Source organism: Thermaerobacter sp. PB12/4term, assembly GCF_003403315.2.
GTDB lineage: Bacteria > Bacillota > Sulfobacillia > Thermaerobacterales > Thermaerobacteraceae > Thermaerobacter.
On sequence record NZ_CP048407.1, the window covers coordinates 1 to 57,671 of the forward strand.

At 71.1% G+C, this 57,671-nt stretch carries 46 protein-coding genes, 9 tRNA genes, 3 rRNA genes and 1 other RNA gene (1 of these 59 running past the window's edge); 56 read left to right on the forward strand and 3 right to left on the reverse strand.

All coding sequences use genetic code 11. The annotated features are described in order from the left end of the window. The 10 genes from dnaA (at position 1) to DYI95_RS00050 (ending at position 13,420) form a co-directional block, all read left to right on the forward strand. The gene (gene dnaA, locus DYI95_RS00005) at positions 1 to 1,383 is read left to right on the forward strand and encodes a chromosomal replication initiator protein DnaA (protein WP_116899647.1); all 1,383 of its coding nucleotides are present in this window, start codon (positions 1 to 3) and stop codon (positions 1,381 to 1,383) included. Between the two features lie 302 nt (positions 1,384 to 1,685). Beyond that, positions 1,686 to 2,798: a DNA polymerase III subunit beta gene (gene dnaN / locus DYI95_RS00010; RefSeq protein ID WP_116899646.1), complete on the forward strand. Its 1,113-nt coding sequence runs from the start codon at positions 1,686 to 1,688 to the stop codon at positions 2,796 to 2,798. A gap of 118 nt (positions 2,799 to 2,916) precedes the next feature. Next, entirely contained in the window at positions 2,917 to 4,050 is a 1,134-nt protein-coding gene (locus DYI95_RS00015) for a DNA replication/repair protein RecF (RefSeq protein WP_116899645.1), read from the forward strand. Beyond that, positions 4,047 to 5,264 (forward strand): DUF721 domain-containing protein, encoded by a 1,218-nt coding sequence (locus tag DYI95_RS00020; RefSeq protein ID WP_243149769.1) that lies wholly within the window; start codon positions 4,047 to 4,049, stop codon positions 5,262 to 5,264. Before DYI95_RS00015 ends, DYI95_RS00020 begins: the two co-directional genes overlap by 4 nt. Positions 5,265 to 5,304: 40 nt before the next feature. Beyond that, on the forward strand, positions 5,305 to 5,571 hold the full coding sequence (remB, locus tag DYI95_RS00025; RefSeq protein WP_243149997.1) for an extracellular matrix regulator RemB: 267 nt from the start codon (positions 5,305 to 5,307) through the stop codon (positions 5,569 to 5,571). A gap of 286 nt (positions 5,572 to 5,857) precedes the next feature. After that, on the forward strand, positions 5,858 to 7,765 hold the full coding sequence (gyrB, locus tag DYI95_RS00030; RefSeq protein WP_116899642.1) for a DNA topoisomerase (ATP-hydrolyzing) subunit B: 1,908 nt from the start codon (positions 5,858 to 5,860) through the stop codon (positions 7,763 to 7,765). Between the two features lie 368 nt (positions 7,766 to 8,133). Next, positions 8,134 to 10,566, forward strand: coding sequence for a DNA gyrase subunit A (gene gyrA / locus DYI95_RS00035; RefSeq protein ID WP_116899641.1), 2,433 nt, complete (start codon positions 8,134 to 8,136; stop codon positions 10,564 to 10,566). A gap of 89 nt (positions 10,567 to 10,655) precedes the next feature. After that, positions 10,656 to 11,765, forward strand: a complete 1,110-nt coding sequence (locus DYI95_RS00040) for an AIR synthase family protein (RefSeq protein ID WP_116899640.1) — start codon at positions 10,656 to 10,658, stop codon at positions 11,763 to 11,765. A gap of 89 nt (positions 11,766 to 11,854) precedes the next feature. Then, complete coding sequence (gene serS, locus DYI95_RS00045; RefSeq protein ID WP_116899870.1) at positions 11,855 to 13,129, forward strand: serine--tRNA ligase; 1,275 nt, start codon at positions 11,855 to 11,857, stop codon at positions 13,127 to 13,129. Between the two features lie 203 nt (positions 13,130 to 13,332). Further along, a tRNA-Ser gene (locus DYI95_RS00050) sits at positions 13,333 to 13,420 on the forward strand. 117 nt (positions 13,421 to 13,537) lie between these two features. On the opposite strand, the gene DYI95_RS00055 is transcribed toward DYI95_RS00050, so the two are convergent. Then, the gene (locus tag DYI95_RS00055; RefSeq protein WP_116899639.1) at positions 13,538 to 13,810 is read right to left on the reverse strand and encodes a YqhV family protein; all 273 of its coding nucleotides are present in this window, start codon (positions 13,808 to 13,810) and stop codon (positions 13,538 to 13,540) included. 217 nt (positions 13,811 to 14,027) lie between these two features. On the opposite strand from DYI95_RS00055, the gene DYI95_RS00060 reads away from it, so the two are divergent. The 6 genes from DYI95_RS00060 (at position 14,028) to DYI95_RS00085 (ending at position 19,019) form a co-directional block, all read left to right on the forward strand. Beyond that, positions 14,028 to 14,119: transfer RNA gene (locus DYI95_RS00060), tRNA-Ser, on the forward strand. Positions 14,120 to 14,140: 21 nt separating this feature from the next. Then, positions 14,141 to 14,215: transfer RNA gene (locus DYI95_RS00065), tRNA-Arg, on the forward strand. A gap of 233 nt (positions 14,216 to 14,448) precedes the next feature. Further along, positions 14,449 to 16,110 (forward strand): spore germination protein, encoded by a 1,662-nt coding sequence (locus tag DYI95_RS00070; RefSeq protein WP_116899638.1) that lies wholly within the window; start codon positions 14,449 to 14,451, stop codon positions 16,108 to 16,110. Beyond that, the gene (locus tag DYI95_RS00075; protein WP_116899637.1) at positions 16,110 to 17,384 is read left to right on the forward strand and encodes a Ger(x)C family spore germination protein; all 1,275 of its coding nucleotides are present in this window, start codon (positions 16,110 to 16,112) and stop codon (positions 17,382 to 17,384) included. Before DYI95_RS00070 ends, DYI95_RS00075 begins: the two co-directional genes overlap by 1 nt. A 91-nt stretch (positions 17,385 to 17,475) precedes the next feature. After that, a complete protein-coding gene (locus tag DYI95_RS00080; protein WP_116899636.1) occupies positions 17,476 to 17,706 on the forward strand; it encodes a hypothetical protein in 231 nt (76 codons plus the stop codon). Positions 17,707 to 17,819: 113 nt separating this feature from the next. Beyond that, positions 17,820 to 19,019 (forward strand): endospore germination permease, encoded by a 1,200-nt coding sequence (locus DYI95_RS00085; protein WP_116899635.1) that lies wholly within the window; start codon positions 17,820 to 17,822, stop codon positions 19,017 to 19,019. Positions 19,020 to 19,206: 187 nt separating this feature from the next. On the opposite strand, the gene DYI95_RS00090 is transcribed toward DYI95_RS00085, so the two are convergent. After that, positions 19,207 to 19,659, reverse strand: coding sequence for a QueT transporter family protein (locus DYI95_RS00090; RefSeq protein WP_116899634.1), 453 nt, complete (start codon positions 19,657 to 19,659; stop codon positions 19,207 to 19,209). 255 nt (positions 19,660 to 19,914) lie between these two features. Here DYI95_RS00090 and DYI95_RS00095 point away from each other — a divergent pair. The 23 genes from DYI95_RS00095 (at position 19,915) to DYI95_RS12015 (ending at position 39,380) form a co-directional block, all read left to right on the forward strand. Beyond that, positions 19,915 to 19,987 (forward strand) — tRNA-Arg (locus DYI95_RS00095). A 238-nt stretch (positions 19,988 to 20,225) separates the two neighbouring features. Beyond that, on the forward strand, positions 20,226 to 20,813 hold the full coding sequence (gene tadA, locus DYI95_RS00100; RefSeq protein WP_243149770.1) for a tRNA adenosine(34) deaminase TadA: 588 nt from the start codon (positions 20,226 to 20,228) through the stop codon (positions 20,811 to 20,813). Positions 20,814 to 20,979: 166 nt separating this feature from the next. Beyond that, positions 20,980 to 21,066: transfer RNA gene (locus DYI95_RS00105), tRNA-Ser, on the forward strand. Between the two features lie 144 nt (positions 21,067 to 21,210). After that, a tRNA-Ser gene (locus DYI95_RS00110) sits at positions 21,211 to 21,297 on the forward strand. 64 nt (positions 21,298 to 21,361) lie between these two features. Next, positions 21,362 to 21,625, forward strand: an RNA gene (ffs, locus tag DYI95_RS00115) — signal recognition particle sRNA large type. Positions 21,626 to 21,697: 72 nt separating this feature from the next. Then, complete coding sequence (gene dnaX, locus DYI95_RS00120; RefSeq protein WP_116899633.1) at positions 21,698 to 24,046, forward strand: DNA polymerase III subunit gamma/tau; 2,349 nt, start codon at positions 21,698 to 21,700, stop codon at positions 24,044 to 24,046. Beyond that, positions 24,006 to 24,338 carry a YbaB/EbfC family nucleoid-associated protein gene (locus DYI95_RS00125; RefSeq protein ID WP_116899632.1) on the forward strand — a complete coding sequence of 111 codons (333 nt, stop codon included), beginning with the start codon at positions 24,006 to 24,008 and terminating at the stop codon, positions 24,336 to 24,338. The genes dnaX and DYI95_RS00125 overlap by 41 nt, the downstream gene beginning before the upstream one ends. A gap of 16 nt (positions 24,339 to 24,354) precedes the next feature. Further along, complete coding sequence (recR, locus tag DYI95_RS00130) at positions 24,355 to 24,954, forward strand: recombination mediator RecR (RefSeq protein WP_006902726.1); 600 nt, start codon at positions 24,355 to 24,357, stop codon at positions 24,952 to 24,954. Positions 24,955 to 25,432: 478 nt separating this feature from the next. Further along, on the forward strand, positions 25,433 to 25,645 hold the full coding sequence (locus DYI95_RS11925) for a YaaL family protein (RefSeq protein WP_203530658.1): 213 nt from the start codon (positions 25,433 to 25,435) through the stop codon (positions 25,643 to 25,645). 19 nt (positions 25,646 to 25,664) lie between these two features. Beyond that, on the forward strand, positions 25,665 to 25,955 hold the full coding sequence (locus DYI95_RS00140; RefSeq protein WP_116899630.1) for a pro-sigmaK processing inhibitor BofA family protein: 291 nt from the start codon (positions 25,665 to 25,667) through the stop codon (positions 25,953 to 25,955). A gap of 206 nt (positions 25,956 to 26,161) precedes the next feature. Next, positions 26,162 to 27,688 (forward strand): glutamate--tRNA ligase, encoded by a 1,527-nt coding sequence (gltX, locus tag DYI95_RS00145; RefSeq protein WP_116899629.1) that lies wholly within the window; start codon positions 26,162 to 26,164, stop codon positions 27,686 to 27,688. Positions 27,689 to 28,075: 387 nt separating this feature from the next. After that, positions 28,076 to 28,146, forward strand: a tRNA-Gln gene (locus DYI95_RS00150). Positions 28,147 to 28,150: 4 nt separating this feature from the next. Further along, a tRNA-Glu gene (locus DYI95_RS00155) sits at positions 28,151 to 28,223 on the forward strand. A 310-nt stretch (positions 28,224 to 28,533) separates the two neighbouring features. After that, positions 28,534 to 30,092 (forward strand): 16S ribosomal RNA (locus DYI95_RS00160). Between the two features lie 242 nt (positions 30,093 to 30,334). Continuing rightward, a 23S ribosomal RNA gene (locus DYI95_RS00165) occupies positions 30,335 to 33,315 on the forward strand. 99 nt (positions 33,316 to 33,414) lie between these two features. Next, a 5S ribosomal RNA gene (rrf, locus tag DYI95_RS00170) occupies positions 33,415 to 33,531 on the forward strand. The 16S, 23S and 5S rRNA genes sit together here with 3 tRNA genes alongside, the layout of an rRNA operon. 179 nt (positions 33,532 to 33,710) lie before the next feature. Continuing rightward, positions 33,711 to 33,782 (forward strand) — tRNA-Asn (locus tag DYI95_RS00175). A 165-nt stretch (positions 33,783 to 33,947) separates the two neighbouring features. After that, on the forward strand, positions 33,948 to 34,700 hold the full coding sequence (tmk, locus tag DYI95_RS00180; RefSeq protein ID WP_116901658.1) for a dTMP kinase: 753 nt from the start codon (positions 33,948 to 33,950) through the stop codon (positions 34,698 to 34,700). Between the two features lie 213 nt (positions 34,701 to 34,913). Beyond that, a complete protein-coding gene (locus DYI95_RS00185; protein WP_006902720.1) occupies positions 34,914 to 35,243 on the forward strand; it encodes a cyclic-di-AMP receptor in 330 nt (109 codons plus the stop codon). Continuing rightward, complete coding sequence (locus DYI95_RS12855; RefSeq protein ID WP_116901657.1) at positions 35,236 to 36,309, forward strand: hypothetical protein; 1,074 nt, start codon at positions 35,236 to 35,238, stop codon at positions 36,307 to 36,309. Before DYI95_RS00185 ends, DYI95_RS12855 begins: the two co-directional genes overlap by 8 nt. A gap of 8 nt (positions 36,310 to 36,317) precedes the next feature. After that, positions 36,318 to 37,514 (forward strand): 16S rRNA (cytidine(1402)-2'-O)-methyltransferase, encoded by a 1,197-nt coding sequence (gene rsmI / locus DYI95_RS12860; protein WP_116901656.1) that lies wholly within the window; start codon positions 36,318 to 36,320, stop codon positions 37,512 to 37,514. 249 nt (positions 37,515 to 37,763) lie between these two features. Next, complete coding sequence (locus DYI95_RS00200) at positions 37,764 to 38,828, forward strand: IS1634 family transposase (RefSeq protein WP_243149771.1); 1,065 nt, start codon at positions 37,764 to 37,766, stop codon at positions 38,826 to 38,828. Positions 38,829 to 39,083: 255 nt separating this feature from the next. Then, on the forward strand, positions 39,084 to 39,380 hold the full coding sequence (locus DYI95_RS12015) for a hypothetical protein (protein WP_243149772.1): 297 nt from the start codon (positions 39,084 to 39,086) through the stop codon (positions 39,378 to 39,380). A 503-nt stretch (positions 39,381 to 39,883) separates the two neighbouring features. On the opposite strand, the gene DYI95_RS00205 is transcribed toward DYI95_RS12015, so the two are convergent. Then, a complete protein-coding gene (locus tag DYI95_RS00205) occupies positions 39,884 to 40,132 on the reverse strand; it encodes an AbrB/MazE/SpoVT family DNA-binding domain-containing protein (protein ID WP_174266693.1) in 249 nt (82 codons plus the stop codon). A 993-nt stretch (positions 40,133 to 41,125) separates the two neighbouring features. On the opposite strand from DYI95_RS00205, the gene metG reads away from it, so the two are divergent. The 17 genes from metG to mfd all read left to right on the forward strand — a co-directional run. Continuing rightward, the gene (metG, locus tag DYI95_RS00210; RefSeq protein WP_116899616.1) at positions 41,126 to 43,243 is read left to right on the forward strand and encodes a methionine--tRNA ligase; all 2,118 of its coding nucleotides are present in this window, start codon (positions 41,126 to 41,128) and stop codon (positions 43,241 to 43,243) included. Then, entirely contained in the window at positions 43,240 to 44,124 is an 885-nt protein-coding gene (locus tag DYI95_RS00215; RefSeq protein ID WP_116899615.1) for a TatD family hydrolase, read from the forward strand. The genes metG and DYI95_RS00215 overlap by 4 nt, the downstream gene beginning before the upstream one ends. Before the next feature lie 290 nt (positions 44,125 to 44,414). Next, positions 44,415 to 45,377, forward strand: coding sequence for a 16S rRNA (adenine(1518)-N(6)/adenine(1519)-N(6))-dimethyltransferase RsmA (gene rsmA, locus DYI95_RS00220; RefSeq protein ID WP_116899621.1), 963 nt, complete (start codon positions 44,415 to 44,417; stop codon positions 45,375 to 45,377). 70 nt (positions 45,378 to 45,447) lie between these two features. Next, positions 45,448 to 45,924: a ribonuclease H-like YkuK family protein gene (locus tag DYI95_RS00225; protein ID WP_006902712.1), complete on the forward strand. Its 477-nt coding sequence runs from the start codon at positions 45,448 to 45,450 to the stop codon at positions 45,922 to 45,924. 227 nt (positions 45,925 to 46,151) lie between these two features. Beyond that, positions 46,152 to 46,439 (forward strand): Veg family protein, encoded by a 288-nt coding sequence (locus DYI95_RS00230; RefSeq protein WP_006902711.1) that lies wholly within the window; start codon positions 46,152 to 46,154, stop codon positions 46,437 to 46,439. Positions 46,440 to 46,693: 254 nt separating this feature from the next. Continuing rightward, positions 46,694 to 47,758 (forward strand): 4-(cytidine 5'-diphospho)-2-C-methyl-D-erythritol kinase, encoded by a 1,065-nt coding sequence (gene ispE, locus DYI95_RS00235; protein ID WP_116899614.1) that lies wholly within the window; start codon positions 46,694 to 46,696, stop codon positions 47,756 to 47,758. A 42-nt stretch (positions 47,759 to 47,800) separates the two neighbouring features. Then, on the forward strand, positions 47,801 to 48,688 hold the full coding sequence (locus DYI95_RS00240) for an NTP transferase domain-containing protein (protein ID WP_116899613.1): 888 nt from the start codon (positions 47,801 to 47,803) through the stop codon (positions 48,686 to 48,688). Continuing rightward, positions 48,681 to 49,496: a pur operon repressor gene (purR, locus tag DYI95_RS00245; RefSeq protein ID WP_116899612.1), complete on the forward strand. Its 816-nt coding sequence runs from the start codon at positions 48,681 to 48,683 to the stop codon at positions 49,494 to 49,496. The genes DYI95_RS00240 and purR overlap by 8 nt, the downstream gene beginning before the upstream one ends. Positions 49,497 to 49,702: 206 nt before the next feature. Further along, a complete protein-coding gene (ilvA, locus tag DYI95_RS00250) occupies positions 49,703 to 51,118 on the forward strand; it encodes a threonine ammonia-lyase (protein ID WP_203530660.1) in 1,416 nt (471 codons plus the stop codon). A gap of 99 nt (positions 51,119 to 51,217) precedes the next feature. Further along, positions 51,218 to 51,502 carry a SpoVG family protein gene (locus DYI95_RS12865; protein ID WP_116899611.1) on the forward strand — a complete coding sequence of 95 codons (285 nt, stop codon included), beginning with the start codon at positions 51,218 to 51,220 and terminating at the stop codon, positions 51,500 to 51,502. A gap of 289 nt (positions 51,503 to 51,791) precedes the next feature. Then, positions 51,792 to 52,271, forward strand: coding sequence for a peroxiredoxin (locus DYI95_RS00260; protein ID WP_116899610.1), 480 nt, complete (start codon positions 51,792 to 51,794; stop codon positions 52,269 to 52,271). Between the two features lie 5 nt (positions 52,272 to 52,276). After that, entirely contained in the window at positions 52,277 to 52,747 is a 471-nt protein-coding gene (locus DYI95_RS00265; RefSeq protein WP_243149773.1) for an RDD family protein, read from the forward strand. A gap of 211 nt (positions 52,748 to 52,958) precedes the next feature. Further along, the gene (gene glmU / locus DYI95_RS00270) at positions 52,959 to 54,359 is read left to right on the forward strand and encodes a bifunctional UDP-N-acetylglucosamine diphosphorylase/glucosamine-1-phosphate N-acetyltransferase GlmU (RefSeq protein WP_116899608.1); all 1,401 of its coding nucleotides are present in this window, start codon (positions 52,959 to 52,961) and stop codon (positions 54,357 to 54,359) included. After that, positions 54,346 to 55,293, forward strand: a complete 948-nt coding sequence (locus tag DYI95_RS00275) for a ribose-phosphate pyrophosphokinase (RefSeq protein WP_116899607.1) — start codon at positions 54,346 to 54,348, stop codon at positions 55,291 to 55,293. The genes glmU and DYI95_RS00275 overlap by 14 nt, the downstream gene beginning before the upstream one ends. Before the next feature lie 124 nt (positions 55,294 to 55,417). After that, positions 55,418 to 56,050 carry a 50S ribosomal protein L25 gene (locus DYI95_RS00280; protein WP_116899606.1) on the forward strand — a complete coding sequence of 211 codons (633 nt, stop codon included), beginning with the start codon at positions 55,418 to 55,420 and terminating at the stop codon, positions 56,048 to 56,050. Between the two features lie 179 nt (positions 56,051 to 56,229). Next, entirely contained in the window at positions 56,230 to 56,856 is a 627-nt protein-coding gene (gene pth, locus DYI95_RS00285) for an aminoacyl-tRNA hydrolase (RefSeq protein WP_116899605.1), read from the forward strand. Beyond that, positions 56,853 to 57,671, forward strand: partial view of a transcription-repair coupling factor gene (gene mfd / locus DYI95_RS00290; protein WP_116899604.1) — the start only. 2,772 nt of this gene lie beyond the right edge of the window; the window shows 819 of its 3,591 coding nt (coding positions 1–819); the start codon lies at positions 56,853 to 56,855; its stop codon lies beyond the right edge, outside the window. Before pth ends, mfd begins: the two co-directional genes overlap by 4 nt.

Genomic DNA, 57,671 nt, shown 5'->3' on the forward strand with positions numbered 1-57,671 from the left:
GTGGTAAAGGGCGAGCTGGCCGAGGTATGGGCCGAGGCGCTGCAGTTGATCGAGCGCCAGCTGACCCGGCCGAGCTACGAGGCCTGGTTGCGCAACACGCGACCCCTATCCCTGGAGGACGGCCGCCTGGTGCTGGCGGTCCCCAACCAGTTTGCCCGGGACTGGGTGCTGGAGCGCTGCTCCACCGCCATCGTGGACTCCCTGCGGCGGGTGTTGGGTCACGACGTTCGCCTGGAAGTGGTGGTCGAACCGCAGCCGGCCCCGGCAGCCGGCCAGGTGGCGGCCACCACCGAAGCCGCCCTGGCACCGGGCACACCGGCGGGACCGGCCGCCGATGCCGGCTCGTCCTGGCGGACACTCTCCCAGCCGCTCAACCCCAAGTACACCTTCGAGACCTTCGTCACCGGCTCGGGCAACCGGCTGGCCCACGCCGCGGCCCTGGCCGTGGCGGAGGCGCCCGCGCGCACCTACAACCCGCTGTTCATCTACGGCGGGGTGGGGCTGGGCAAGACCCATCTGATGCAAGCCGTCGCCCACCACGTGCTGCGCAAGCATGGCAGCCGCGTGGCCTATGTGTCCTGCGAGACCTTCACCAACGAGATGATCAACGCCATACGCGACGGCAAGACCCTGGAGTTCCGCAACCGCTACCGGAACGTGGACGTGCTGCTGGTCGACGACATCCAGTTTCTGGCGGGGAAGGAAAGTACCCAGGAGGAGTTCTTCCACACCTTCAACGCCCTGCACGAGGCCAACCGCCAGATCGTCATCTCCAGCGACCGGCCGCCCAAGGAGATCCCCACCCTGGAGGAACGGCTGCGCTCTCGCTTCGAGTGGGGGCTGATTTCGGACATCCAGCCGCCCGACTTCGAGACGCGGGTCGCCATCCTGCGCAAGAAGGCCCAGCTGGAGAAGCTGCGGGTGCCCGACGACGTCATCGCCTTCATCGCGGAGCGCATCGACACCAACATCCGGGAGCTGGAAGGCGCCCTGATCCGGCTGGTGGCCTTCGCCTCGCTGACCAACCACGAGATCGACCTGGATCTGGCGGCCGAGGTGCTCAAAGACATCCTGCCCCCGCCGCGGGCCAACAAGGTCACCATCGCGCGGATCCAGGAGGTGGTGGCCGAGTACTACGGCGTCAAGGTGCGGGACCTCAAGGCCCGGCGCCGCACCCGGGCCATCGCCTTCCCGCGGCAGGTCGCCATGTACCTCTGCCGCGAGCTAACCGAGGCGTCCCTGCCCCGGATCGGGGAGGAATTCGGCGGCCGCGACCATACCACGGTGCTCCACGCCTACGAGAAGATCAGCCAGGATGTGCGCAACGATCCCCAGCTGGGCCGCCAGGTCAAGGAACTGATGGAGCTGATCCGCAAGGGCTGAGCTCCGTCCGCCCGCGCCGGCCGTCCCGGCCGCAACGGGCCCGGGGGCTGCAGCTCGCTGTGGCGTTCCTGTGGAAAGGCCGTGGACAAGGAGCCGCCTCCTGGGGACAAGGTGGGGAGCCATCGCAGGATCCCCGGCACGGCCGGGGAAAGTGTGGACAGAGGCGACGGGTTATCGACAGCTTGTCCCCCGTCACGACACGGTTCGACACCAGGGTCCGGCGGGCTTTTCCACAGTGCCCACAGGCCCTACTACAACTACGGCGAGGAGACCGATTACATTCTTTGAGGAGGAAGGCCACCTTGCGCCTGACCATCGACCAGAGCGACCTGCACGCGGCGCTGCAAGTGGCCAGCCGGGCCGTGGCCACACGGACCACCCTGGCGGCCCTCTCCGGGATCCTCCTGGTGGCCGAGCCCGAACAACTGCGCCTGGTGGCCACCGACCTGGAGATGACGATGGAGGCCCTGGCGCCCGCCCGGGTTCAGGAAGAAGGGTCCGTCATCCTGCCGGGCCGGCACCTGGCGGAGCTGGTTCGCCGGCTGCCGCCCGGAGAGGTCCAGCTGGAGGTCGATCCCGGCCACCGGGCCCGCCTGCTGCAGCACCGCTCCCGCTTCACCCTCCACGGCATGGATCCCGCGGCCTTTCCGGCCCTGCCCCGGGTCGGGGCGGGTAGCACGGTCCTGTTCGACAACGCGGTGATGCGCCACGTGTTGCGGCGCACCACCATGGCCGTTTCCACCGACGAGTCGCGCCCCATCCTGACCGGGGTGAGTTTCCGGGTGGAGGGCGACCGCCTGGAGGCGCTGGCGACCGACGGGTTCCGCATCGCCGCGTGCCGCGTCACCCTGGAGCGGCCCGTGGAGGGCCAGCCCGTGGACGCGGTGATCCCCGGCCGGAGTCTGGCCGAGGTGGCGCGGCTGCTGCCCGACGAGGGGATCGGCCGGCTGATCCTCGACGACACCCAGGCGGGATTCCAGCTGGGGGAGGTCCGGCTGATCTCGCGGCTCCTGGAAGGGACGTACCCGCGGGTCCTCGACCTGGTGCCGTCCCAGTACCCCACCCGGGTGCAGGTACCGACCCGGGCCTTCCAGGAAGCGTGCGAGCGGGCCGCCTTGCTGTCGGATACGCGCCAGGCGGCGCGCTGGCTGATCCGCCTGACCGTGGAGCCCGGGCGGCTGGTGGTCACGGCCAGCGACCCCGAGCTGGGCGAGGCCCGGGAGGAGGTTCCCGCCCAGGTGGACGGGGAGGGCATGACCATCGGGTTCAACGCCCGGTACCTGGTCGACGGGCTCAAGGCCATCGACAGCGACGAGGTCCTGTTTGAGCTGACCGACCCGCTCAAGGCCAGCCGGCTGCGGGGCGTAGCGAGCGACGACTTCTTCTACATCGTGCTGCCGGTCAAGATCAGCTGACCGCCCGCAGCCGGCGGCGGCCAGAGGCGGGTCGCGCCTGCCAGCCGTCCGCCCGCGGCCGGGGTGGAACCGGCCCCCGCCGGCACCCGGTCCGGGAACGGGCCAGGGAGGGAAGGCTGTGGTCATCCGGAGGGTGGTGCTGCGGCAGTTTCGCAGTTATGAACAGGCCACCCTGGAACTGAATTCCCGCCTGACCCTCCTGGCCGGTCCCAACGGCATCGGGAAGACCAACCTGCTGGAGGCGATCCATTTCGCCGCCACCGGCCGCTCACCCCGGACCACGCGGGACACGGACCTGATCCGGCACGGGGCGCCGCTGGCCTACGTGCGGGTGGAGTGGGACGACCCGGTGGCGGGCCGCCGGGTGGTGGAGATGGCCCTTCACCGCCAGCAGGGCAAGGCCCTGCGCCTGGACGGGCGCAAGCGCCAGCGGCTGGCGGATCTCCAGGGCGCGCTGCCCATCGTGTACTTCGCGCCGGAGAGCCTGGCCCTGGTCAAGGCGGGGCCCGCGGCCCGGCGCGGCTTCCTCGACGACCTGCTCGGCCAGCTGGTGCCGGGATACGCCCAGCTGTTGCACGACTACCAGCGGGTGCTGACCCAGCGCAACCAGCTGCTGCGGGAGATCCGTGCGGGCCGGGCCGCCGGCTCCCTGCTGGCCATCTGGGACGAGCCCCTCTACCGCCACGGCCAGGCCATCCGCCACCGCCGGCGGCAGCTTCTGGACGAGCTGGCCCCGCTGGCCGCGGCAGCGGCGGGCCGGGTGGCAGCGGGGGGCGCGGCGGGGGCCGGTGTGCTGGAGCTGGGTTACCTGGCCGCCGAACCCGACGGACTGGTGGAGGACGGCGCCGTTTCCTCGCCGGAAGGGCTGGCCGCCCTCCACCGGGAAGAGGTGGCCCGGGGGACTACCCTGTGGGGGCCCCAGCGGGACGACTTTGCCCTCTTCCTGGACGGCCAGGACGCCCGCGCCTTCGCCTCCCAGGGGCAGCAGCGGGCCCTGGCCCTGGCCCTGACCCTGGCGCAGGTCGAGCTCATCCACCGGCGGCTGGGCCGGTGGCCGGTGCTGCTGCTGGACGATGTGTTGTCGGAGCTGGATGGAAAGCGCCGGCGGTACCTGCTGGAGGCCGTCAGCGCCTTGCCTCAGGTGATCCTGACGGCCACCGAGCCGCCGGAATGGCCCGAGGGCACCAGCCCGCGGGTCATCCCGCTGCCGCTGGGGCCGGAAGGGGAAGCGGAACCGGGATGGCCGGGATGAGACGCCAGCCCGCCGCCAGGGACGCCGGAGCCATGGGCGGGCGAACAGGCGGGGAGGCCACGGAGGGCCGGGCAGCGGGACCGGCCCAGGCGCTGGGCCCCGTGCTGGAAGGGCTTTTGATGCGCCTGGGCCTGGCTACCCAGGCCCGGCGCTACCGGATCATGCATGAATGGGCCCGGGTGGTGGGGCCGGTGATCGCCGCCCGGGCCCGGCCCTACCGGCTCACCGGTGACGTGCTGTGGGTGGCCGTTCAGCACCCCGGCTGGGCCCAGGAGCTGTCCTTCCTGAAGGGAAAGATCGTGGCGGACTTGAACGCCGCCGCCGGTGTCCCGGTGATCCGGGACATTCGCTTCACCGCCGGGCCGCGGGGCCCACGCCGGGAGGCGCCTTCTGGGGTGCTTTCCGGCAGCTCCGCGTCGCGAAGGGAGGGGAGGGCTCCGGCCGGCCCGTCCGGCGGGGGGCCCGCCGGGGAACCGGGCGGGACGGACAACCGCCTGCCGTGGCCCGCCGATCCCGCACTGCAGGAGGCCGCCACGCGCTGGCTGGGTGCCGCCCGCTGGCGGCGAAGGTGGGCCCTGGAGCGGGGATGGCGGCCCTGCGGATCCTGCGGCAGCCTGTTCCCGCCGGGACCGGACGGCGACGATGCGGCCGGGGCCGGCCTCTGCCCGGCCTGCCGGGCGGCCCGGGAAGAGCGGCTGCGGCAGCAGGTGCGGGCTCTCCTTGAGCGGGATCCCTGGCTCACCTGCCCCCAGGTGGCCCAGACGCTGGGGGTTGGGCCGGAGGTGGTGGCCCGCCTTTACCGGGAGGAACGGGCAGCCCTCCAGGATCGCTGGCGGGCCCGGTTGCGGGCGCTGGCGGCCGGGCTCCGCCGCGGCGAGCCACCGCCGCCGGAGACCCGCTCGCTGCTCCTGCGCTACGTTCTCCTACGCACGGGGCGCGAACCGGGCGCCCTGACGGCGGAAGAGGCGCTGGCAGCGGTGGGGGCGAGGCTGGTACCCCTCTGGGAAGCCTGCTTCACCGGCAGCCTTCCCGGGGCGCGTACCGGCCCGGCCGGCAGTGCCCGCCGGCCGCTGGGCCGTGAGGCCGGTGGCCGGGATGCGGGCCAGAAGGGGCCGGCGGTTCCTCCCGACCACGGTCGTCCAGCCCGATCCAGACCCGGCAGCCGCCCGCGGCGGGCAGGCGCGGTGGGCGAGGAGCCGTATGAGGGAACGTAAGAAACGGGTACCTGCGGTACCCTGGAAGCGGGGGTTGGCCGTGTTCCTCCACATCGGGTCGGATGCGATCCTGCCCTATCGGGAGATCGTGGCCATCCTGGACGCGGAGCTCCTGCGCCACTCGCAGGCGGTGCACGACCTGGTGGTCCTGCAGCAGCTCGAAAAGCGGGTCACCGACCTTTCCGGCGGGCAGCCCCGCTCCATTGTGGTGGCCGACCGTGGCATCTTCCTCTCGCCGATCTCGGTGCTCACCTTGCGGCGGCGCGGCAACGTGCTGGTGAGCGAGGGCGCAGCCCCGGCCCGGTGAGGGGTGATGCCACCTCGGGCCGGTGGCGGCGCCGGCCGCCGGCGGCGGGAGGTCGAATCGCGCACCCATCCGGAGGCACCGGACGGGCACGGCCCGGCGCCGCTCCAATCCGGCCGCCCGCCTACGGCCGCCCGCCGCCCCGGCACGGCCGCGGACCCCGGCCCTCCGGCCGCCGCCGGAGTGCCAAACTATTCATGGTATAATCAACGCCGTGTCTACTGCCCGTTGGACCGCGCCGGCGGCCCTTTTCGCCGGCGACATCGTCCCCCAGCAAGGAGGCTTCGGCGTGGCGCGCACGGGTTACGACGAGAGCCAGATTCAGGTCCTTGAGGGCCTGGAAGCCGTTCGGCGGCGGCCGGGCATGTACATCGGCTCCACGGGGCCGAGGGGGCTCCACCACCTGATCTGGGAAGTGGTGGACAACGCCGTGGACGAAGCCCTGGCGGGCCGGTGCACGGCCATCACCGTGACCCTCCACGCCGACGGCAGCTGCAGCGTGCGCGACAACGGCGGCGGCATCCCCGTGGGCATCCACCCCAAGGTGGGCAAGCCCACGGTGGAAGTCGTCCTGACCATGCTTCACGCCGGCGGCAAGTTCGACGGGCAGGCCTACAAGGTCTCCGGCGGCCTCCACGGGGTGGGCGTCTCGGTGGTCAACGCCCTGTCGGAGTGGCTGGAGGTCGAAGTTCGCCGCGAGGGCCGGATCCACCGCCAGCGTTACCGGCGGGGCCAGCCGGAAACGGGCCTGGAGGTGGTGGGGACCACCGCCGCGGACGACACCGGCACCTACGTCCGGTTCAAGCCCGACCCCGAGATCTTCGAGGAGACGGAGTTCAAGTACGACGTGGTGGTGGGCCGGCTGCGGGAGATCGCCCTGCTCAACTCCGGCCTGTACATCGAGCTGCGGGACGAGCGCACGGGGGAGCGCAACCTGTTCCAGTTCATGGGCGGGCTGCGGTCCTTCGTGGCGCTGCTCAACCGGACCAAGGAGGCCCTGCACCCCGAGCCCATCAGCCACAAGGCGGAACGCGACGGGGTTGAGGTGGAGATGGCCCTGCAGTGGACCACCTCCTATGTGGAGACCCTGTACTCCTTTGCCAACACCATCCACACCCACGAGGGCGGCACCCACGAGGCCGGCTTCAAGATGGCCCTGACGCGGGTGGTCAACGATTACGCCCGCAAGGCGAACCTGCTGAAGAACGGGGACGAGAACCTCGCCGGCGACGACATCCGCGAGGGGCTGACGGCCGTCCTCAGCGTCAAGCTGCCCGAGCCCCAGTTCGAGGGCCAGACCAAGACCAAGCTGGGCAACTCGGAGGTCCGGGGCGTGGTCGACTCCGTCACCGGCGAGGCCCTGGCCACCTACTTTGAAGAAAACCCCCAGGTGGCGCGGCGGGTAGTGGAGAAGGCCATCACCGCCATGCGGGCCCGGGAGGCGGCCCGCAAGGCCCGGGAACTGACGCGGCGCAAGTCGGCCCTGGAGGTCACCGCCCTGCCGGGCAAGCTGACGGACTGCACGGTCCGCGATCCGGCCATGGCGGAGCTGTTCATTGTCGAGGGCGACTCGGCCGGCGGCTCGGCCAAGCAAGGGCGGGACCGGCGCTTCCAGGCGGTGTTGCCGCTGCGGGGCAAGATCCTCAACGTGGAAAAGGCGCGGCTGGACAAGATCCTGGCCCACGACGAGATCCGGGCACTGATCACCGCCATCGGCACGGGCATCGGCGACGAATTCGACATCCACCGGGCCCGGTACCACAAGATCATCCTGATGACCGATGCCGACGTGGACGGTGCCCACATCCGGACGCTGCTTCTGACGTTCTTCTTCCGGTACATGCGGCCGCTGATCGAAGCCGGCTACGTCTACATCGCCCAGCCGCCCCTGTACCTGGTACGGCAAGGCAAGGAAGAACACTACTTCTACGACGACGACCAGTTGGAGGCCTTCTTCCGCCAGGTGGGCAAGCGCATGCCCGCCCAGCGGTTCAAGGGCCTGGGCGAGATGAACGCCGAGCAGCTCTGGGAGACCACCATGAACCCGGAAACCCGGACGCTGCTCCAGGTCACCCTGGAAGACGCCATGGCCGCGGACCAGATCTTCTCCATCCTGATGGGAAGCCGGGTCGAGCCGCGGCGGGAGTTCATCGAGCAGTACGCCCGCAAGGTGCGGTTTCTGGACACCATCGGCTGACCCGGTAGGCCGGCGGAACCTGGCTGGCAGGACCCGCCGGTCCCCTGCGGCCCGGGCTGGCCAGCGGCTGAAGCGGGGGTGGCGCGCCGCGCCTCCGACAGCGCCGCGCAGGAGCGGTAGGTGCAGCGCGCCCTCGAGGATGGGCGCCCGGTAGGAGCGGCTGGCAGGAGCACAGGGTGCAGGCTCTTCGGGGCGGGGGATGGCACGGGCGGCGCGCCGGCCGCCGCCATGGCACGGGCTGCTGGCGCCCGCCCGGCTGCGTTCGTCCGGTGACGGTCCGGACCACCCCGGGGGATGAACCCACCGGCCCGCGGGCTGCGGCAACGGCGGCCCGGACGAGCCCGGCACGGAGGACGAGGAGCGACGCAATGGCAGAGTACACTCACGGCAAGATCCTCCCCGTCGACATCGAGGAGGAGATGAAACAGTCCTACATCGATTACGCGATGAGCGTGATCGTCAACCGGGCGCTGCCCGACGTGCGGGACGGCCTCAAGCCCGTCCACCGCCGCATCCTCTTCGCCATGCGGGAGGGGGGGAACACCCCCGACAAGCCCTTCAAGAAGTCCGCCCGCACCGTGGGTGACGTGCTGGGCAAGTACCATCCCCACGGCGATGCCGCCGTCTACGACGCCCTGGTGCGCATGGCCCAGGACTTCTCCATGCGCTACCCGCTGATCGAGGGCCATGGCAACTTCGGCTCCATCGACGGCGACCCCCCGGCGGCCATGCGCTACACCGAGGCCCGCCTGAGCCCCCTGGCCATGGAGCTCATGCGGGACCTGGACAAGGACACCGTCGACTTCGTCCCCAACTTCGACGAGACGGAGCAGGAGCCGGCCGTGTTGCCGGCGCGCTTCCCCAACCTGCTGGTCAACGGGGCCGCGGGCATCGCCGTGGGCATGGCGACCAACATCCCGCCCCACAACCTGCGGGAGGCCATCGACGGCGTCATCCACCTGATCGATCGTCCCGATGCCACCGATCGCGACCTGATGAAGGTGATCAAGGGGCCGGACTTCCCCACGGGCGGCATCATCGTGGGGCGGGAAGGCATTCGCCAGGCCTACACCACGGGCCGGGGCATCATCACCATCCGCGCCCACGCCCAGATCGAGACCGCGGCCAGCGGCAAGGCGCGCATCGTGGTCACCGAGATCCCCTACGAGGTCACCAAGAGCAAGATCATCGAAAAGATCGCCGAGCTGGTTCAGGAGCGGCGCATCGAGGGCATCACCGACTTGCGGGACGAGACGGACCGCTCGGGGCTGCGGGTGGTCATCGAGCTGGCCCGGGGCGCCAACCCCAACGTGATTCTCAACCAGCTGTACAAGTTCACCCCCATGCAGGTCAGCTACGGCATCATCCTGCTGGCCCTGGTGGACGGGCAGCCGCGGGTGCTCACCCTCAAGCAGCTCTTGCGCCACTACCTGGACCACCAGAAGGACGTGATCGTGCGCCGGACCCGGCACGACCTGGCCAAGGCCGAGGCCCGGGCCCACATCCTGGAAGGGCTGCGCATCGCCCTGGACCACATCGACACCGTGATCACCCTGATCCGCCAGTCGCGCACCGTCGACGAAGCCCGGGCCGGGCTGATGGAGAACTTCAACCTGACGGAGAAGCAGGCCCAGGCGATCCTGGACATGCGCCTGCAGCGGCTGACCGGCCTGGAACGGGAAAAGGTGGAGGAAGAGTACCAGGAGCTCTTGAAGGAGATCGAATACCTGCGGGCGGTCCTGAACTCGGAGAAGATGGTGCTGGACATCATCAAGCAGGAGCTGGGCGAGATCCGGGACCGCTTTGGCGACGACCGGCGCACGCGCATCGTCGCCGGTGCCGCCGAGTTCGAGGTGGAGGACCTGATCGCCGAGGAGGACGTGGTGATCACCCTGACCCACCGCGGCTACATCAAGCGGCTGCCCGTGGACACGTACCGCAGCCAGCGCCGCGGCGGCCGGGGCATCACCGGCATCCAGACCCGGGAGGAGGACTTCGTCTCCCAGCTCTTCATCGCCACCACCCACGAGAACCTGCTCTTCTTCACCAACCGGGGCAAGGTCTATCACCGCCGCGTGCACGAGGTGCCCGAGGCCAGCCGCACGGCCCGGGGCACGGCGGTGGTGAACCTGATCGAGATCGGGCAGGACGAACAGGTGACCGCCGTCATCCCCGTGCGGGATTTCGGGGAGGACCGCGACCTGCTGATGTGCACCCGGCGCGGGGTGGTCAAGCGGACGGCCCTGGCCGAGTTCGGCCACATCCGCCGCGGCGGGCTCATCGCCCTGTCCCTGGATCCGGGCGACGAGCTGGTGGCGGTCCAGCTCACCGACGGCCGCGGCGACGTCCTGCTGCTTACCCGGCAGGGTCAGGCCATCCGCTTCCCGGTGGCGGAGGTCCGCACCATGGGCCGGACCGCCCGCGGCGTGATGGGCATTCGCCTGGAAGAGGGCGATGAGGTGGTGGGCATGGAGGTGGCCGACGACGAGGCCCACCTGCTGGTGATCACCGACCGGGGCTACGGCAAGCGCACGCCCGTCCGGGAGTTCCGGGCCCAGGGACGCGGGGGCAAGGGGATCCGGGCCATCACCCTGACGGCCCGCAACGGGCAGGTGGCCGGCTTCGAGGTGGTGCGGCCGGGTGAGGAGGTCATGCTGATCTCCCAGGGCGGGATCGTGCTGCGGGTCCCCGTGGACCAGGTGTCGATCCAGGGCCGGGCGGCCCAGGGGGTCACGGTGATGCGCCTGGAGCCGGGCGATCGGGTCTCCGCCGTGGCCACCGTGGCCCAGCGGGGAGATTGAGAGGTCCCCATGCGGCAACCCGCCCCCAATCCCGGTAGCCAGCCCGTGGCTCCGGACCAACCGGCGGACGAACAGGCGGGGGAGAGGCGATGAACCAGGATCCCACCAGGCCCCAACCGGCTGCGGCCGCACCGGGCCAGCCCGCCGAGCCCAGGGCCGGCGGGACGGCCGGGCTGCTGCCGGAGGGCAAGTTGCCGGCCGCGCTGCTGGAAAAGCTGGTTCTTCCGCGGACGGGGATGCAGCGGCGCGAGGTGGTGCTGGCCGCGGCCCCGGGGGAAGACGCGGCCGCCCTCGACCTGGGGGGCGACCTGTGCGTGGCGGCCAGCGACCCGATCACCGGTGCGGGCCACCACGCCGGCTGGCTGGCGGTGCACGTCAATTGCAACGACGTGGCCGCCACCGGGGCCGAACCGGTGGCCGTGCTCCTCACCATCCTCCTGCCGCCGGGCGCGCCCCAGGCGATGCTGGAAGAGCTGATGGCCGGGGCCCACGCCGCGGCCCGGGAGGTGGGTTGCCAGATCGCCGGCGGGCACACCGAGGTGACCCCCGGCTTGGCCCAGCCCCTGGTGGTGGCCACGGCCCTGGGCCGCACGCCGCCGGCAGGCCTGATGCCCAGCGGAGGCGCCCGGCCGGGCGACGTGCTGCTGCTCACCAAGTGGGCGGGCCTGGAGGGAACGGCCATCCTGGCCGCTGACTGCCGCCAGGCCCTGCGGGACCGGGGCGTGGCCGAGCCGGTGCTGGAGGCAGCGGCCGGCCTGGGGCGCTGGCTCAGCATCGTGCCCGAGGCCCGGGTGGCCGCGCGGCGCGGCGCCCATGCCATGCATGACGTCACCGAAGGGGGCGTGCTGGGCGCCGTCTGGGAGATGATCGCTGCCGCCCGGCAGTTCCAGGGCGAGCTGGTGGGCTGCGTGGTGGAAACCGCCGCCATCCCCGTGCGCGATGAGACGCGGGTCATCTGCGCCGCCGCGGGGATCGATCCGCTGCGGCTCATCGGCTCGGGAGCCTTGCTGGTGGCGGCACCGCCGGACCTGGCCGCGGAGCTGCAGGCGGCATGGCAGGAAGCGGGCATCCCGGCGGCAGCCATCGGCCGGGTGACCGGAGACGGGCGGCTGCGCCGGGTCGGCCCCGGCGGGCAGGAAGGGGAGCTGGAGCCGCCCGGGACCGACGCCCTGTGGGCCGCGCGGGCGCGGCTGTCCTGACGGCAGGCCGGCCCGGCCGGCCGGTGAACCCGCCGGGGTGCCGGGGTGGGGCGGTGCCCCGCCCGTCGCAAGCGAAGGGGGAACAGTCGTTGCTGGACCTGCGCTTTGTACGCCAGCATCCGGAAGTGGTGCGGGAAGCCCTGCGCCGGCGGCGCCTGGATGCGGCGGACCTTGACGCCCTGCTGGAGGCTGACGCCCGCTGGCGCCAGCACCTGCAGCGGCTGGAGGAATTGCGGGCCCGCCGCAACGAGACTTCCGAGGCCATCGGGCGCTTGCGCCGTGAAGGGGCCGATGCCTCGGAACTCATTGCCGCCATGCGCCAGGTGGGCGACACCATCAAGGAACTGGAAGAGCAGGTTCGCCAGCTGGAGCAGGAGATCCAGGACCGGCTGCTGCGTTTGCCCATGATTCCGGACCCCGAGGTGCCCGACGGCGACGACGCCGGCGACAACGTGGAGGTACGCCGTTGGGGCACGCCGCCGGAGTTCGGCTTCGAGCCCAGGGCCCACTGGGATCTGGGACCCGCCCTGGGGATCCTGGACTTCGAGCGCGCCGCCAAGATCACCGGCGCACGCTTCACCGTCTTTCGCGGCCTGGGCGCGCGGCTGGTGCGGGCACTGATCCAGTTCATGCTGGACCTGCACACCCGGGAGCACGGCTACACCGAGGTGTTGCCGCCCTTTCTGGTCCACCGCCAGAGCATGATCGGCACCGGCCAGCTGCCCAAGTTCGAGGAGGACGCCTTCCGGGTGGCCGATTCGGACTTCTATCTGGTCCCCACGGCGGAGGTGCCCGTCACCAACCTCTACCGGGACGAGATCCTGGACGCGGGCCAGCTGCCGATCTACCACGTGGCGTACACGCCCTGCTTCCGCGCCGAGGCGGGGTCGGCCGGGCGTGACACCCGCGGGCTGATCCGCCAGCACCAGTTCGACAAGGTGGAGCTGGTGAAGTTCGTCCACCCCGAATGGTCGCCGGAGGAACACGAGAAGCTGGTGGCCGATGCCGAGGCGGTGCTGCAACGCCTGGGCCTCCCGTACCGGGTCGTTCTGATCTGTACGGGTGACATGGGCTTTGCCCAGGCCCGGCAGTACGACCTGGAGGTCTGGATGCCCAGCTACGGGCGTTACGTGGAGATCTCGTCCTGCAGCAACTACCGCGACTACCAGGCGCGCCGGGCGAACATCCGCTTCCGTCCCGAACCCGGGGCGCGGCCGCAGTTCGTCCACACCCTCAACGGGTCGGGCCTGGCCGTGGGGCGCACCCTGGCCGCCCTGCTGGAAAACTACCAGCAGGCCGATGGCAGCGTGGTGATCCCGCCCGCCCTGCGCCCGTACGTGGGGGTTGAAGTGCTCCGGGCGTGATAGGCGGAGCGGGCGCGCGAAGCCTGGGCTCGTGCGGCAGGCGTCCGTGCGACAGGCGCGCGTGCGGCAGGCGCCCGGCGCCGCCCCGGGCGAAGCAGGTACGGGGCAGCGCCCTGGGCTCCCGTGGCTCCATCCCGCGCCCCCGCGGCTCCATACCGTGTTACAATTCTGAATGTCTCCGGTCTGGATGTCTCCGGATGTCCGGAAGGGTGGCGGAGTGGTTGAACGCGGCGGTCTTGAAAACCGCTGTGGGCCTCGGGCCCACCGTGGGTTCGAATCCCACCCCTTCCGCAGGACTTGTTCCCGCGCGAACGGCCCGCCGGCGGGCCGGGCAAAGGCGGGATCCCGCGCCGCGCCGTCCAGGCCGCGCTTGCCAGGCCGGCCCAGCCGGTGGTGACCACCAAGCTCTTACCCGACGCGGGTGCCGATCAAGATCAGCGCCACGCCTCCCAGGATCAGGGCCAGCTTGAGGGGCGGCATGGAGCCGGCCACGCCGGCCAGGCCGATGGCCGTGGCCAGCATCATGGCCAGCGGCCCTGCCCCGGCCAGGAGCGCATTGATCTCCAGCGCCCGGTCGACGCGGCCGTAGCGCCAGATCAGCACGGCCGCCAGCACCTCCAGGCTACCGGAGAGGAGCCGGGTCAGGGCCATGCCGGCTACATAGGGGTTGGGCGGTACCACAGGCCTCGCCTCCGTTCCCAGTCCACCCTACGCCGGGCGACGCCTGTCCATGATGGGGGACCGCCATGGCGGCGCCGGTGGCTGCGAGCCGGGGCGACGGGGGCGCGAGCGGTTCCGGCATCCAGTGCGCCCGTGCCCGTTCCCGGGCGGAGCCGGCGGGCGGGGCGGCGCGGGTTGCACCGCCCGCAAGCCTGTGCTAACATTGGGGCTGTCGCCGGGAAGGGTGCCTGAGAGGTCGAAAGGAGCCGCCTGCTAAGCGGTTGAGGGGCCTTTAAAGCCCCTCCGAGGGTTCGAATCCCTCCCCTTCCGCTGAGCGCCAAAGGTTGTCGTGCGCCGTTAGCTCAGTCCGGATAGAGCGGCTGACTACGGATCAGCAGGTCGGGGGTTCAAATCCTCCACGGCGCACCGAAGAAACCCGGAACACGCGAGGGTTTCTTCAGCCATTCCCATCCCGGGAGCTGCGGCTCCCGGGATTTTGCTGCGCGCAGAACCGGATGGCGGCCACCGCCATCCGGTTCTGCTTTTGCTGGAGCCAGCAGGGGCGGCTCGGGCATGACCCTGCGAGGTCCCTGTCAACCTAAGCGCGGGATGGCAGGTGTCGGCGGCGCGGCCGGCCGGCCGTCCCGGGGGGTGGGACCGTGCCGCTGTTCTTCCGGCCCGGCCCCTGGTACCAGAAGCCCGGGGGCCAGGACAAGGACTGGCGCCACCTCGAAGGGTCCCTGCGCCACCTGGAAGCCAGCCTTCAGGACCTGCGCTCTACCCTGGACCGGACCCTGTTGCTGGAGCACCGCAGCCTGACGGGCCGTCTCCAGGAGGATGTCCAACTTTTCAAGCGCGCCCTGGAGCGGGTCGACGATTTCGTGGTCCGCAGGATCTGGCTGCGCAACGGGGCGGGAGTCGCGCTGCTCTTCATCGAGGGGCTGGTGGACACCCGGGCGGTGCAGGAATTCGTCCTGGCTCCCATCCTGCGGGTGCGCAGCGAGCAGCTGCCCCGCGGCCGCAACCTGCAAAGGGTGCTCACGGAGCGCGTCCTGCCCACCACGGGCAACATGCGGGCCCGGACCATCGACAGCCTGCTCAAGGGCATCCTCTCCGGCAGCGTGGTGCTCCTGGTGGACGGCTGCACCGACGCGCTCAACATCGACATGCGCAAGCTGCCCGAGCGGTCCGTGGAAGAACCCACCATGGAGCCCGTCATCCGCGGGCCTCGGGATGGCTTCACGGAAGACTTTCAGACCAACATCAGCCTGATCCGCCGGCGGCTGGCGGACATCCGCTTCAAGGTCGAACAGGTACGGGTGGGCCGGGTCACCCACACCCGGGTGGCTGTTTGCTACCTCCAGGGCATCGCCAACCCCCACCTGGTCACCGAGGTGAAGAGCCGTCTCCACCGCATCGAGGCCGACGGCATCCTGGAGAGCGGCTACATCGAGGAGTGGATCGAGGACAACCCCCGCTCCATCTTTCCCCAGATCCTGCACACGGAACGGCCCGACGTGGTGGCCGGCGCCCTGCTGGAGGGCCGGGTGGCCATCGTGACCGACGGCACGCCCTTTGTGCTGGTGGTGCCGGTTTCCTTGTGGACGTTCCTGCAGACGGCGGAGGACTACAACGTGCGGTTCGCGGCCACCACCGCCCTGCGCTGGTTGCGCTACCTGTTCGCCCTGGTAGCGCTGCTCCTGCCGTCCCTATACGTTGCCGTGACCACTTACCATCCCGAGATGCTGCCCACGCCGCTGCTGATGACCGTAGCCGCGACCCGCGAGGGCATACCCTTTCCCGCCGTGGTGGAGGCCCTGCTGGTGGAGATCATCTTCGAAGCCCTGCGGGAGGCCGGGGTGCGCCTGCCCCGCACCATCGGCCAGACGGTCGGCATCGTGGGCGCCATCGTCATCGGCGAGGCGGCCGTCATGGCAGGTATCGTGTCGGCGCCCATGGTGATCATCGTAGCCATCACGGGCATTGCCAACTTCACCATTGCCCGGTTCAACCTGGCCTTTGCCATCCGGCTCCTGCGCTTTCCCCTGATGCTGCTGGCGGGCATGTTCGGCCTGTACGGGGTCATCCTGGGGCTCATGGGTATCGTGATCCACCTGGCCGGCCTGCGCTCGTTCGGCTACCCCTACCTAGCACCCGTCGCCCCGCTCAACGCACCCGACCTCAAGGACGTGGCCGTGCGGGTGCCCCACTGGGCCATGACCCGGCGGCCCACCCACGTGGCTCGCCGCAACTGGCGCCGCGCCCGGCCAGGTTTGCAGCCCAGCGCCCGGCGCTGGCCCGGGCTCGGAGGGGCACCTTGATGGCGAGCCGCGCCGGCATCGCCGGAGCCGGTATCGCCGGAGAGGGAAGCGCCCCGCCCCGAGGGCCTGTGGGGCAGCAACGGTGCCTCCCTTCCGGGCTTTGGCGCCTCCGGTGGGAATGGCGCCGGACCGCGGCCCTGCTTGTCCTGGCCGCGCTCGTCCTGACCGGTTGCTGGGACCGGGTGGAGATCAACGACCGGGCCATTGTGCTGGGGATGGCCGTTGACCGGGACGAAGGCGGCCGCTTTCGGGTCACCCTCAGCGTTGCCGACCCGGCGCGCTTTCCCCGGCCGGGCCAGCAAGGGTCCAGCCAGGTGGGGCAAAAGCCGGTCATCTACATTCAGGGCTCGGGCCGGACCCTGGCCGACGCCCTGTCCCTGATCCAGGAGGTCGAACCTCGGCGCTTATACTACTCCCACCTCAAGGCGCTGCTCATCGGCGAAGAGGCGGCGAGCCGGGGCATCGGCCCGGTGCTGGACTTCTTGATGCGGGATGCCCAGCCACGCCTCGAGCTCATGGTGGCCGTTACGCCCGGCGAGGCGGGTCCCAAGTTCCTCCAGGCCACTCCGCCCCTGGAGTCCTTGCCGGCCGATGCCCTGAGGGAACTGATCCGGCTGCGCCTGGGCATCATGGTGCCCCTTCACCGGCTGGTGCGGGCCCTCTATGAGCCCGGGCAGGAACCCGTCCTGCCGCGGGTGGAACTGGCGCCGGCAACCAACGACGGGATGCCGGTGAAGGGTTGGCTTATCGACGGGGTTGGCGTCTTCAAGGGTGACCGGCTGGTGGGATGGCTGGACAACGCCACCACCCGTGGCCTGATGTGGCTGCGCGGGGAGATCCAGAGGGGGACCATCACCGTCTCCCTGCCGGGCGGGTCGGTCAGCCTGCGCCTGCTGCACGCGCGAACCCAGCTGCAGCCGGTGGTGGATGGGGACCGGGTGGTGATGCTGGTGCAGGTGGCGACCGAAGACGACCTGGTGGACAACCCCGCCGGTCTCGAGGTCTCCTCCCCTGCCGCCATTCGCCGGATCGAGGAACTGGCCGCCCGGGAGATCGTCCGGAGGGCAGAGGAGGCACGCATCGCCCTGCAGGATCGCCTGCGCACCGATGCCGCCGGTTTTGGTGCCATCCTGCGGCGGCGCAACCCCGCGGCCTGGGCTAGGCTGGGACCCCGGTGGGAAGAGGTTTTTCCCCGGGTGGAGGTGCGGTACCGGGTCCAGGTCAACGTGCGCCGGCCCGGGCTGACCACCGGCGCGCCTGCCCGTTCGCGTTGACCGTCACGGCGGGCCGGACGCCGCCCGGCCGGGCCCCGGTCGCGGCGATGGGCCGGCCGAGTCGGAACAACAGGGTTGGGGAGGAGATACGGTGCAGATCCTGTTGATGCTGGCCGTGGTGACCGTGATCCTCGGGATCGAACTGCCTCCCCTCCTGCGCCAGGGGTCGCGGCGCCTGGCCATGGTGTACCTGATCCTCATGGCCCTGGCGACGGGCATCGGCGTTCTCCAGGGGCTCCACTGGCGGGGGCCCACGCTCGTGGACCTGCTGAACGCCCTCTTCACACCGTGGCGGCTGTGGATGACGCCGGGTATGGGATGACCCAGGGCCGTCGCGGCAGTGGCCGCTCTTCCCCGCGGCGGCCGCCGGCGTCGGCGGGCGGCCCTTCAGCCCTAAAGTGCGAGGCGCCGCAGGCCCCCGGCAACACTACCGGTATGACCCCGTACGAGCCCCAGACAGAGCAGGTGTCCCCCTGGCAGCTCTTTGTGCTGCTCTTCTTCACCATTTCACCGACCACGGTCCTGGCGCTGCCGGCCCTGACCGGGCAATATGCCGGCCATGATGCGTGGCTGTCGGTGGCGCTGGGCACCCTGGCCGGGGTCGCTGTGGTCCAGTTGCACCTGGCCCTGGCCCAACGCTTTCCAGGCCGGGGATGGACGGACATCCACCGCCTGGTGCTGGGTCGCTGGCTGGGGGCGGTGGTCAACCTCCTGACCTGGGGCTGGGTCCTGTTGACCGCCGCCGTCATCGCCCGGGAATTCGGCGAGTTCGTCGTGGCCACGGTGCTTCCCCTGACACCCCTGGTGGTGATCCAGGGTACGGCCCTGGCCCTGGCCATGTGGGCCGCCCGGGACGGGCTGGAGGTGCTGGCCCGCGTGGCGGAGCTCCTCTTGCCGGTGATCGCGGCATCCTTCGTGTTCCTCCTGGTGTTGCTGCTGCCCAACATCGACGGGCGCGCCATCCTTCCCCTGCTGGAGAGCGGCTGGGGCAACCTGTTGCGCGGTGCGGTGCCGCCCCTGGCCTGGCTGGGGGAGACGGTGTTGTCCCTGGTCGTCCTTCCGTCCCTGGCCCACTGGGATGGCGCCCGGCGCGCCGGTTCGGCCGCGGTGCTGGTGGTGGGCACGCTTTTAACCCTCCTGACCCTGGGGACCATCCTGGTGCTGGGGGATACGGCCGCCCTCTTCACCTTTCCCCTGTTCGCCGCGACCCGCACCGTCAGCATCGCCGATTTCATCGAGCGGCTGGAACCCGTGCTGACCGCCGTCTGGGTGGGCGGGCTGGTGATCAAGATGGGCGTTTGGGTCTTTGCCGCCAGTGTCACCGGCGCGGGCGCCTTCGGGGTGGACGATTACCGCCCGCTGGTTACACCCATGACGGCCCTGGTGCTGGCGCTGTCCATCTGGCTTTTCCCCAGCAGCGTGGAGATGACCGACTTCCTGGCCCGCACCTGGCCCTTCCTGGCGCTGCTGTTTCAGGTGGTGGTACCTTCCGCCGTTCTGCTGCTCGCCCTGCTGCGCGGCTTGCCCGCCCGGGGTGGCGGATGGCCAGCCCCGGAACCGGCGGGCAGCCGGGCGCCTGGAGCGTCACCGCCCGGGCCCGCGGGACCCGGCGGCGCCCGGCCCGGCGGGCGTTAGGTGAGGGCGCCGGCCAGCTGTCGCGACCCCGGACGGCGCGCCGGCCGCCATGCCGGGTGCGGCGCGCGCCGGGCCGGTGGGTTGCCGCCCCCATCGCTGGTGCAGGTTTCCGGACGGGCCTGCCGGCCGGGTGCGGCGGGTCGATGGGGCGCCGTCTTCGCGGAGCCGATCCTGGGGACCAAGTGCGTCAGCGCGCCTGGCGGCGGCGGAGCACCTGAACCAGAGGATAGCCCAGAAGAAAGACGACCCCCGCTTCCCCGGCCCCGATCCACAGCACCCAGGGCAGGTAGGGTGTATGGGTCAGGTAGGCCAAATAACCGCCGACCAGGACGGCGTTGAACACCACGGGTGCCAGATAACCGGCCGGGTGGAAGGGGAAGCGGCGGGTGACCAGGGCGGCGACCAGGGTCACCAGGGAGCCTCCGACCACGTCCCAGAGGCCGAAGGGGCTCTGGAGATTGGCCAGGGCAACGCCGGCAAAAAGGCCCGGCACCGCCTCGGCCCAGATCATGGGCAGCAGGGTGAGGGCCTCGCTCACCCGGAACTGGATCTGCCCGAAGGAGATAGGCTGGAAGATCAGGGTGAGCACCACGTACAGGGCGGCGATCATGCCCGCTCGCAACCAGCGCCGAAGGTCCATGCCATGCGCTCCTCCCTCAGCCGTTATCGCTCGTCTCCCGGCCGTTGTCAGGCCGGGCCGGCGCGCTGCGCCGGGCCCGCCGTCCTTCCCGGAGCCCGGGCAACCGCCGGGCGGGCCGGGCTGGGCGGACCATCGCCGGCCCCGCGCCTGGCCGGGTCGGCCCCGGCGAACCCTGTCCCAGGCCGGGTCGCCCTGTGGCCAGGGTCCATGTTAGAATAACCGCGTGGCGGCGCGTAGCCCGGCGGTCCGCCACTTGCGCCCGTAGCTCAGGTGGAAGAGCGCTTCCGTCCTAAGGAAGGCGTCGGGGGTTCGAGTCCTCCCGGGCGCACCGTGCAGCGTCATGGCGGGCGCACCACGGGGCAGGGGCGGTGGCACCGGCCCGGCGACCGAACCGCCTGGACCGCGCACCGCCCCGCCCCGCCGGATCCCGGCCAGAGCCCGGCTGCTCTGGCCTTTTTCATCGCTTCTTTCGTCCCCGGCCGCGGCCTGAGGGCGCACCGCCGGCCGGCGCCTTGAAGCGGCGGGTGCGCGGGCGGCCTGGGCCAGCTCGGAGAGGGGGTGCCGCGGTGGCCGGCACCGTTCATCCGGACGAACCGGCCCAGGGCGCCACGGCCGCCGGGGGCGGCGCCCTGGCCGGCGACGACCCGGACCAGCGGTACATGGCCGAGGCCCTGGCCGAGGCCCGGCGTGCGCTGGCCCTCGGGGAGGTCCCCGTGGGAGCGGTAGCCGTCTACCAGGACGCCATCATCGCGCGCGGTCACAACCTGCGCGAGCGGCTGGGCGACCCCACTGCCCACGCGGAGATCCTGGTGCTGCGGAAAGCGGCTGCGCGCCTGGGGGGCTGGCGGCTGGAAGGGGTGACCCTGTACGTCACCCTGGAACCTTGCCCCATGTGCGCGGGGGCCATCGTCCTGGCGCGGGTGCCGCGGCTAGTCTATGGTGCCCCCGATCCCAAAGCCGGCGCGGCCGGCAGCTTGATGAACCTGGTGCAACATGATAGACTGAATCACCGAGTCGAGCTGCGTTCCGGTGTGCTGGCCGAGGCCAGCGCAGCTTTATTGCGCGGCTTCTTCCGCGGGCTGCGGGACCCGGGCCGCTTGCCCCGCGATCCCGGTGTGCTGCCCGACCCCGGAGGAACCGGCCCGGGCGCCTGAACCTACGGGTCGGATCGGCGGCGCGGGCGGCTTGCGGCGGTGGTGAACCGCCGTCGCCACCGGCCGGGGGTGGTCGGGGTGCGGGACACCGGAGCGTGGCCGGCGGGGTCCGCGGCGCTGTGCCTCCCAGGAGCGGCGAGGCCATGGGCCGGGTCGCAGGCAGCATGGAAGGGTGCCGGAGTGGTTGAACGGGGCGGTCTCGAAAACCGTTGTGGGCGCAAGCCCACCGTGGGTTCGAATCCCACCCCTTCCGCAGGATGCCGGCCCGGCCGCACCCGCGGTCCGGTTCCCGGACCGGCCCCGGCCCGCTGCTCGGATGGCCGGCTCGGATGGCCGGCGGCGGTCCGGCCCAGGTGAAAAAGCGAGCAGGACAACGACGGAGAACCGTCCACGGCGAGGAAGGGTGGCCGAGCGGTTTAAGGCACACGCCTGGAGAGCGTGTGTGGGCGCAAGCCCACCGTGGGTTCGAATCCCACCCCTTCCGCCCTTTTTGTCTTCAAGACTAGCGTTTCTTGCCTTTGGTTTTGGTTCTGTCCTTTATGCTTTGGCCGTGCTAGACGGGGAGGTAGCGGTGCCCTGTACCCGCAATCCGCTATAGCGGGGTCGAATTCCCGTCCGAGGCCCTCGCGGTCGGGGCCAGCACCGGACACGGGGTGTTGAAGGCCGGGTCCCGCGCAACGTGGACTCGTGAACCCCGCCAGGCCCGGAAGGGAGCAACGGTAAGCGAGCCACCGCGTGTGCCGCGGGGTAGCCGGGCCGGAGCCCACGGTTCGGCCAGCGCCCGGGTGCGGGTGTCGACGACGGGTGCACGGCCAGCCTTTGCGGGAGGGCGACGGCGGAACCGCTACCGCCGCCGCCCTTTCTTCTTGGCAGGGGGGTTTTTGTTGAGCCAGCCCTACCAGGCCCTCTACCGCAGCTGGCGGCCCCAGCGCTTCGACGGTGTGGTGGGGCAGGAGCATGTCATCCGGACCCTGGCCAACGCCCTGCGCACCGGCCGTGTGGCCCACGCGTACCTCTTCGCCGGGCCGCGCGGCACCGGCAAGACCTCCGTCGCCAAGCTCCTGGCCAAGGCGGTGAACTGCCAGTCCCCCGAAGGCGTTGAGCCCTGCAACCGCTGCGACCTCTGCCGGGAGATCAACGACGGCTCCACCATGGACGTGCTGGAGATCGATGCCGCCTCCAACCGCGGCATCGACGAGATCCGCGAGCTGCGGGAGCGGGTGCGCTACGCGCCGGCCCGCGGGCGGTACAAGGTGTACATCATCGACGAGGTCCACATGCTGACCACCGAGGCGTTCAACGCCTTGCTGAAGACCCTGGAAGAGCCGCCGGCCCATGCCCTGTTCATCCTGGCCACCACCGAGCCCCACCGGCTGCCGGCCACCATCATCTCCCGCTGCCAGCGCTTCGACTTCCACCGGCTGAGCCCCGAGCAGATCGTGCAGCGGCTGGAGGCGGTCTGCACCGCCATGGGCGTTGAGGCGGAACCAGAAGCGCTGCGCCTGCTGGCCCGGCTGGCCGAAGGCGGCCTGCGGGACGCCTTGAGCCTGCTGGACCAGTGCCTGGCCATGGGCGGTGACCGGCTGGAGGTAGCCGTGGTGGCCGAGCTTCTGGGGCTCGCCCCGGGGGAAGGCATCCTGGCCCTGACCCGCGCGGTGGTGGAAGGCGACATGGGCGCCGGCCTGCGGGCGGTGGCCGACCTCGCGGCCCAGGGCGTCGACCTGGCCCAGGCCCTGCGGGACTGGGTGGCCTGCTGGCGCGACCTGCTGGCCCTCCGCTCCGGCCTGGACAGCCGGAACCTGCTCTATGCCGGGGAAGACCTGGCGGCCCGCCTGGAGCCCCTGGCCCGGGGCCTGGACGACGCCACGGCGCTGGCCTGTTTTGATGCCCTGGCCGAAGGGGAGGCGCTGCTGCGCTGGAGCGGCCAGCCCCGCCTGGCCCTGGAGGCCGCGCTGATCCGGGCGGTGGGGGAGCGGCTGGCCCGGGCTCCCGGCGGTGCCGCAGGCACGGCGGCGCCGGCGGCCGGCGTCGAACCGGCTGGCGCCGCCTGGGGCGGCCGGCCCGGGGATGGGGGGCCGGGCCGGGGGGCGGGGGCGATGGTCCCCGCGACTGCACCCGCCGCCGGGCCGGAGCGGCCCGAGCCGGAGGAGTCCGGGCCGGAAGGGCTGGCCACCCGGACGCCCGCCCAGCAGCGGTCCCGGCCCACCGGGGGGAGCGGGCATACCTCCGCAGCAGCAGGCCCGGCACCGGCGGGGCCCGAGCCCGCTGCGGAGGGCGGCGCCGCGCCGGGGCAGGCAGCGGCCGCCCCGCCCCAGGCGCTGGCCCAACAATGGGAGCGCTTCTTGCAGTCCCTGCGCCGGCGGCGGGAGTGGACGGCCCTGCATGCGCTGCTGCGGGCCGCGGGCGCACCCCGGGTGGCGGGGGCCGAGCTGGAGATTCCCTTTGCCCAGCCGGGGATGGCCCGAACGGCCGAGGTCAAGCTGCCCCAGCTGCGCCGCGCCATCGAAGCCTTTCTCGGCGCGCCGGTACCGGTCCGGGTTACCGTCGGCAACGGTGGTCCACCTTCCGGCCCGGGGGCGTCACCGGCCCAGGCCCAGGAGGCCGACGGACCGGCCGCCGCCCCCGCCGCAGGGCGGGCCAGGGAGCCGGAAGGGCGTGCGGACGGGGCGGCCCCCGAGGTCGCAGGGGCGCAGGAGCCCCCCACCACCCCGGTGGACCCCGGGATGCAGGTGCCTTTTGGGCCCGCTGCGCCCCAAGGTGCCCATGCGCGGCAGACCCCGGACCTGCAGGAACGCGATGCACCCCCTGCGACCGGGGGCGACGGCGCGGCCCAGGAGAGGGAAAGGGGAGCGGCGCCGCCTCGTGGCAGCGGCAACACCCCGGGGGCAGGCACGGCGTCACGCCCGGCGCCGGGGCCGGCCCAGGGGCAACCCGCGGAGAGGGGTGCCCCCGGCAACTCCAGCGGGCGGGCGGCAGCCCGGTGCCATCCTCCGCTAGGGCAGGGGGGGACCGATGCCCAGCCTCCGCGGGCGCAGCCGGCGACCCCGCCCGATCCTCCGCCGGCGCCGGCGGCGACCGCACCGGTGCCGGGTTCGTCGGGGGAGAGCCTGCCGCCGGACCTGGATGCGGTGCAGAGGGCGGCCTGGGAACTCTTTGGAGGGCAGTGGATCCCGGTAAAGGAGGAATGGCAGCGTGAGCTTCGGCCCCATGGGCAAGATGCTGAAACAGCTTGAGAAGATGCAGCAGGAGATGGCTCGCCTGCAGGAAGAGCTGGGCCAGCGCGAGGTGGAGGCCACGGCCGGCGGCGGCATGGTCAAGGCGGTGGTCAACGGGCGCCAGGAGCTGCTGCGCCTGGAGATCGCGCGGGAAGCCGTCGACCCTGACGACGTGGAACTCCTGCAGGACATGATCGTGGCAGCGGTCAACGAGGCCACCCGCAAGGCCCAGGAGATGGTCCAGGCCGAGATGGCCCGGGTGACGGGCGGGCTCAAGCTGCCGAAGCTGCCGGGTTTGCCCGGCTTCTGAGGAGCGCGATGCCGACGTGGAGCACGCGCCTGCCTTTGCCCGCCTGATCGCGGAGCTGGAAAAACTGCCCGGGATCGGCCCCAAGACGGCCCAGCGCCTGGCCTATCACCTGCTCTTCCGTCCCCAGGAAGAGGTTCGCGCCCTGGCAGAGGCCATGGTCCAGGCCCGTGCCAGCGTCCGTTACTGCAGCGTCTGCGCCAACCTGACCGATCGCGATCCCTGCCCTGTTTGCCGGGATCCCGGGCGGGACCCGCGGGTGATCTGCGTGGTCGAGCAGCCCCGGGATGTGGTGGCCATGGAGCGCACGCGGGAGTTTCGCGGTCGCTACCACGTGCTGCACGGGGTCATCTCGCCCATGGATGGCGTGGGGCCCGAGCAGTTGAGGGTGCGCGAGCTGCTGGCCCGCCTGCGCCAGGACCCGCCGGTGGAAGAGGTGATCCTGGCGACGAACCCCACGGTGGAGGGCGAGGCCACCGCCCTTTATCTGGCCCGCCTGATCAAGCCCCTGGGCATCCGGGTGACCCGCATCGCCCGCGGCGTGCCTGAGGGCGGTGACCTGGAATACGTGGACGAGCTCACCCTGACCCGCGCCCTGCAGGGCCGGCAGGCCCTGTAGGATCCGGCAGCCCCCTCCCTTCCTGGTATAAATCCCTGCTTCTGGGGTCCATCTTTCCTCTTGCCGGCCAGCCGCGGCGGTGGTTCAACCGGCGTGTCCCGCCGCATACCGATAGGACAGGGGTCACCGCATGCCGGGACCTCCAGGCCGGCAAGGGGCGTGGAAGGGAATGCACGCAGATCGGGAACGCAGCTGGCAGCGACGCTGGCGGTGGCTGTGGCCCCGGCGGCGGCCCGCCGGCGCGGCCGGGGACGAACAGTCAAAGGTCCTCGGCCTGTGGCGCGCAGGGGGTTCGGGGCCTTCCCGGGATCACCCGGACAGTTCCCCCTCCCTCGCCGGGCGCGGGCGCCCGCGTCAAGTCGCCGGACGGCGTGCGCTCCGCCTCCCCTTCTTCCCCGCCGGGCCGGGCCAGGAAGCCCGGGCTGGGGGCCGGGGACTGCGGACCGGCGGCCCAGAGGCCGAGGCCACCTTTGACTGGGTGCGCGCCGTCGAGGAGGCCCGGCGGGACTGGGAGCAGGCCCGCCTGTATTTCGAATGCGTCACCGACCGGGACCTGGTGGACCAAGCCATCCACCTGGTGCTGGCGGCGGAAAAGCGCTACGCCTACTTGCTGAAGCAGGCGCGCCAGCGGGGCATCCAGGGCCTGCCGGCCCACCCCGGGGATCCAGCGGGACGGAAGGTGGAGCCTTGAAGGCCTTGAAGGCGGGGTGATGGCCATCGCCGGCGACGGCACCTGGGGGACCCTGGGCCTGGCCGCGGTGGTGCTGGGGGCCCTCGCCTGGCGTGCGGCGACGGCGGCCTCCGCTGGCGAGGCCCTAGCGCGCCTGGCGGCCGACCTGGCCATAGGGTCCGGGTGGGTCCTGGCCCTGAACCTGCTGCTGGCTCCCCTGGGCGCCCACGTGGGGTGGAACCCGGCCACTGCCTGGCTGGCGGGCAGCCTGGGCCTGCCCGGTGCCGTGGCCCTGGCGCTGCTGGCGGTGATGGCGCGCTGGCAGCCCTAGCGGCACCCTGCGGGGCGCGCCTCTTGGGCGTTCCGGTGGCCCTCCCCGTGCCCTGCCCCCCTTTCCTTGACGCTGCCAGGCCGCTTTGTTACGATACCGCCGCTCCTGAGGAGGCCGCGGCGGGCCGAGCCGGCCCCTGGCCCGGCGCGCGGCCGGTTCGTCCGGCATCATTTCGCGATTTTCGCGGTCGCGAGGAGGCAAGCCCCATGTCCCAGCCGGTGCGGGTCCGGTATGCGCCGTCGCCCACGGGTTACCTGCACATCGGCGGCGTCCGGACCATCCTGTTCAACTGGCTGTTTGCGCGGAAGCACGGGGGCCGGTTCGTCCTCCGGTTTGAAGACACCGACCCCGAGCGGTCGCGGGATGAATTGATCGAACCCATGCTGGAGAGCATCCGCTGGCTGGGCCTGGACTGGGATGAGGGCCCCGACGTGGGCGGTCCCTACGGCCCCTACCGGCAGTCCCAGCGGCTCGACCTGTACCGGCAGGAGCTCGACCGCCTGCTGGCCGAGGGGAAGGCGTACTACTGCTATTGCACCCCCGAAGAGCTGAACGCCGAGCGCGAGGCGGCGCGGGCGGCGGGCCGGCCGGCCGTCTACAGCGGCCGCTGCCGCCATCTGACCGAGGCCCAGCGGCGGGAACTGGAGGCCGAAGGGCGCCGCCCGGCGGTGCGCCTGCGGGTGCCCGATCAAGGGCCGGTGACGGTCCGCGACCTGGTGAAGGGCGAGGTCGCCTTTGACGTGGCCCAGTTCGGCGACTTCATCATCGCCCGCGCCGACGGGATGCCCGTGTACAACTTCGCCGTGGTGGTGGACGACCACCACATGGCCATAAGCCACGTGATCCGCGGGGACGAGCACCTCTCCAACACGCCCAAGCAGCTGCTGGTCTACCAGGCGCTGGGCTGGGAGCCGCCCCAGTTTGCGCACGTGCCCATGATCCTGGCGCCCGACCGGAGCAAGTTGAGCAAGCGCCACGGTGCGGTGGCCGTCGACGAGTACCGGCGCCAGGGATTCCTGCCCGAGGCGATCCTCAACTACGTGGCCTTGCTGGGCTGGTCCCCCGGAGACGACAGGGAGATCCTGTCCCTGGACGAGATGATCCGGCTCTTCGATCTGGACCGGGTCTCCCATACCGCGGCCATCTACGACGTGGAAAAGATGGCCTGGATGAACGGCCACTACCTTCGCGAGGCCGATCTGGACCGGGTGGTGGAACTGGCCCTGCCGCGCCTGCAGGCAGCGGGACTTCTGGACGCGCCGCCCCAGGGCGAGGAGCGCCGGCGGCTGCGGGCCATCCTGGACGCCGTACGCCAGCGGGTCCGGACCCTGGATGAGCTGGTGGAAGCCAGCCGCTACTTCTTCACCGACGTGGAGGGGTACGACGAGGCCGGGGTGCGCAAGCACTTCGACCGCGACGACGCCATCCCTATCCTCGAGGCGGTGGCGGAGACCCTGGCCCGGGTCGAGCCCTGGACCCAGGCGGCCATCGAACAGGCCTTACGCGGCCTGGCGGAGCGGCTGGGTGTGGGGACTGGGCGAATCTTCCACCCCACGCGCCTGGCGGTGTCGGGGCGCACGGTGGGACCCGGCGTCTTCGATGTGATCTGCTGGGTCGGGCGCGAGCGCTGTCTGGAGCGGATCCGGCGCGCCATCGGGTGGATCCGGCAGCGGCGGGCTGCGCGGGCGGCGGCGCAGCCGGCGGGGCCGCCGGCCGGGCCGGCGGGCGGCTGAGCCTGTGCCTGGCGCCTTCGGGGCCGCCGGTTCCACCGGAGCCGGCCCAGACAAGCCTTGCCGACCGGCTGGGGCCGCCGGTACCGGTTCCCAACCGTGGCATGGAACTCCCCGCCCGCCAACGGGAACACGGGCACCAAGCGTGCATCCGTGTTTCCTCGACCGCAAGCTCGGGTATGATAGGGGCCGGCCGGACAGCTGCGGCCGGTGCGCCGGCAGGCAGGGAGGGACGGGCGTCCCCGGGTTGCACCAGCGGCACCACAGCCTGCTGGCCGGTCTGTGGGGCCAAGCAGTTGTAGCAGCCCGGATGCCGTGCTATAATGCGTGTTGCGCCCGCGGGGCGCCGGTTCGATGGCCTTGACAGGCCCGCGAATCGAGACAACATGATGGGGATTGGGGTAACGGCAGCCCGCCAGGTTCTGGCCCTGGTAGTCCAGGTTCGAATCCTGGATCCCCAGCAGTGCCCCGTTCGTCTAGCGGCCTAGGATACCGCCCTCTCACGGCGGAGACACCGGTTCGAGTCCGGTACGGGGCACACCAGCACCCGGGAGCTTGCTTCCGGGTGCTGCTTCTGCGGCGGCCTCTGGCCGCCTCGGGCGCGCGGCAAGCCGGCGCCGCGGGGTGTTGACAGCGCCGAAGGCCGCTGCTAAGATACCAAACCGTCGGCGCCACGAGCGCCGGGCGAAACGACTGGTCCTTGAAAACGGAGCAGCGCGTGGAGAGGCAGGCCTTGCGAGCCTGGTGGTCACCGGTGCCGTTGCGCGGGAGCGCAGAGGTGGCGGTGGCCGGGCGACGCGGAAAAGAGCGTGAGCCGCGAGAGGACTCTCTTGCGGGAAGGGAACTTTCCGGAGGAGAGTTTGATCCTGGCTCAGGACGAACGCTGGCGGCGTGCCTAAGACATGCAAGTCGAGCGGGGAGATTGGGGAGCTTGCTCTCCGGTCTCCTAGCGGCGGACGGGTGAGTAACACGTGGGCAACCTGCCCGGCAGTGGGGGATAACCCTGGGAAACTGGGGCTAATACCGCATACGGTCCGCGCTCCGCATGGGGTGTGGAAGAAAGGCCGTCGGAAGGCGGTCGCTGCCGGAGGGCCCGCGGCCCATCAGCTGGTTGGTGGGGTAACGGCCCACCAAGGCGACGACGGGTAGCCGGCCTGAGAGGGTGGCCGGCCACACTGGGACTGAGACACGGCCCAGACTCCTACGGGAGGCAGCAGTCGGGAATCTTGCGCAATGGGCGAAAGCCTGACGCAGCGACGCCGCGTGGGGGGAGGAAGCCCTTCGGGGTGTAAACCCCTGTCGTCCGGGACGAAGGTGAGGGGCTGAAAGGCCTCTTGCTGACGGTACCGGAGGAGGAAGCCCCGGCTAACTACGTGCCAGCAGCCGCGGTAAGACGTAGGGGGCGAGCGTTGTCCGGAATCACTGGGCGTAAAGGGCGCGTAGGCGGCCTGGCAAGTCGGATGTGAAAGGTCCCGGCTCAACCGGGGAGGTGCATTCGAAACTGCCGGGCTTGAGGGCAGGAGAGGGCAGCGGAATTCCCGGTGGAGCGGTGAAATGCGTAGAGATCGGGAGGAACACCAGTGGCGAAGGCGGCTGCCTGGCCTGGCCCTGACGCTGAGGCGCGACAGCGTGGGGAGCGAACGGGATTAGATACCCCGGTAGTCCACGCCGTAAACGATGGGTGCTAGGTGTGGGAGGTATCGACCCCTTCCGTGCCGGAGCTAACGCACTAAGCACCCCGCCTGGGGAGTACGGCCGCAAGGCTGAAACTCAAAGGAATTGACGGGGGCCCGCACAAGCGGTGGAGCATGTGGTTTAATTCGAAGCAACGCGAAGAACCTTACCTGGGCTTGACATCACCGCGAACCTGGCCGAAAGGCCGGGGTGCCCTTCGGGGAGCGCGGTGACAGGTGCTGCATGGTTGTCGTCAGCTCGTGTCGTGAGATGTTGGGTTAAGTCCCGCAACGAGCGCAACCCCCGCCCTGTGTTGCCAGCGGTTCGGCCGGGCACTCACAGGGGACTGCCGGTGACAAACCGGAGGAAGGTGGGGATGACGTCAAATCATCATGGCCCTTATGCCCAGGGCTACACACGTGCTACAATGGCCGGTACAACGGGTTGCGAACCCGCGAGGGGGAGCCAATCCCTAAAAGCCGGTCCCAGTTCGGATCGCAGGCTGCAACTCGCCTGCGTGAAGCCGGAATCGCTAGTAATCGCGGATCAGAATGCCGCGGTGAATACGTTCCCGGGCCTTGTACACACCGCCCGTCACACCACGGGAGCTGGCAACACCCGAAGCCGGTGGCCCAACCCGTCAGGGAGGGAGCCGTCGAAGGTGGGGCCGGTGACTGGGGTGAAGTCGTAACAAGGTAGCCCTACGGGAACGTGGGGCTGGATCACCTCCTTTCTAAGGAGTGCCAAGCCGGTGCACCGCACCGGCCCACTCCAGGTCGATCCTGCCTCGACGAAGCGCGCTGCTCGGTTTTCAAGGACCGGGTCGCCCGGTGCCTGGGCGCCCTGGGTTTTGCACCTTGACAGCGGCATAGGGGAAGCAGGAGAGCGTGACGCGGGAAGCCGGTGTGCGCGCCTTGCGCGAATGCACCCGCGGGGCAGCGGTTGGCGCTGCGGCGGGTGGGTGGCGTGCGAGGGCGAGAAGGTAGGAAGGGCACACGGTGGATGCCTCGGCGCGAAGGGCCGATGAAGGGCGTGGTAAGCTGCGAAAAGCCTCGGGGAGCCGCAAGCAGGCGTTGATCCGGGGATGCCCGAATGGGGAAACCCGGCGGGGGGAATGCCCCGTCATCCCGGACTGAATCCATAGGTTCGGGAGGGGAAACCGCGGAACTGAAACATCTCAGTACCGCGAGGAAAAGAAATCAACCGAGATTCCCCGAGTAGCGGCGAGCGAAAGGGGAGGAGCCCAAACCCGGGCGGTGGAGAAGGCTGCCACCGTTGCCGTCCGGGGGTTGAGGGGCGCAGGAGCGGAGCTTGGCAGGGCTCCGGCGGAGTGAGAAAGCCGTCCGCTAGCCGAAGCGGTCTGGAAAGGCCGGCCAGAGAGGGTAACAGCCCCGTAGGCGAAAGCGGAAGGCCTCCGTTGCTGCGTTCCCGAGTACCACGGGGCACGTGGAACCCCGTGGGAAGCTGGGGGGACCACCCTCCAAGGCTAAATACCCGAGCGACCGATAGTGCACCAGTACCGTGAGGGAAAGGTGAAAAGCACCCCGGGAGGGGAGTGAAAGAGAACCTGAAACCGTGTGCCTACAGTCAGTCGGAGGGGCGCAAGCCCTGACGGCGTGCCTATTGAAGAATGAGCCGGCGAGTGACCGTCTGCAGCGAGGTTAAGGGCCGCAGGTCCGGAGCCGCAGGGAAACCGAGTCCGAACAGGGCGCCAGTTGCAGGCGGTCGACCCGAAACCGGGTGATCTACCCATGGCCAGGGTGAAGCGCGGGTAAGACCGCGTGGAGGCCCGAACCAGGTTGGTGTTGAAAAACCATCGGATGAGCTGTGGGTAGGGGTGAAATGCCAAGCGAACCCGGAGATAGCTGGTTCTCCCCGAAACCACTTGAGGGTGGGCCTTCCGGGCTGACGCGCGGGGGTAGAGCACTGCTTGGGCTAGGGGCCTTCGCGGGTTACCGAACTCAGGCAAACTCCGAATACCGCGCGGTGTACCGGAGGAGTTAGAGCACGGGGGATAAGCTTCGTGCTCGAGAGGGAAACAACCCAGACCACCAGCTAAGGCCCCCAAGTCCGTGCTAAGTGGCTAAGGATGTGGGGTCGCTAAGACAACCAGGATGTTGGCTTAGAAGCAGCCATCATTTAAAGAGTGCGTAATAGCTCACTGGTCGAGCGACCCTGCGCCGAAAATGACGCGGGGCTCAAGCACGGCGCCGAAGCTGTGGACGGGCGCAAGCCCGTGGTAGGGGAGCGTTGCCTGGGCGGCGAAGGCCGGTCGTGAGGCCGGCTGGAGCGCAGGCAAGTGAGAATGCCGGCATGAGTAGCGAAAAGGCCGGTGAGAATCCGGCCCGCCGAAAGCCCAAGGGTTCCTGAGCAAGGCTCGTCCGCTCAGGGTTAGTCGGGACCTAAGCCGAGGCCGAAAGGCGTAGGCGATGGAGAACCGGTTCATATTCCGGTACCACCGGGAAGCCGTTACGAGCGATGGGGGACGCAGGAGGGTAGGTACCGCCGGCCGCTGGAGATGGCCGGTGCAAGCGGGTAGGGGAGCCCCGGGAGGCAAATCCCCCGGGGAGTCCTGAGACGCGACGCCGAGCCCCCTCGGGGGCGAAGGGGCCGATCCCCCACTGCCAAGAAAAGCCTCTAGCCAGGCTTCCGGTGCCCGTACCCGAAACCGACACAGGTGGGCGAGGCGAGAAGCCTAAGGCGCGCGGGAAAACCCTCGCTAAGGAACTCGGCAAACTGACCCCGTAACTTCGGGAGAAGGGGTGCCCCTGGGGTGAAGGCCCTGGCGGCCGGAGCGCCGGGGGTCGCAGCGAAGAGGCCCAGGCGACTGTTTATCAAAAACACAGGTCCCTGCGAAGCCGTAAGGCGCAGTATAGGGCTGACGCCTGCCCGGTGCTGGAAGGTTAAGGGAGGGGTCCGGGCGCAAGCCCAAAGCTCCGAACCGAAGCCCCAGTAAACGGCGGCCGTAACTATAACGGTCCTAAGGTAGCGAAATTCCTTGTCGGGTAAGTTCCGACCCGCACGAAAGGCGTAACGACCTGGGCGCTGTCTCGGCGAGGGGCCCGGTGAAATTGAGCGGCCCGTGAAGACGCGGGCGACCCGCAGCTGGACGGAAAGACCCCGTGGAGCTTTACTGCAACCTGTCATTGAACGTCTGCCGGCCATGTATAGGATAGGTGGGAGGCTGCGAACCCGGGCCGCCAGGTTCGGGGGAGCCGACGGTGGAATACCACCCTTGGACGGCGGGCGTTCTAACCGCGGCCCGTCATCCGGGTCCGGGACCGTGGCAGGTGGGCAGTTTGACTGGGGCGGTCGCCTCCTAAAAGGTAACGGAGGCGCCCAAAGGTACCCTCAGCACGGTTGGAAATCGTGCGCGGAGTGCAAAGGCACAAGGGTGCTTGACTGCGAGACCGACGGGTCGAGCAGGGGCGAAAGCCGGGCTTAGTGATCTTACGGTCCTGTGTGGAAGGGCCGTGACTCAACGGATAAAAGCTACCCCGGGGATAACAGGCTGATCTCCCCCAAGAGTCCACATCGACGGGGAGGTTTGGCACCTCGATGTCGGCTCATCGCATCCTGGGGCCGCAGCAGGTCCCAAGGGTTGGGCTGTTCGCCCATTAAAGCGGTACGTGAGCTGGGTTCAGAACGTCGTGAGACAGTTCGGTCCCTATCCACTGCGGGCGCAGGAGACTTGAGGGGAGCCTTCCCTAGTACGAGAGGACCGGGAAGGACCGACCGCTGGTATCCCAGTTGTCCCGCCCGGGGCACGGCTGGAACGCCATGTCGGGACCGGATAAGCGCTGAAAGCATCTAAGCGCGAAGCCGACCCCAAGATGAGGTCTCCCATCCCGTCAAGGGAGTAAGACCCCTGGTGGATCACCAGGTCGATAGGCCGGGCGTGTAAGGACCGCAAGGTCTTCAGCGACCCGGTACTAATCGGTCGAGGCCTTCTCCCTTCATCCCACCCCCCGCCCATCGCCAAGCGTTGCTCCGCTCCCGCATCACCCGCTCCCCGCTCCCCTGTGCCGCTCTCAAGGGGCAAAACCCCCCACCGTTCCGGTGGCCATAGCGGAGGGGTCCCACCCGTTCCCATCCCGAACACGGCCGTTAAGCCCTCCAGCGCCAATGGTACTGGGCGGGCCACCGCCCGGGAGAGTAGGTCGCCGCCGGAACAATTTTTTAACTTTATTCAGTTTCAAAGTGACATCACAGTTCCCAGCCGGGCCGGGCTGGTTGCCGGGTTGGGTAGCACCTCGCAAGACGAGCACCGCGCTGTACGGATCTGGCAGGCGTTCTGACAGGGATTGTAGGGTGCCCTGCCAGAGGCTATAATGGGGACTGTGATGGTCGTTCCAGCGTAGCTCAGCGGTAGAGCACCCGGCTGTTAACCGGGGGGTCGCAGGTTCGAATCCTGCCGCTGGAGCAGGCCGAGAGCCGAGGGGCGACGGTGTTTAGCCGTCGCCTCTCGGCTTTATGGAGCCCGAGCGGGTCCAAACAGACCCGCGGCGGCCCCGCGAGATCCTGTCGAGGAGATAGGGTGCCGGCCGGCGAACCTAAGAAGGACATTGGCGGAGGTCGCGTCAGCTGAGTGGCTGCGTCCCAGCTGAGTGGCTGCGTCAAGGTAGGGCACCAGGACATGGGGAAGGACACGGCGAACGACACGGCGCAGGACCGGGCGGTAAGCGGGCCGGCGGGACGCGGCCCGTTACGGGCTGCCGCCCGGCGCGGCTGGTTCATCACCCTGGAGGGTGGGGAAGGCAGCGGCAAGAGCACCCAGGCGGCGGTGGTGATGGATTGGCTGCACTCCCGCGGCATCCCGTCCCGGCTCGTACGCGAGCCCGGCGGCACGGCCCTCGGCGAGCGCCTGCGGGAGCTATTGCTGGAGGGCGCCGGCAGGCCCGTGCCCGTAGCCGAGATGCTGATGTTTGCGGCGGCCCGCGCGCAACTGGTGGAGACGGTGATCTTGCCGGCCCTCCTGGCGGGTGAGACGGTGGTCTGCGACCGCTATGTCGACTCGAGCCTGGCCTATCAAGGGGCGGGGCTCGGTCTTGGCGCCACCACGGTGTGGAGCGTCAACCGCCTGGCCACGCGCGGGCTTCTACCCGACCTGACGCTGCTCTTTGACTGTCCTCCCGATGTGGCGCGGGCCCGTCTCCGGCGCCCGGCCGACGGCATCGAGAGCCGCGACACCGGTTTCCACCGCCGGGTGCGCCAGGGCTACCTCGACCTGGCGCGGGCCGAGCCGCGTCGCATCGTGGTCATCGATGCCACGCGCCCTGCCCTGCTGGTGGCTGAGGCTGTTCGCGAGGCGCTGGAGCGCATGCTTGTCTCCCGGCTGTAACCCGGGCTTGCCGGGACCGGCCAGAATTCGGCGGCTAATCCGGGTTGCGCATGCCCCGGGCGGCCCGCGCACCGGGACAGGTGCCCGCGATTAAGCTATAAAAACAGGCCCGCAAGACAGGGCCGGAAACAGTCCTGCGCCGGGTAGCCCGTGGTCCGGGCGGCCCTGGGACCTGCGGCGAGGGGCGGACGACCAGAAAGGCGGGTGGCCGCGGTGAAGCTGGTGGTGGCGGTGGTGCAGGATAAGGATGCCGGCCGCCTGATCGAGGAACTGGTGGACCGGGGATACCGGGCCACCAAGCTGGCCAGCACCGGTGGCTTCCTCAAGGAGGGCAACACCACCCTGCTGGTGGGGGCCGAAGATGCCCAGGTGGACGAGGTGGTGGCCATCATCAAGAGGGTCTGCCGGCCCCGGGAACAGGTGGTGACACCGCTGGGGCCCATCGGTGGGGCCGTGGACACCTATGTCCCCTATCCCGTCGAGGTGATCGTGGGCGGCGCCACCATCTTCGTCCTGAACGTGGAGCGCTTCGAGCATGTTTGAACGGGATGGCCAGCCCCCCAATCAAGCTCCGGCAAGGCCCGATTCGTCGCGCGGTGCCGGGGCGCGAAACCATACCCCCTTCTGGTCGCGGCGGGTGGCCCATGCGTACCTGCTGGCTGGGCCCCCGGGCGCGGGGCACCAGGAAGCCGCCCAGGAAGCGGCCGCGGCCCTGCTATGCCTTGCGCCGCAAAGCGGACGAGCCTGTGGAGATTGCGCCGCCTGCCGGCAGGTGGCGGCCGGCACCCATCCCGATCTGCTGGTGCCCGACGGCCACGGCATCGATGCGGTGCGCCGCCTCCTGGCCCTGCTGTCCCTGCGACCGCGGGCGGGCGGGCGGAAGGTGGTCCTCTGGCAGGACGCCGACCGCCTGACGGTGCAGGCGGCCAACGCCCTGCTCAAATCGGTGGAGGAACCGCCGCCCTTCGCCGTCTTTCTCTTTACCACCGACCACCTGCCGGCCATCCTGCCGACCCTGCGATCCCGCTGCCAGGTCGTTCCGTTCCGGCCGCAACCCCGGGAGGAGCGCGCGAAGGACCTGGCGGACCGGTCCGGGTCGTCCTTGCTGGCGGCCTACTGGGCCCTCTGCGCCTGCGGCGACCGCCCTGACGCCGCCCGATCGTACCTGGACGAACCCGGCTGCGCCGCGGAAGCAGAGGTGCTGGAGCGAGCGGCGGCCACCCTGGAGCGGGGCGGTCCGGCTGATGCCCTGGCAGTGGGCCGGGCACTGGCCGAGTGGGGCGACCGGGCGGAAGGGGCCGTGGAGGTCCTGGTCTGGCGGTTGCGGCAGGGCGAGAAGGGGCAAGCGCCCGGCCGGTTGCTGGGCTGGACCCGTGCCCTGGCCGCGTTCCGCCGGGCCTGGCAAGCCAACGCCAACCGCCAGCTGGCCCTGGAGGTCTTCTGCTGGCGGTGCTGGGCGGTGGCGCAGGGAAACGCCGCCTACCCTGCAGTCCGTGCCGCCGCCCCGGCCCACGTCGTCTCGGCGGCGGAGCGGGGTGACCTGGCCATGACCGGCGCCGGACACCCCTCTGGTGTCGTGCCCGGGCGGGGATGGCTTCAGGGGAGGTGACCGGTCCGGTGAGCGGAGGCGGAACCGGCGACTGGGTGCGCCCGGGCACCCTTTACGTTTGCGCGTCCCCCATCGGCAACCTGGGTGACGTGAGTTTTCGCCTGCTGGAGGTCCTGCGCCAGGCGGGTTACATCCTGGCGGAGGACACCCGCCGCACGCGGCGCTTGCTGGCCGCCCACGGCCTCCGCGGCCGGGTGATCTCCTGCCACGAACACAACGAAACCCAGCGGGCTGGGCAGGTGCTGCGCTGGCTGGCTGCGGGCGAGGTGGTGGCGCTGGTCACCGATGCCGGCACGCCGGGTGTGGCCGACCCCGGTGCCCGGCTGGTCGGCCGGGTCGCTGCGGCCGGCTGGCCCGTGGTGCCGGTGCCGGGACCCAGTGCGGCCCTGGCTGCCCTTTCCGTGGCCGGTATCCCGGCATCGCGCATACTGATCGAAGGATTTCTCCCCCGGGAGCGGGAGCGTCGCCGCCGGCGGATCGCCGCCTGGCACCGGTGGGACGGAGCGGTGGTGTTCTTTGAGGCGCCTCACCGCCTGGAGGCGGTCCTTGAGGACCTGCAGGAGCTCCTGCCGGATGCCTACCTGGTGGTGGCCCGGGAAATGACCAAGCAGCACGAGGAGATCCTGCGGGGCCGGGTAGCCCAGCTGGTCCCGGTCCTTCAAGCCGCGCCCCCGCGGGGGGAGTACACCCTGGTGCTGGCGCCTCCCGGGGTTGCGGTGCTGCCGGACCGGCCGGCCCCGGGGGAGGGGTCCGGCACGGCCGGCGCCGGAGCAGGCCCGGGGCCGGACGAGGGAGCGGGCCTCCACCCAATGACGACGGTGTCATGGACGGACCCTGGGCACCCGCGCGAGAACCGATCCGGAAACCGGCCGGTCCGGGCGGCGGAAGGGCCGGAGGCATGGGAAGGCACCGGGAAGGCGGCCGGCGCGGGGGTGGTCAGCCCCGGTGACGATAGGCCCGCAACAGGGAGCGTGCCAGAGGTGCCGGTGCCCCCCGCTGGCCCGGAGGAGTCATGGGAGCGGGAGGCCGTTCCACCCGATCCGGGACGGCTGGCCGTGGAGGTGGCCCAGCGGGTGGCGGCCGGCCTGGCTCCCAGCGCGGCGGCGCGGGAGGTGGCACGCCGGTACGGCCTTAGCCGCAGCCGGGTGTACCGTGCTTACCTGGACGCCGCTGGTACAGGCCGTCCCCCATCGGACACGACCTGAAAAGAAAGGCGTGCACGGGGGGCGGGTCAGGCCGTAGCCATACCAGGCCGTGGCGATAGCGCTCAGGCTCCATACATCATGCTCGGGTTTGACCGTTGACGGCCCTGCTTGGTGCCACGCCGCCCCAGGAACCCGCATGAATCAAGGGGTTTCCATGGGGCGGCGGTTCTTTTGGGTCAAAAGTGTAGTGCCACGTGTATTCGGGAAACACTTGTATGGTAAGCACGAACATGCTATGATGGTTGTGCCATGTTCATCCGCCAGAAGACCTTCAAGAACAAAGACGGCTCCACCCGCACCTACCTCCAGCTCGTCGAGAGCGTGCGCCAGGGCGGCCGCGTCCGCCAGCGGGTGGTCGCCACCCTGGGCCGGCTGGAGGATCTTCAGGACGGCCGCCTCGATGCCCTCATCGAGAACCTGGCCCGCTTCTCCCAGAGCACCTGGCGTCGGCTCGAAGAACAGGCCGAACGTCTGAACGTCCGCTGGTCCAAGCAGTGGGGACCGGCCCTGATCTTCGAGCGCCTCTGGCAGGAGGCAGAGCTGGACAAGGCCTTCGCCGCCCTGCTCGAAGACCGCCAGCTTGCCTTCGATGTCGCCGAGGCCGTCTTCACCATGGTGCTCAACCGCCTCACCGACCCCTGCTCCAAGCGCGGCCTGGTGCGCCAGTGGCTGCAGGGCGTCTACCGGCCCCAGGCAGAGCAGTTGGAACTGCACCACTACTACCGGGCCCTGGATGTGTTGGCCGAGCACAAGGAGGCGATCGAGGATCGCCTCTTCGCCCGGGCTCGCGACCTGTTCTGGACCGAGGTCGACGTGGTGATGTGGGACTGTACATCCAGCTACTTCGAAGGCCGAGGGCCGGAGGGGTTGGCTGCCTACGGCTATTCCCGCGACAAACGCCCGGACCGGCCCCAGCTGGTGGTGGGCGTGCTCATGACCCGGGACGGCTACCCCATCGCCCACGAGGTCTTCCCGGGCGATACCGCCGACAAGGCGACCGTGGCGACCGTGCTGGATGCCCTCAAGCGGCGCTTTCACCTGCGCCGGGTGATCTTCGTGGCCGACCGGGGCATGGTCAGCCGTCCGATCCTGCGGGCCATCGAGGAGGCCGGGATGGAGTACATCGTCGGCATGCCCCTGCGTCGGCACCGGGCGGCCGAGGCGGTCTTGAGCCAGCCGGGACGGTATCGCAAGGTGAACAAACAACTCCAGATCAAGCAGGTGACCCACCAAGGCCAGCGCTACATCCTCTGCCACAACCCCTGCAGGCCGAGCACGACCGCCAGGCCCGGGAGGCGGTGCTCGCGCACCTGAAGCAGCGGATCGAGCGCGGCCAAGCCAAGGATCTCCTGCGGAACCGCCTCGTGGCCCGTTACCTCAAGGCCCTGCCCCAGGGCGCGTTGGTGGTGAACACCGACGCCGTCAAGCGAGCCACCCGCTACGATGGGAAGTACCTGCTGCGCACCAACACCGACCTGGAACCGGAGGCGGTGGTCCGCGCCTACAAGGATCTCTGGCGGGTCGAGCGCGCCTTCCGCACCCCTCAAGTCCGCCCTGGACTTGCGGCCGATGTTCCACTGGACGGAGCGGCGGGTCCGGGGGCACGTCATGGTCTGTTTCCTGGCGCTGGTGCTGGAGAGCCTGTTGTTGCGCAAGCTCCGCCAGCAAAACCCCGAGGCGAGCTACGAGGACGTGCTGAGCGACCTCGCCCAGCTCCATGCCGTGGCGGTGGAACTCGACGGCGAGACCTACCTCACCCGGACCGAGCTGGTGGGCCAAGCCTACGAAGCCTTCAAAGCCGTAGGTCTGCGGCCGCCGGCGCGGGTGCAGCCGATGCCACGTCCCGCCACGACCCCCGCCGGGTAGTGTAGTGGTACGCAGTCCCCGTGTGCCCAAGAAAGCCTTGTGTTTCAAGGGTTCTCAAGGATCACGGTGTCAAAGTCGAGTCATGGCAAGGGGGCCCTGTACAGGCCCCCCCACTCTTTTCCACATTTGTATGCATCGCCGGCAACGCTCCCCGGCCACGCTCTGCCGGGCATCCCTGGCCAGACCTCGGGGCCCGAACTCCCTGCCAGGCGGTCCTTGCCACGGCCCCCCTGGCAGCCACCCCACCTGCAGCAAACCGCCGGCTGCCCACGGCGGCCGTCCCTGCCGGATGGTGGTGAAGGTCCGTCTGGTCGACCCACCTTGCGGTGACGGGTCAAGCCCCGATTGCGCCGGTTCCACATACGCCAGGCCCCGTCCCGGTTCTGCCCCCAACCGGTTCCGGATGGGCGGCGCGGCCGCCTGCCCCGTGGAGCCGCACCAGCCTGGCGGGTGTCTCCCCTGCGGATGCCGTCCGAGCGGGCCCGGGCCGGTCGCCGGTTCGCTCAGCTCGCCCGGGTGGCCATGATGGCCATGCAGCTCTTGCAGACGTTCTTCCCCTTGAAGTTCTCGACGTTGTAGGCGTTCCCGCAGAAGATGCAGGCGGGCTCGTACTTGCGCAGGATGATCTTGTCGCCGTCAACGTAGATCTCCAGCGAGTCCTTCTCCTGGATGTCCAGGGTCCTCCGCAGCTCGATGGGGATCACCACGCGGCCCAGTTCGTCCACCTTGCGGACAATACCCGTAGACTTCATCATTTACCCAGAGGCCCCCTTAACCGCTGATTTCTTTTGCCCCTCTATCAAGACCGTAGCACCAGTACCAAAAAACGTCAAGACACATCTCGACAACGCCAACGGAATGGCTGGGTGGGAAAAAGCTTACGGAACGGGGCCGCCGGCGTTGCCGGGGAACGCCAGGCCGGGCGGCGGTGAACCCGGCCTGGGGCGGAACCCCCGGCCGAACCGTCGAACACCCTGCCGGGCCGCGGCACGCCCGGACGGGCCCCGGACCCCGGTCCGGCTGCGGATCCGCAAGCCCTCGCCGAAGGGCGGTCGGGGTGCCCGCTTGCGGTCTTGGCAGGCGGTGGTGACGCAAAGGCGAGGGAGAGACCTCACCCGGTTGTCCCGGCAGGTCAGGCCATCATCCCGACTGCAAGCGCAGGCAAGGTTACTCCGTGGACGGGCTGGTTCGCCAGCCCCGGCGACGACCCTGCAACGGGCCCAGGCCGAGGATCAGGTGCGGCGGGCCAGGGCGGCTGCGCACGCTGGAGCGGCCCCGGTGCCGGCAAACTTGACAGCGGGGGCACGGCCAAGCCAAAATACGGCGCAAGCGGGAGGAACCCGGGAAAAGGGGGTCTCCCCCCGAAACCCGCAGGCCACCGGTCCGGAACCATAGCAATAGCAAAGGCCATGAAGGGGATGAGTAACCGGTCCGGACGCCCCAGCGAGGCGGGGATGGTGCAAGCCCGCCCGTCCGCCCGGCGAACATGGCCCCGGAGCCGCCGGCCCAACGGCGCCAGCCCAGTAGGCCCGGCCGGGTGCGCCCGTGAACGCGCAAGCCCCGCTGGTGCAGGCAACGCGGCGTCAGGCCTGGCGCTGGCGGGGTGCCAAGGCCCGTCCCCGCAAGGGGCGGGTGAAGCAGGGTGGTACCGCGAGAGTCCCTCGCCCTTGCCGGGCGCGGGGCTTTTTCTTTTGCCCGGCCCGGGCCCATCTTCCAGCCCAGCGGAGGACAGGAGGTGCACGGTGATGGCAGGTTCGTCGGCAACGCAGTTCCCGGCACAGAAGCCGGCCGGGTCGCAGGCCGGCCGCGGCCGGGGCCGGTTCTACATCACCACCCCGATCTACTACCCCAACGACCGGTTGCACATCGGGCACACCTACACCACGGTGGCCGCCGATGCCCTGGCCCGTTACCACCGGCTGCGGGGCGATGAGACCTGGTTCCTCACCGGAACCGACGAGCACGGCCAGAAGATCGAGCGGGCGGCACGCCAGGCGGGCAAGGAGCCCCTGGAGTACATCGATCCCATCGTGGAGGCGACCCGGCAGCTCTGGCAGAGGCTGCACATCAGCTACGACGATTTCATCCGCACCACCGAGCCGCGGCACGAGGCGCGGGTGCAGCAGATCTTCCAGCGCTTGTATGACCAGGGGGATATCTACAAGGGGGTCTACGAAGGCCTCTACTGCACGGCCTGCGAGGCCTACTACACCGAGGCGGAGCTACTGGACGGGGGGCGTTGCCCGGTCCACGAGACGCCGGTGGAGCGGCTGCAGGAGGAAAGCTACTTCTTCCGGCTTTCCCGGTACGCCGAGCCCCTGCTGGAGCACATCGAGCGGCACCCCGGGTTCATCCAGCCGCCCAGCCGGCGCAACGAGGTGGTTGCCTTCATCCGCCAGGGGCTGCAGGACCTCTCGGTGTCCCGCACCTCCTTCCGCTGGGGCATCCCCGTGCCCTTCGACCCGGACCACGTGATCTACGTCTGGATCGACGCCCTGGCCAACTACATCACCGCCCTGGGCTGGCCCGACGGAGACCTCTACCGCCGCTTCTGGCCGGCGGACGTCCACCTGATCGGCAAGGACATCCTGCGCTTCCACGCCATCATCTGGCCCGCCCTGTTGATGGCCCTGGGCGAGCCCCTGCCCCGCTGCGTGTACGGCCACGGCTGGCTGCTGATCGACGGCGGCAAGATCGGCAAGTCCCGGGCGGGCGGCCAGGTGATCGACCCGGTGCAGCTGATCGAGAAATACGGCGTCGACCCGGTGCGCTACTTCCTCCTGCGGGAGGTGCCCTTCGGCGACGACGGCAGCTACAGCGAAGAGGCCCTGGTGCGGCGGCTCAACACCGACCTGGCCAACGACCTGGGCAACCTGGCCTGGCGGACCACGGGGATGATCCAGCGCTTCCTGGACGGGCGCATCCCGCGGCCGCCCGCCGGGGCCAGCGACGGCGTGCTGGCGGCGGCGGCCCGGGAAACGGCGGCGCGGGTGGAACAGGCCCTGGACCGGTTCGACCTGCCGGCGGCCCTGCAGGCCATCTGGGACCTGATCGGCCGGGCCAACAAGTACATCGACGAGCAGGCACCCTGGGCGCTGCGCCGGGAGGGCCGGCAGGACCGGCTGGAGGCCGTTCTCTACGACGTGGCCGAGACGGCGCGGGTGGTCGGGGTGCTGCTCTCGCCCTTCCTGGTGGAGACGCCGGCCCGGCTCTGGACCCAGCTGGGCCTGGGGCCGGACTACCGGCCGGCAGGCTGGCAGCAGGGCCTGGAATGGGGGCAGCTCCCGGCAGGGGCGCGGGTGGTTCGCGACCAGCCCCTGTTCCCGCGCATCGAGCTGGACGAACCGGCGGCACGGGAGGCAGGCGATGGGGTGACGGCAGCGCTGGCGGGCCCTGCGGTGGCGGCGGCTGCCGGGGCCGAGGCCGGCTCTCCGGTGGCAGCGGCTGCCGGGACCAAGCCCACGCCCCAGGCCCGGAAGGCGGCAGCGGCCGGTCCGGCCGGTGCCGGCGGCGGCGCCGCCCCGGCTGGCCAGGTGACCGGCCAGGTGACCATTGAAGAGTTCGGGCGGATCGAGTTGCGCACGGCTCGGGTGATCCACGCCGAGAAGCATCCGCGGGCCGACCGGCTCCTGCGCCTGGAGGTCGACCTGGGCGGGGAACGGCGCCAGATCGTGGCGGGGATCGCTGCCCATTACCGGCCGGAGGAACTGGTGGGGAAGACCATCGTGGTGGTGGCGAACCTCAAGCCCGCCGTGATCCGCGGCGTGGAATCCCAGGGCATGGTCCTGGCGGCGGAGGATGGCCAGGGGCTGGCCCTGCTCACCACCGACCGGCCCATCGGGGAAGGGAGCCGGATCCGGTGAGGCCCGGCGAGGGGGCGGAGGCCCACGGACCGGCCCCGGTGGCCCTGGTGGATACCCACTGCCACCTGGACTTCCCCGACTTCGACCGGGACCGGGACCAGGTGGTGGCCGCCGCCCGGGCGGCCGGGGTGGTGGCCATGATCACCATCGGCATCGACCTGGAAAGCTCCCGCCGGGCCGTGGCCCTGGCCGAGGGGTACCAGGACGTCTACGCCGCAGTGGGCATCCATCCCCACAGCGCCGGGGAGTGCACCGCCGCGGCCCTGGCCGAGCTGCGCCGCCTGGCCGCCCACCCGCGGGTGGTGGCCATCGGGGAGATCGGGCTCGACTACCACCGCGGCCGCGCGGGGGAAGGCCAGCAGAAGAAGGCTTTCCTGGCCCAGCTGGAGCTGGCGGTGGAATTGGGGCTGCCGGTGATCATCCACCAGCGGGACGCGGTGGACGACCTCTGGGACCTGCTGGCGGCGCCGGGCCGGCCGCAGGTGGAAGGCGTGCTGCACTGCTTCAGCGCCGGTCCCGACTGGGCCGCCCGCTGGGCCGCGGCGGGCTGGTTCATCGGGCTGGACGGGCCGGTGACCTTCAAGAACGGCGAGGACGCTCGAGCGACCGCCAGGGCGGTACCCCTGGAACGGCTGCTGGTGGAGACGGACGCGCCCTTCCTGGCGCCCCATCCCTACCGGGGCCGGCGGAACCAGCCGGCCTGGGTGCGGCTGGTGGCCGAGCGGATTGCCGCCGAGCGCGGGCTTCCCCTGGACCGGCTGGCCGCCCAGACCACGGCCAACGCGGCCCGGCTCTTCCGGCTCGCCCTTCCCCAGGTGGCCCCGTCCGGGCCGCCCCGGGGGGAGGAAGCCGGCCACCCGGCGGGGGCCGAAGGCCTCTAGACGGGAGGAGCGGGCGCCGGGGCCGGACCGGCCGGAACCGCGACCGGGCAGGCTGGCAGGATCCGCGGAGCCGGGCAGCGGCGGTGCCGGCGGCCCGCGCCGGTGATGACGCTGCGGGCCGGGCCGTGCGGCCGCCAGGCTGGCCGGCCATCTGGAGCCGCGCGGGCCAGCTGGTGCCGCCGTGGGGATGGTCGTGGGGGCGGCGGTACCGGGCCAGGCGGCCCCGGCCCCGGTACCGGTCCCGGCCCGGATCCCGCCGGTACCACGGGGCCGGCAAGGAGGCACGGGGTGTGGCAGGTTCGTCCGGCATGCAGGGCCAGGAAAGAGGGCACGGGGCCCACCGGGCCACCCACCGGGCCGAGCTGCGCCGGTGGCTCGAACGGTACGGCGTGCGGCCCAGCCGGCGGCTGGGACAGAACTTCCTGGTCGACGACTACTGGGCGGAACGGATCGTCGCCGCGGTGGAACCCGGCCCGGACGATCTGGTGATCGAGGTGGGACCGGGCCTGGGCGCCCTGACGGAGCGCCTGGCGCAGCGGGCCGGCCGGGTACGGGCGGTGGAGGTCGACCGCCGGCTGGCCGCGGCCCTGCGGGAGCGGCTGGGGCACCTGCCGAACCTGGAGCTGGTGGAGGGGGACATCCTGGCCGTCGACCTGGACCGCCTGGTGTCGCGCCGGGACCCGGCGGAGGGGCCGGTCAAGCTGGCCAGCAACCTTCCCTACGCCATCACGTCGCCTTTCCTGGTGCGCTGGCTTGAAGCTCCCATCCGGTGGGAGCGGGCCGTGCTCACCCTGCAGGCGGAGGTGGTCGACCGGCTGGTGGCTGCGCCGGGCGCCGCGGCCTACGGCGCGCTGACGGTCTTGGTCGCCTACCATGCCCGGGTGGAGCGGCTGGGCACCGTGCCGGCAGGAGCCTTCTGGCCCCGGCCGGAGGTGGACTCGGCGGTGGTGCGCCTATGGCCCCACCCGCGCCCGCCGGTGGCGGTGGTCGATCCGGCGGCCCTGTTCGCGCTGGTGCGGGCGGCCTTCAGCCAGCGCCGCAAGCGCCTGGCCAACGCCCTGGCGGCCCACCCGGCGGTGGAGCGGGCGCAGGCCGAGGCGGCGTGCCGGGCGGCCGGGATCGACCCGGGAACCCGGCCCGAGACCGTCGATCTGGAAGGGTTTGCGCGCCTGGCCAATCAGTTGTTCCCCCCGGGGCGACCACCCCTGCCCGGCGGCGGGCCGTCCTTGGATATAATGAATAACGAGCACTGAAGAACAACGAGCACTGAAGCGGCAATCCTTGCAGCGGCTCGCAGCGGGCTTCCGGCCGGGGGGAATGGCCGTGCAGACACCCTTCATCAGCCCAACCCGCGGTGCCCTCTCCTTCGACGGCCTGTGTGCCGAGATCCTGGACTACATCCGTGCCGAACCCGATGCCCAGTACAAGCTGATCATCGGCACCGACTCCCAGGTCCGGCAGCAGACCCAGTTCGTCACGGCCGTGGTGATCCACCGGCTGGGGAAGGGCGCGCGGTACTTCTACCAGGTGCGCAAGCAGCGGAAGATCACCAGCCTGCGGCAGAAGATCTTCTACGAGGCGAGCCTGAGCCTGTCCCTGGCCACCCGCCTGGCGGAGCGGCTGGCCCAGAGGGGCGGGCGGCTGCCCAACGTGGAGATCCACCTGGACGTGGGCATGCAGGGCGAGACCCGGGACCTGATCCGGGAGATCGTCGGCATGGTGGTCGGCAGCGGCTTTGACGCCAAGATCAAGCCCGACTCCTACGCGGCCTCCTCGGTGGCCGACCGCTACACCAAGTGACACCGGCCTGCCGGCGTGCCGCGCCCCTGGGGTGCGGCACGCGCACCGTTGGTCCCTGAAAAGCCCCCTCCACGGCGGCGGAGCGGCGGCCGCGGAGCGGTGGTTGCGCTCACCGACAATTCTCGCTTGACACTCGAAAAAGGCCTCTGGTAGACTACCGCTTTTGACTCGCCCGGGTGAATGCAGTATAATGGGGCTTGAGCTTGCGGGGCAAAAGGGGTGTTCCTGTGGGCGAGTCGCGGAACGTGCTCGCCGAGATCCGGCGAGACCTGGAGAACTACGTGGGCAAGCGGGTCCGCATCCGCGCCAACAAGGGGCGCCGGCGCATCGTCGAACGGGAAGGCACCCTGGAGAAGACCTATCCCAACCTGTTCGTCATCAAGCTGGACGAGGAGTACCAGAACCGCAGGCTGTCGTACACCTATGCCGACCTGCTGACCGCCATGGTAGAGGTCAGCGTGTACAACGGCAACGAGCGCAAGAAGCTGAACTTTTCGGCCTCATCGGCCAGTTGACGGCGTCTCCGCCGGCCGGTGGGACCGAAAAGGCGCAGGGGCGGGAGCACCGCAGGCGCGGTGCTCTTTTCGTTTCCAGCGCACGGCCGTCGACGCCCGCCGGCGCCGGGAGAAACGCGTCCTGCAGGCGGGGGAACAGGAGCTACGCCCTTCAGGACGAAGTGCTCATGGGTTTGTGCCGAAGGTTTGCCAGACGGTTTGTGCTGGACGGGAGCCCCTGGCGGCGGGGCAACGACAGGGGAGGGAGCCGGGCGTTGCAGGACCGCTGGCCGGCGCCGGCGGTGGTGCGGGTACGGGCCTACGCCAAGATCAACCTGCACCTGCGCATCGGGCCGCGCCGCCCTGACGGCTATCACGAGATCGACTCGGTGCTGCACCGGATCAGCTGGCGTGACGACCTGGAACTGCGCTGGCGTGGCGACGGCGCCATTTGCCTGGCGGTCGAACCGGCCGGGGCCGCGCCGGGCGACGGCCCGGGGGAGCCGGAAGCCGGCGCGGATGCGGGGCCGGAACCGGCACCGGCCCGGTTCGTCCCCTCCGGTCCGGCCCCGGCGGTGCCGGGAGCGGAGGCACTCCCCGAGGCGACACCGGGCGGAGGCAATGCCCTGGGCGCACCCCTCGCCCCGCCGGTGCCCTCGGGGCCGGACAACCTGGCCTGGCGGGCGGCGCGCCTGCTGCAGCAGGCGCTGGACGTGCCGGCCGGGGTCGACATCCGGCTGGTCAAGCGGGTGGCGGCGGGAGCCGGTTTGGGCGGCGGCAGTGCCGATGCGGCGGCGGTGCTGCGCGGGCTGCGCCGGCTGTGGAGACTTGCCGTGGACGGTGCCACCCTGCGGCGCCTGGGGGATCAGCTGGGGGCGGACGTCCCCTTCTTGCTGGGCGGGCGGGCCGCCCGGGTCCGGGGGAAGGGGGAGCGGATCCAGGTGCTGCCCTCCTGGCCCGGCCTGGCCCTGGTCCTGGTGCCCCTGCCGCGGCCGGTATCCACGGCCTGGGCATACGGCGAATGGGACCGGCGGTGCGGTGAAGGGCAGGCCGGGGAGGCCTTCGCCGACGGTGGCGCCGTGGCCCGGGCGGTGGCGCGGCGGGATCTGAACAGCCTGGCTTGCCTGGTGCGGAACGACTTCGAACCCGTGGTGGCGGCGGCCTTTCCCGAGGTGGCCGAAGCGCTGGAGCGCATGCGGCAGGAAGGAGCCGTGGTGGCGCGGATGAGCGGCAGCGGTCCGGTGGTTTGGGGGATCTTCCCCCATGGGGAGGCGGCCCGGCAAGCCTGGCGGCGGTTGAGGCGCCGCTACCCCGGCGCCCGGCTGGCCCGTACCCTTTAGGGAGCATGCCGGACGGCGGGAGGAAACGAGGAGGAAGCTGGCGTGGACGGTGTGACGGGAGCCGTGATCCTGGCGGGGCGCCGCAACACCGGTGCCCTGCGCCAGGTGAGCGGCGCGGAGTGGGAGGCGCTGGTACCCCTGGCCGGACGGCCCATGGTGGCCTGGGTGGTGGAGGCCTGCCTTCAGGCGCCTTCCCTGCAGCACGTGGTACTGGCCGGTCCCGACCCCGGTGACGCCGGGGCGGCGTTGGCCCGCGCCCGGCAGGAAAGGCGGTTCAGCGTGGTGCCGCCGGGCAGCGACCTGCTGGGAAGCGTCCGGCAGGGGCTGCAAGCCCTGCATGCGGCCCTACCGGGGGCCACCGGGGTCCTGCTGGTCACCGGCGACGTGCCGCTGATCGACGGCGCCGTGCTGGAGCGGTTTCTGGCCGCCATCCCCGCCGGTGCCGACGTGGGCTATCCCATTGCCCGGCGCCAGAGCATGGAGCGGCGTTTCCCTGGCGCGGCCCGTACCTACGTCCGGTTGCGCGACGGCGAGTTCACCGGCGGCAACGCCCTGTACTTGCGCCTGGCCGCCGCCCCGCAGGCCCTGCAGTGGGCCGAGGCGCTTTACGCTGCGCGGAAGCAGCCCCTCAAGCTGGCCATGATGTTCGGCCCGGCGGTCCTGGTGCGGGTGGTGACCCGCCGGGCCACGGTGGCCGAGCTGGAGCGCCGGCTGGGTCAGCTGGCCGGTCTGCGCGCCCACGCCGTCGAGGTGACCGATCCCGAGCTGGCCATGGACGTGGACAAGGTCGCCGATTATCGCCAGGCCGAGGCACGACTGCAGGCTGCGGCCGGTTCGTCCCCGGAGCGGGAGACGGCCGCCGGGGATGGCACGGGGGCCGGCAGCGTGACCGTCCCGGCACCGCCCGGAGGAGGGCCCCGCCTTGGCTAAGCTCAAGCGCAGCGAGCGGATTGCCGCTCTGGTGAAGCTTCTGGCCGACCGGCCCGGCTACCTGTGGTCCCTCAGCCAGTTCGCCGAGCGGTTCGCCACGGCCAAGTCGACCATCAGCGACGACCTGTCCCTGGTCAAGGCCGTGCTGGACCAGGAGGGGCTGGGGACCATTCGCACCTACCCCGGCGTGGCCGGCGGTGTCACCTACGAGCCGCGGGTGACGGAGGCAGCGGCCTGGCAACTAGCGGAGGAACTGGCCACCCAGCTGCGCGACCCCCAGCGGATCCTGCCCGGCGGGTTCGTCTACATGACGGACCTGCTCTTCTCGCCCACCTGGGCCGAGCGGCTGGGGGCGCTCTTCGCGACCCGCTTCCGCGGGGAGGAGCCCGACCTGGTGGCCACGGTGGAGACCAAGGGCATCCCCCTGGGCCTGATGACCGCCCGGGCCCTGGGGCGGCCGCTGGTGCTGTTGCGGCGGGACAGCCGGGTCACCGAGGGGCCGTCGGTGAGCATCACCTACGTATCCGGTTCGTCCCAGCGGATCGCCACCATGTCGGTGCCGCGCCGGGCCGTGCCCCAGGGGGCGCGGGTGCTGCTGGTGGACGACTTCATGAAAGGCGGCGGCACCGCCCGCGGCATGATGGACCTGATGCGCGAGGTGGGGGCCCGGGTGGTCGGCCTGGGCGTGATGATTGCCACCGCCGAGCCGGCCCGTAAGCTGGTGGAGGACTACTTTGCCGTGGCCGTGCTGGAGGGTGTGGATACCGTGCGCCGCCAGGTGCGGGTCCGGCCCAGCCTGGGGCGCTAGGACGCGGGCGCTTCCGGGCAGCGGCCTGCGACCAGCGGCAGCGGGAGGCGGCCGGCGGGCGGCGCGCGGCGGAGGCTGGCGGCCCGCGGGGGGCTGCCGTGGCAGGCCGGCGGTCCGCGGCGGCCGGCGCCCGCCGCGTGGCGCACCGCATGAGGCGCGTCGCAAGCGCCGCGCGAGGCGCACTGACGAACGGGAGGCGCAGCGCAATGACGGAAGGGCGTACGAGGGCGGCGGAAGAACCCGGCCCCGCCGGGGCCGGTGTGGGAGCCGGCCGCGGGGGGCCGGCCGGGCCGGGCGGTCCGGCGGCCGCGGGGGAGACGGCGCGGACCGCCCCGGGTGCCGGCGCCGGCGTCCCTGCCGGCATCGCTCCCACCGTCGACCTGGCCGCCATCCAGGAGGCGGCCCGGACCATCGCGGGGTTCGTCCATCGCACGCCCCTGCTGGGTTCGGCGGCCTTCTCCGAGCTGGCGGGGGCCGACGTCTTCCTGAAGCTGGAGAACCTGCAGAAGACGGGCTCGTTCAAGGTCCGGGGAGCCTTCAACCGCCTGTCCCGGCTGGATGCGGCGGCCCGGGCCCGGGGGGTGATCTGCGCCTCGGCGGGCAACCACGCCCAGGGGGTGGCCCTGGCAGGCTCCCGCCTGGGAATCCCCGTCACCGTGGTGATGCCCGAGACGGCCCCCACCACCAAGGTGGTGGCCACCCGGGGTTACGGGGCCGAGGTGATCCTGCACGGCGAAGGCTATGACGGCGCCTACGACCTGGCTTGCCGCCTGGCCGAAGAACGCGGCCTCACCTTCATCCACGCCTTCGACGACCCGCTGGTGGTGGCCGGGCAGGGCACGGTGGGCCTGGAGATCCTGGAAGACCTGCCCGACGTGGACACGGTGGTGGTGCCGGTGGGCGGCGGCGGGCTGATCGCCGGGATCGCCATCGCCCTGAAGGCGCGGCGGCCGGGGGTGCGGGTGGTGGGAGTGCAGCCCCAGGAGGCGCCTGCCCTGGCCCGTGCCTACGTCACGGGGCGCCTGGAGCCGGTGGAGCGGGCCCGTACCATCGCCGACGGCCTGGCGGTCAAGACGCCGCGGGAGATGACCTTCCGGCTGATCCGCCGTTACGTGGACGGCATGGTCACCGTCTCCGAGGAGGAGATCGCCCGCGCCATCCTGCTGCTTTTGGAGCGGGCCAAGCTGGTGGTCGAGGGGGCGGGCGCGGCGGCCCTGGCCGCCCTGCTCTCCGGCAAGATCCCGGAGGCCGGCCGGGTGGCGGTGGTGGTGAGCGGCGGCAACATCGACGTCAACCTGCTGGCCCGGATCATCGAGCGCGGGCTGCTGGAAGACGGGCGCCTGATCCGCATCCGCACCCTGGTGGCCGACCGGCCGGGATCGCTGCAGGCCCTGCTCAAGGTGATCGCCGACCAGGGCGGCAACATCCTGGCCGTCTACCATGACCGGTTGCGTCATGAGGTCGCGCTGGGTGAGGCCGAGGTGGAGCTGATCATCGAGACCCGGGACACGGCCCACGTGGATGCCATCCGCCGGGCCCTGGCGGATCACGGTTACACCCTGCAGGGCCTGGAGGTGGAACCGGCGAGGGCCGGCGGGGCCGCGGGCCTGCGGGGACTATGACGGGAATTCCGGCCCCGGGCAAGGCCAAAAACAGGATTGGGAAATGGCAGGAACTGGGTTCATGGCGGCGAATCCTCCCCGCAGAAGGGGGGTGACGCCATGGACATCTCGGAGGTGCGGATCCGGCCGGTCAAGGGCGCGGGCCGGATGCGAGCCTTTGCCTCCGTCGTCTTCGGCGGCCAGTTCGTGGTCCACGAGCTGAAGGTGGTCGAGGGGACCGAGGGGCGCATGTTCGTGGCCTTCCCGTCCAAGCGGGCGGCCAGCGGCGAGTACTTCGACATCGCCCATCCCATCACCGCCGATGCGAGGGACCGCATCCAGCAGGCGGTGCTGGCGGCCTACCGCCAGCAGGTGGGCGGGATGGCGGCCGAGCAGGCGGGCTAGCTCTGCCCGGCGCCGCAGGTGCCGGTGGCGGCGCCGGGGCAGGACAGGCGGGGCGGCTGTCCGGGGCCGGTGGGGCGGCACGGCGGGCGGACCGCCGAGCCCTCGACCGGCCCCGGCTGCGACCCGGGCCGGCGGCAGGGGTGGGACCGGGGCGGGCAACAGCTTGACCCTTTACCCGGGCATCCCGAATCTGATACAGGAGGAGTGGGGTGCCACCGCGCCGGGCGGGACCGCGGCGCGGCCGGCCGGTACGGCGGTGGCGGCCTGCCAGCCGACAGGAGGGATGACGATGGCGGCTCAGGTGGGGGACAAGGCTCCGGACTTCCGGCTGCCGGCGACCGGCCCGGAAGACACCATCTCCCTGGGGCAGTTCCGCGGCAAGAAGAACGTGGTGCTGTACTTCTTCCCCTTCGCCTTCAGCTCGGTATGCACCCAGGAGATGTGTGCCCTGCGGGACACCTACAGCGAGCAGTTCAGCGGTCTCGATGCCCAGGTGCTGGGCATCAGCGTGGACAGCCCCTTCACCCTGCGGGCATGGGCCGAGCAGCAGAAGTTCGACTTCCCCCTGCTCTCGGACTTCAACAAGGAAGTGTCCCGGGCGTACGACGTGTACTACGACGAGCTGATGAACCTGCGCGGCGTGGCCAAGCGGGCGGCCTTCGTCATCGATAAGGACGGGATCATCCGCTACCGCTGGGTCACCGACGACCCCAAGGTGCTGCCCGACCAGGAGGCCATCCGCAAGGTTCTGACCGAGCTGCAGGGTTGATCCCCTTGCGGCGCGAGACTGGGGCCGAGCCGGCACCGCTGGTGCTGCGCTGGGCGGCCGGCTTGATCGACCTGGTGCTGCTGTCGGCGGCCGGCAACCTCCTGGGCCTGACCGTCCTGGAGGTGGCCGAGGCCTGGACCGGCGGCACGGCCGCTCTGGCGCTGGCCGGCACCGCGGTCCTGGCGGCCGCCGCCGCCTACTTTGCTGCCGGCGAGGGCTACTGGGGGACCACCCTGGGCAAGCTGGCACTGGGCCTGCGGGTGGTGGAGGCCGGAGGCCAGTGCCCCGGCTGGCGGCGGGCGCTGGTCCGCTTCTTGGCCCGGATGGCGGGCACCGTCCTGGCCGGCGCGGGCTGGTGGCCGGCCCTGGGGATCGGGCAGAGGCCCGCCGGCCCGCCCTGGCACGACACGGTGGCCCGGACCTGCGTGGTGCGGTGGCGGCCGTGGCAGGTGGGCGCGGAAAGCGCCGGCCGCTGAGGAGGCCGCAGGCAAGGGGGCCTGCGGGTCTCCGCGGGGCCGGACGGCCCCGGCTGGTGCCGTCCCGGACCCTGCAGGTCCCAGCCGGGGTCCGGCGAGGCCCTGAAACCGGCATGGGAAAGGATGGGCACCCCGGCACCCCGGGCGGTCGCGCCATGCGGCGCGGCGTCGGTCCGGGGTGCAGGCCTGTGCCCACGGGGAGGTTACCTCGTTGGATCATCCGCTCCACGCCGTGATCCTGGCCGCGGGGCTGGGCAAGCGCATGCGGTCGAACCGGGCCAAGGTGCTCCACCCGGTGGCCGGGCGGCCCATGGTGGAGCACGTGGTGCGGGCGGCCGAAGGGGCCGGCGCCGGCCGGGTGGTGGTGGTGGTGGGCCACCAGGGCGAGCAGGTGCAGGCCCTGCTGGGGGACCGGGTGGTGTATGCCTGGCAGCACCAGCCCCTCGGCACGGGGCACGCGGTGCTGCAGGCGGAAGCGGCCGTGGCCGGGGCGCAGGACGTCCTGGTGCTCTATGGGGATACGCCCCTGCTGGAGGCCGATCTGCTGCGCCAGTTGATCGACGCCCACCGCCGGTCGGGTGCGGCGGCCACCCTCCTGACCGCGCAGCTGGACGACCCGACGGGCTACGGCCGGATCGTCCGGGATGAGGCGGGCCGGGTGGTGCGCATCGTGGAAGAGGCCGACGCAACCCCGCCCCAGCGGGCCATCCGGGAGGTCAACACCGGCATGGCCTGCTTCCGGCGGGAGCCCCTGTTCGACTCCCTCCGCCGCCTCACGCCGGCCAACGCCCAGGGGGAGTACTACCTGGTGGACGTGGTGGCGCTACTTCACCAGCAGGGCCTGGCGGTCCACACCGTCACTGCCCCCGATCCCCGGCAGGTGGAAGGGGTCAACGACCGGGAGGCGCTGGCCCGGGCGGAAGCCATCCTGCGCGACCGCATCCGGAAGCGGTGGATGGCGGCGGGCGTGACCCTGATCGACCCGGCCAGCGCCTGGATCGATGACGACGTGGAGATCGGGCGGGACACGGTGATCTTCCCCAACACGGTGGTGGCGGCGGGCTCTCGCATCGGGGAGGGCTGCCGCCTGGGCCCCGGCGCCCACATCACGGGCAGCGTCCTGGGCAACCAGGTGCAGGTTTGGTATTCGGTGGTAGAAGACAGCCAGCTGGGTGACGGCTGCCGGGTGGGCCCCTTCAGCCACCTGCGGCCAGGCTGCCGCCTCGCTCCCGGCGTCCACATCGGCAACTTCGCCGAGCTGAAGAATGCGGAGGTGGGCCCCGGGTCCAAGGTGAACCACCACTCCTATCTGGGCGATGCCCAGGTGGGCGCCGGCGTCAACATCGGCGCCGGCACCGTGACGGTCAACTACGACGGTTTCCGCAAGCACCGCACCATCATCGAGGACGAAGCCTTCATCGGTTGCAACGCCAACCTGGTGGCGCCGGTGCGGGTAGGCCAGGGAGCGTACGTGGCCGCCGGTTCGACCATCAATCAGGACGTGCCGCCCGGCGCGCTGGCCATCGCCCGGGAGCGCCAGGTCAACAAGGAAGGATGGGCGGCCCGCTGGCGCCAGCGGGCCCGGGGGAGGAACGGCGATGGCGTACGATAGCGGGCGGCTGAAACTCTTCGCGGGCAGTGCCAACCCGGCGCTGGCACGAGCCATCGCCCAGCACATCGGCGTTCCCCTGGGGGACCTGGAACTGGGCCGCTTCGCCAACGGCGAGGTGCGGGTTTCCGTCAACGAGAGCGTGCGCGGGGCCGACGTGTTCGTGATCCAGCCCACCTGCCACCCGCCCAACGACACGCTGATGGAGCTGCTGGTCCTGCTGGACGCCCTCAAGCGCGCCTCCGCCTGGCGGGTCAATGCGGTCGTGCCCTTCTACGGATACGCCCGCCAGGACCGGAAGACCCGGCCCCGGGAGCCCATCACGGCCAAGCTGGTGGCCAACCTGCTGACGGTGGCCGGGGCGGACCGGGTCGTCACCATGGACCTCCATGCCGGCCAGATCCAGGGCTTCTTCGACGTGCCCGTGGACCACCTGACGGCGGTGCCGCTCCTGGCGGAGTACTTCGCCCGCAAGAAGCTGGAGAAGCCGGTGGTGGTGTCTCCGGACCACGGCGGGGTGAGCCGGGCCCGGGAGCTGGCCGACCGGCTCGGGGTCCCCATCGCCATCATCGACAAGCGCCGGCCCGAACCCGGTGTGGCCGAAGTGATGTCGGTGGTGGGCGAGGTGGAGGGCCGCACGGCCATCATGATCGACGACATCATCGACTCGGGGGGTACCATCCGGCACGGGGCGGAGGCTCTCATCGCCCTGGGAGCCCGGGCCGTGTACGCCTGCTGCACCCACGCCGTATTTTCGGGCAACGCCTTGCAAAAGCTGGCGGAGGCGCCCATCGAGGAGATCGTGGTGACGGACACTATTCCCCTGCCGCCCGGGGCGGAGAAGGCGCGGGTCAAGGTGCTGTCGGTGGCTCCCCTGCTGGGGGAGGCCATCGTCCGCATCCACGAGGACCTGTCCGTCAGCCGGCTCTTCAACTGAAACGGCTCCGGCCGGCCGAGGCTGCGGCCGTCCAGGGCGCCCTTTGACACCGCCGGCGTTTCGGGGCTAAACTAGCGCCGGCTTGTGAAGGCTCACCGATCCTGGAGTCGGGAGGGATGTCCTGGTGCAGGCCGTTTTGCGTGCGGTTCCCCGGGAGCCGGGCCACCCGCGGCGGGTACGCCGCGAGGGCGGTCTCCCGGCGGTTCTGTACGGACCCAGCGGCAACTTTCCCGTGCGCCTCGATGCCCGGGAGTTCCACCGCTTGCTGGCGTCGGGCCGGGCGCGGGGTATCCTGACCGTCGAACTGGTGCAGGACGGGACGACCCGCTCCCTCAGCGCCATGGTGAAGGAGCTGCAGTATCACCCCGCCCGGGGCGACCTGCTCCACGTGGACCTCTTCGAAGTGCGGGAGGACGAACCCGTCCGAGCCCAGGTGCCCATCGTCCTGCGGGGTGTGGAGGAAGCCGAGAAGCGGGGCATCCTGCAGCACCAGCTGGCCGAGCTGGAGATCGAATGCCTGCCGCGCCACATGCCGGCGGCCGTGGAGGGGGACGTGGCCCGGCTGCCGGTGGGCGAGGAACTGCGGGTGCGTGACCTGGAGGTGCCGGCCCAGGTCCGGGTGCTGAACGATCCGGACGAGATCGTGGCGGTGCTGCTGCCGCCGAAGGACCTGGGTGCGGAGGAGGAAGAGCAGCCGGCTGCTGAGGTCGCTGCGGGTGCAGCCACGGAAGAGAAGGGCGAGAAGGGCGAGGTGTGACGCCGGGGGCGGTGGCCGGGGGCGGGGCCAGGGGGTGACGCGGTGGCCCGGTACGCGGACCCCGGGAGCCGGCCTCGCGGCAGGGGGCGGCGGCCCGCCGGGTCGAACCGGGCGAGCCGCTCGCCCACCCCACCGGCCCGGCGCCCTCGCCCCCGCCGGCGAGGACGGAGGCGGGGCCTGTGCCCCGGATCATCGTCGGGCTTGGCAACCCGGGTCCCGAGTACGAGGGAACCCGGCACAACGTGGGCTTTGCCGTGGTCGATGCCCTGGCCCGGCGGCTGCGCACGGCCGGCTGGCGCCGGGGCTTCCGCTCCCTCTGGGCGGAGGGGACGTGGCGCGGCCAGCCCGTGGTGTTGCTCAAACCCCAGACCTACATGAACCTTAGCGGCGAGGCCGTGGCTCAGGCCTGCCGCAACCTGCGCGTCCCGCCGGGGGAGGTCCTGGTGATCTACGACGACCTGGACCTGCCGCCCGGCCACCTGCGCTTGCGCCCGCGGGGCAGCGCCGGCGGCCACCGCGGGGTCGCTTCCATCATCGCCAGCCTGGGCCAGGACGATTTCCCGCGCCTGCGGGTGGGCATCGGACGCCCGCCGGCGGGCGTGGATGCCGCGGACTATGTGCTGGCTCCCTTCGCTCCGGAGGAGCGACCTCTGATGACCGCGGCGGTCCAGCGGGCAGCGGAGGCCGTCCTGGCGGTGCTGGCGACCGGCCTGGAACGGGCGATGTCCCGTTACAACGGGCCCACTCCCTGGCCCTCAGGGACCCAGGGTGCCGGCGCCGGCGGTGGAGGCGAAAGGGAAGAATGACCACCCTGCCAGCCCAGGACCTGACGGAAGACCTGCTGCGCCTGTGGCAGCAGCTGCCGGAGTTCCCCTCCCTGGCCGGAGGGGTGCGCCAGGAACTGCCCGCCCAGGCGGTGTACGGCCTGGGCGGGCCGGCCGCGGCCAGCCTGCTGGCTGCCCTGGCGGCCGCCACGGGCCGGACCTTGTTCATCCTTACCGCCGAGCAGGGGGCGGCCGACGCCCTGGCTGCCGACCTGCGCGCCTGGGTGCCTGCGGAGCGGGTGGTGGTCTTCCCCGCCATTGAAGTCCTGCCCTTCGAGGTGCTGGCCGCCAGCCCCGAGCTTCTGGCCCTGCGTCTGGAGGCGCTCGCCCGGCTGCGCCAGGGCCCCTGCCTGGTGGTGGCCCCGGTGGCCGCCGTTGCCCGCCGCCTGCCCCATCCGGAGCGCTGGGCGGCGGGGCTGGTCGACCTGGAACCGGGACAGGCCCTGGACCGGGATGACCTCCTGGCCCGCCTGGTCGCCGCCGGGTACCAGCGGGCCGAGCAGGTCGACCGTCCCGGCGAGCTGGCCGTTCGCGGCGGGATCGTGGACGTCTACCCACCGGCCGGTGAGCCCGTACGCATCGAGTTCTTTGGCGACGAGATCGACTCCCTGCGCCGGTTCGACCCCGGTACCCAGCGGTCGACGGGCGCCCTGGAGCGGGTGCGCCTGGTTCCCGCCCGGGAACTGGTGCTGGACGAGGCTGCCTGGCGGCGGGGACTCGCTGCCCTGGCCTCCGAGCTGGACTCCCTGCGGGACCAGACGCGCCACCGCAGGGGTGGTGCCGCCCGCCAGCTGCTG

What these genes read in the sequence shown, in the direction of transcription:
- gyrA (WP_116899641.1), top strand. Translation starts at nt 8,134, where the DNA reads ATGGCAGAGTACACTCACGGCAAGATCCTCCCCGTCGACATCGAGGAG.
- DYI95_RS00085 (WP_116899635.1), top strand. Translation starts at nt 17,820, where the DNA reads ATGACCCCGTACGAGCCCCAGACAGAGCAGGTGTCCCCCTGGCAGCTC.
- DYI95_RS00260 (WP_116899610.1), top strand. Translation starts at nt 51,792, where the DNA reads ATGGCGGCTCAGGTGGGGGACAAGGCTCCGGACTTCCGGCTGCCGGCG.
- DYI95_RS00200 (WP_243149771.1), top strand. Translation starts at nt 37,764, where the DNA reads ATGTTCATCCGCCAGAAGACCTTCAAGAACAAAGACGGCTCCACCCGC.
- DYI95_RS00090 (WP_116899634.1), bottom strand. Translation starts at nt 19,659, where the DNA reads ATGGACCTTCGGCGCTGGTTGCGAGCGGGCATGATCGCCGCCCTGTAC.
- DYI95_RS00040 (WP_116899640.1), top strand. Translation starts at nt 10,656, where the DNA reads ATGAACCAGGATCCCACCAGGCCCCAACCGGCTGCGGCCGCACCGGGC.
- gltX (WP_116899629.1), top strand. Translation starts at nt 26,162, where the DNA reads ATGTCCCAGCCGGTGCGGGTCCGGTATGCGCCGTCGCCCACGGGTTAC.
- DYI95_RS00275 (WP_116899607.1), top strand. Translation starts at nt 54,346, where the DNA reads ATGGCGTACGATAGCGGGCGGCTGAAACTCTTCGCGGGCAGTGCCAAC.
- DYI95_RS00075 (WP_116899637.1), top strand. Translation starts at nt 16,110, where the DNA reads ATGGCGAGCCGCGCCGGCATCGCCGGAGCCGGTATCGCCGGAGAGGGA.
- DYI95_RS12855 (WP_116901657.1), top strand. Translation starts at nt 35,236, where the DNA reads ATGTTTGAACGGGATGGCCAGCCCCCCAATCAAGCTCCGGCAAGGCCC.
- DYI95_RS00140 (WP_116899630.1), top strand. Translation starts at nt 25,665, where the DNA reads ATGGCCATCGCCGGCGACGGCACCTGGGGGACCCTGGGCCTGGCCGCG.
- DYI95_RS12865 (WP_116899611.1), top strand. Translation starts at nt 51,218, where the DNA reads ATGGACATCTCGGAGGTGCGGATCCGGCCGGTCAAGGGCGCGGGCCGG.
- metG (WP_116899616.1), top strand. Translation starts at nt 41,126, where the DNA reads ATGGCAGGTTCGTCGGCAACGCAGTTCCCGGCACAGAAGCCGGCCGGG.
- ilvA (WP_203530660.1), top strand. Translation starts at nt 49,703, where the DNA reads ATGACGGAAGGGCGTACGAGGGCGGCGGAAGAACCCGGCCCCGCCGGG.
- DYI95_RS00020 (WP_243149769.1), top strand. Translation starts at nt 4,047, where the DNA reads ATGAGACGCCAGCCCGCCGCCAGGGACGCCGGAGCCATGGGCGGGCGA.
- DYI95_RS12015 (WP_243149772.1), top strand. Translation starts at nt 39,084, where the DNA reads ATGTTCCACTGGACGGAGCGGCGGGTCCGGGGGCACGTCATGGTCTGT.
- DYI95_RS00205 (WP_174266693.1), bottom strand. Translation starts at nt 40,132, where the DNA reads ATGAAGTCTACGGGTATTGTCCGCAAGGTGGACGAACTGGGCCGCGTG.